Below are 47692 nucleotides of genomic sequence, written 5' to 3'. Positions count from 1 at the left end.
GGCTAAAGCCCGACTGATCCAGCCTTCCCCCTAACCCCAGCCTTAAGGCTGGGGTTAACTCAACCGTGCCATGAGGTGAGTGGTCACAGATGAATGAGCAGACAGCAGCATAACTCAGGGCTAAAGCCCGATTACACACGCCGTCAGACCAACCCCAGCCTTAAGGCTGGGGTTAAACACACATATCGAACCTACACCTACAATTGCTATCGATGCATTACCATGAATCGGTGTCGATATACTACCCTGAAACGGTATCGATGCATTACCAGAAAACGGTTCGATGCACCACCATGAACGGATGACGGACAACGTAATGCAGCATACCCATTCATCATAATCAAGGGGTATCATCCATAGTAATGCAGCATACCCATTCACCATGGTCAACGGGTATCATTCTTAGTAATGCACATCGCATCCATTCACCATGGTCAACGGATATCGCATATAGTAATGCATCGCAACCACACACCATAATCAACCACACACGAACACAAAAGAGTTAAATCTACAGACAGTTAAAAACCAATTTATCATTGCTCTGCGCCTTGCCGTCTCCGCGTTTAAGTCCCCCCTTTTCTCATCCAAACCTTTTTCATAAATTGAATCCCATAAACCTTCCCCACAGTGAGCGACAAACTCCTCTACCGCATCGCACTGACCCTTGTCAAAGGCATTGGGCCGGTGACTGCCCGCCAACTGGTGACGCACCTGGGCGACGAGTCGGCTATCTTTAAAGAGAAATCGGCCACCCTGCAAAAGATACCCGGCATTGGCCGCAACACCGCTGCTGAAATCACTTCGGCCAAAGTGATGCAACGCGCACAGGAAGAAATACTGTTCATCGAGTCGGGCAAAATTGTCCCTCTTTTTTTTACCGATGCCGACTACCCCCAACGGCTGTTAGCATGCGAAGACGCCCCGGTGATGATTTACCAAAAGGGACAACCGGTGCTCAATCGCCCTAAGGTGATCAGCATCGTGGGAACCCGACGCATCACCGAGCAGGGACGCATCAACTGCGAGAAGTTCATCGAGGAGTTGGCGGCGCTGTTTGGCGAGGTGGTCATTGTCAGCGGCATGGCCTACGGCACCGACATTTGTGCGCACCGAGCCGCCCTGCGTCATAACCTGCCCACAGTGGGGGTGATGGCACATGGCCTCGACCGCATCTATCCGCCCCCACACCGTCAGACAGCGGTGGAGATGCTCAACAATGGCGCCCTGCTGTCGGAATTCATCAGCGGCACCGAACCCGATAAGCCCAACTTTGTGAAACGCAACCGCATAGTGGCCGGACTGGCCGATGCCGTAGTCGTCATCGAGAGCGGCATCAAGGGAGGTGCCCTCATCACGGCCAAGTTGGCCTCGTCGTACAACCGCGACGTGATGGCTTTTCCAGGTCCGGTGAACGAACCCATGTACGAAGGGTGTCACTGGATGATCAAGCACAACCTGGCTGCTCTCACGGAACGTGCCAAAGACCTGTCACTGCACCTGGGTTGGGAGGCGCGCGGAACCAACCAACATGCGGTGCAGGCCAAACTGTTTGTGGACTTCAACACCCCCGAGGAACAAACCATCTACCAATGCCTGATTAAAGAACGGGAAATCAACATCAACACCCTGTGCAACAAAACCCAACTGCCCATCAGCAAGGTGTCGGCCATCCTGCTCAACTTTGAGTTCGATGGGTTGGTGAAGTCTTTGCCGGGAAACCATTATCGGGTGGTGTGATAAGAGGAAGTGGCAAAAGGACAGAGTGCCTGAGGTATAAGTCTATAAAGGAGAGTGGAGAAGTGGAGAAGTGGAGGGATAGAAGTGTAGAAGCGAGCAAGAGTACAATAGTGACATCTCATCATTCAACGTTGAATTGACTCCGAAAAGTGTTTGGCGCTCAAATCAACCACTTTGTTGAAATCATCGTCAATTGTATATCCATGTCATTTAGTTAAGAGAAAAAGACATCAAACTAAGAGGCAGATGATGAGATGAAAACAGATGCTTAGATCGTTTCTATTCGTCTCTTCTGTCTAATATATCGGCCATTAGTCGAATCATCTTCTTGTCTCTTCTGTGAATCACACTGACAATAGAGCAGGGCAAAGCTCCGCTTGAAATGAAAAAACAAACTCGAGCCCAGAAAGGGCGTAAGCTTATGCCCCTTCAGGGCACCAAGATTGAGTTGACATTCATCGTTGGGCGATGCCCAACGCTTCTGCTCATCGCCCTTTCAGGGCTTAACTCTATGACATTGATCTGTGTTTTATAATTAGCGAAATTCGTGTCATTCGTGGACAAAAATCTTTTTGAGCGGACTCAATGCAACATTGACATACTTGAATTAACGATTTAGCTGCAATGCGGGGACTACCCCAAACAATCGGCACAAAAAATGGTTTATTACAGGGAATGCATAAATTTGCTACCTTACCAATCACAAAACAATGTCGTTTCGTTAAGCCCCAATGGGGCGCCAGCAATAGAGCAGGACTAAGGACTGCATGAAAGTAAAAAAAGCACAATCAAAGGGTTATAAGCTTACGCCCCTTCAGGGCTCACAGATTGAGTTTGTATTCATCGTTGGGCGATGCCAAACGCTACTGCTCATCGCCCTTTCAGGGCTTAACTCAATGACTTTAAATCACAAAATCATAACGTATGCAACTACCACAAGAACTAAAGTACACCAAGGATCACGAATGGGTACGCATTGAAGGACAAACAGCCGTTGTCGGCATCACTGACTTTGCCCAAAACGAACTGGGCGACATCGTATTTGTAGAGATAGAAACCAAAGGGGAGCGCGTGCCCCGCGAAGAGGTATTCGGCACGGTGGAAGCCGTCAAAACGGTGTCGGATCTTTACATGCCACTCACAGGCAAAGTACTGGAGGTGAATGAAGAACTGGGCAAAAACCCCGAGCTGGTCAATACCGACCCATACGGACAGGGCTGGATGATCAAAATCAGCATCGACGACACCGCGGAGCTCAAGGAACTGCTCTCGGCTGACGAGTACCATGATTTAGTGGGATGAAATATCAGCGAGCAGGGCATTAACCCCGGCCTAAAGGCCGGGGTTTTTTACTGTGTGAGCGTGAACCTAAAACTCAACCCATAGTTACTCGTCTGCGTGGGATATGAGGTGGAGATATACGGATCGTTCATGTTGGTGTCGTAAAAGAGCTGCATATTAAAGCGATCGCTCAGGGCATAGTCGGCGGTGAACTTCACGGCCACAATCTTAGAGCCTGCCGTCATCTGATCGACCTTCTCGGAAATCTTGCGAATGATGGAGACATTGTCGCGCACCGACACATCGGCACGCAGGTTCAGGTCGCTCTTGAACGATGCCCCGCCAATAACCAGCGCCAGCTTGTCGATGCGATAACCCAGTCCCAACACCCACTCATTGGAGTAGTTCTCGGTGAGCTGATTGTTGGTCATACTCAGACTCAGCATGCGCGTTTTCTTAATTTCGGCACGGGTGGTGAGGCTGTTGAGCCAGGTGATGTTAAACTGAATGAGCGGGCTGAACTGCTCATTGAGCGTCACGGCCGAAATCTCGAACTCAGGGATGAAATTATTTTGCACATCGCGGATCCAGCTCACCCCATCGCCTCCCTCACTGTATTCCATATTCGACTGGTACGAACCCACGGCATACGACGAACGGTAAGCATGCGACACATCAAACGACTTCATCACCTTTTTGAACAGAGGGATGCGCGAAAGACCGTCGTAAGTGATGCGCCAGTTGGGCTGAATACGGTTGAGCCCCGGCATGGCATCCAAAAAGATGTTGTCAGCATCCTTCCCGGCATAAGCAGCCAGGAAAGCAGGAATCATCACCTCCTGCGAGGTTTCGGAGTAACCGTCGCCCACATAATCACCATTGGTCACCCCGTCGATCATGCCCTGCCGCTGCGCCACCAGCCGCTTCAACACGGTCTGACGGTTACTCAGGAAACGCTCATAGGCCGGCGATGAATAGGTCCCGTTACGATCGACCTTGTCGAACGACGTGGCAATGATGTTGTACGACATATTAAACGCACCATTATACACCGTTCCGGCGCCCACGGTTGCCCCTTCGAGATAGTATTCCGACAGGTTTTGAGAATAACGGCGGTCGGCTGTCACATCCACCTTCAAGCCCTTGATGGGTTCAAACAACACGCGAATGTTAAAGTCGTTGGAGTGGTTCATCTGATAAGGCGAATTAAAGGCCTCATCGAGGGTGAGCCAGTTGTTGCGGGCAGCTTCGGCGGCAAAGTCACGATTCTGCATCCCCAGGATAAAGGGCACACCCGGCTCGGCAAAGTTATTAGAGGTGCCCATAAATTTGGCACCCGGCAGGTAACCCGGCAGGATGGTTCCGTTGGTCTCGCTGTATTGCACCGAGATGTTTTTAATGCCGGTGATGAGCAACGAAGTATAATCACGCACATAGGTCAACACGGTTGGCTTGCTGGGCTCGATGGTTCCGGTGACCATAAAACGAGCACCTTCCTGGTCGGCCTTCGGCACAAACACCACCTTGTTGTTGCCATCCACTTTGGTCTCGCCCTGTATGGGACGTCCATTTTTATCGAACACACGCATGGTGACATTGGCCGTCTTGAGGCCATGATTGAGCGTGTAGGGCTCACCGGCCTTGAGAGTCACCCCATCCTTGTTGAAACGTTGTGTGGTGGGACGATTCTGCTGGTTACCTCCCGAACGGCGCGTAGAACCATATTGCTGATTCAGCTTCTTGAAGTAAGGAAGCTTGTTGTAAAGATTGGTCATGTTCAACTGCCCGGATCCTTGCAGGTTGTTGGAGTTGCGAATGGTGTTACCCAAGGGGTAACGAATGTTGCCATCGGTCTGCACCATGGTGCCGGCACCCCAGGCGTACATGGAGGCATACCGCACGTTGGCTGACGTCCAGTCGAGCAGGGGCAACTTATTAATGGGCACAGTGTATGTCACATTGGTGTTGTGGGTGTAGTTGGTGATGCGCCCCATGTCCATGATGTTCTTCATCACTGAATCCTTCCACAACTCATACTCATCGAGATAAAGCTTCTTATTGACCGCACCGTCGGGCTCATCAATGCGGGCATTGGTGGCCGACTTGAAATCGACCTTCAACGAACGGGTGAGGTTGTAGCTCAGGTCGAAATAACGGTTCCAGTTAAAGTCCTTGCTCACCGTCACGGGAATCACATAATTGGGGTCGGTAATGTCGCGTGACTGCGTCTCGGTGTAGTCGCGGGTCACCTCCCAACGGTACCCTATTTGCGTGGGCATCAACGAAAAGTTAAAGTCACGCACCAAGGTGAGGGCTTTGCCTTTGAGCAACGACACATTTTTAAAAGGTTCGTACACCTTTGGTCGGTTCACATAATTGTAGGCCAATATCCCCTTGTGGTTGCGCTCCACCTCGTATTGGGTGTTGATATCGCGCATGTTGGCCTCGTTATAGGAGTAAGTGGCCGAGAGGTTCGAGGGACTGATGAGCGAGGGCTTTTCGCCGGCCTTCTGCACCAAACGCACGTTGGTAAAGTTGATGCTCTTGTGGTCGGTCACCGTTTGGCTGATGTCCTTGATGGAGTCACGCTCCGCTTCACTGCCGGCGTTTTCAAGCGCCACATCCAGAGTAATATCAGGATCAAGGGGGTAATACTTGGGTGTTGCCACGGCTTTGGATAATCCCACATACACGGGCACCGACAAACGGCTCTCGGGACCGAGCAGCTTGCCCCCTTCAATATTGGCAGCAATGTCGTACTGGTGAAAATCCTCCTGACTGCGCTCATTCACACTCTGATCGATGCTACCGAACCCTACGGTGCTCACCTTACCGGCCATCGAGACACTTCCGAAGTCCGACAGATCAATCTTCATGCGCGCATTGGCAGCCCAGCCGCCTTCTTCGTCAAAGTCGGTCAGACGCAACTCATTGGCCCATACTTCCACCGAACGGGTGCTATTGCCGCGCGTACGCACCCCAATCATGATGGTTTTGACGTTCGACAGATTGGGGTTACCCTTGATGCGGATGTAATTGGTAGTGACATCGGGATCGTTCCATGTGTACACATCGCTGAGCGAAAGAGTGGAGCCTGACTGCCGTTTCTCATCGTTGCGGCGCAGCTTTACCTGCGAGAACTTATCGAGGGAGACGTTCAACTGATTCTCATCAGGCCACACCGCCTCGCGGTCGGTGCTCGAGTTGCTCGAATACAACCCATGTGGTGTGAGCTTAAGGGGGATCTCGTATTCGTAGTAGTTATCGGTGTAATCGGTCCCAATGCGCACAAAGGCGGTCATCTCATCATTTTCCAGAGGAAAGCCCGAGATATGCTCGGCGTGAATGGCCATCTTCAAACGCTTGTATTGGCGGAAGTCCATGTTCACAGTCTTGTACACGGCACGGGCATCCTTGGCACCCATATTCATCACCTTCATAGACAGCGACTGTTCGTTAAGCTGCAACAACTGCGGATTAGAGGGATCAATGACCCTGTCGATGCCCGGAGGCAGCACATAGTTCACCGGCACCCGGTCGCTGTTCTCCTCAATGTTGACCGTCGAAACCACAAACTCGGTGTTATTGTTCTTCACGGCATTGTCGGTCACATCGGTCAAATCGTCCGAAAAGGTACGCCAGTCGCCGCGCACCAAATCAAGGGTGGCAAAACGCATGATGAGGGTGTCGGTACAGTTGTGCAGGAACATCCGCATGAAACGCACCGACGTGAAATCGCTGATGTCGCCCACCACCTGATCGGGCTCCGATAGCGGGATGCGCACCTGGTACCATTTCACGGTCTCTGTTTTACCATTCTTGAGCTCCTTGGTACGTTCCACCATGTTGGTGATGTAGTTCTGCCCCACCTGCATCTTTTCGGGGCGCACCTCAAACTTGTACTGATAATAACTCTCCGTTTCGCTCAGCGTGTAATCGCTGTTGATGTCCTCCATGTCGGGCACCGTGATGGCTGCCGTGGCATAGGTCTCGGGCGAATATTCGGTGGCCACCGAGTTACCCTCGGGGTTGTTGTAGTTTTTATAACGGTCGAGGATCGAGGTTTTGTTGGCATCAAAATCACTGCCCCTGTAATAATGGTAGTCATCGCCGGCCGGGTCGGTCAAAATGGCGGCGGCAGCCTCGACACTCAAGTTACCCGATGCGTTCATCTGGTTGATGATGTCGATGTAGGGGTGCACCGTTGAGTTAAAGAACGATTGCTCCTGATCGGAAGGCAAACCATCGAGCCCCACATCCTGCATCTTGCGGGAATTGGCATCGTTGCTAAAGGCATTCACCAAACTTTGCTTGGTTGGCAACAAGCCCCAGGCCGTGGTATCAACCAGCGCGGCCTCGCCCACACCCGGCAACCCCTGCTCGAACGATTTACGGGAATCGCGCAAAATATCTTCCGACACATTCCCCAGGTTGAAGTACAAGTCGGCACCCCGCGTGGGAGAATCGTCATACACAAAGGGATCCATCATCCAGAACTCGATGTACTCGATGTTGGCGGCCTCAAAATCGTTGGTCTCTAGCTTGCGCATGATCCCCCCGAAACGTGACTGGGGATTTTGCAAAAAGCCGTTCACATCCAGGCTGGTGTCGAAGTTATAGGGGCCACGCTCGCGCGGATAGTAAGCCAGGTTAAGCATCGAGATGTTGGTGGGTTCACCGTAAGCAGTCTCCTTATCGGGAAACAGTTCGCCTTCGTACACCTCACGCACAAAATGATTGCTCAACTGGTCTACGTCACTCTTAATATGAGAGGGAGTCTCGGAGTAGTTTCGCAAAAAGAGGGGGTCGATGACATACCAGGCCAGCTTGGCACGGTCAAAACCATACCGCAGGTCGTTGCTCAAATCGGCATTGGGGAACAAAGCGGTTTGACCCTGGGGCACGCTCGAGAGTTTCCATGCGGTGATGTTCTTCATGTCGTACGACACCTTGGAGCCTTCAAAATCGTCGATGTAGGCTGTTCCACCATCCTGCAACACCGATGAGTGACCGGGCAGCAACTGGGCAAACTCTCCTTCGACGGTGATGTTCGACTCCTTTTTGAGCGATAGCAGAGGCAATTTGTCAAGCCAGTTGGTGATGGCCTGCGACTGGGTGGTGTACGAGCTGTTCATCCCCCAAATGGTGTTAGAGATGGGCTCATCGCCAATGTTGACTTTTTGCGTCATCGGGCGCTCACTCAGGTGCATCACGGTGGCGCCAAGGTTAAAATTCTCGTTGAACTGATAATTAAAATGGCTCCCGATCAGCGTTTTGGTTTGGGTGTTGTAAAGCGACTGGCTCTCGAGCGACACCTGAATATTGGAGCCCGACTCCATCAATCCGCTGTTGATGATTTTGATCTTGCCCAGGTTATAATCCACCGTATAGTCGATGTTCTCGGTCAGTTTAATGCCACCGGCCGTCACCACCACCGACCCTTGGGGGATGTTCATGGCATTGAGCGAAATTTCCGAACTGGAGCTCGACTTATAGCTTCCCTTCAACCGAAACTTGTTTTTGGATGCCGTTTGTGTCGAGACGGTTTGCGTGGAGTCGTACAGCGCGTTAAACACATACTTGCCCTTGAGGGTTGAGTTGCCGGTGTCATCGAGTTTCTTCTCCAGATAAGCCCCAAAAGGCTCGGCCATGGGAAAGATAAGACGGCCGTTTTGCTGATAGATGGTGACCCCGTCGATGTAGTCGAACACCCCATCGGGCGTGGGATCGAGGTTATTGTTGAGGTTGTCGAGATTGAGCACCCGCAACAGCATCTTTCCCTTCAGGTTGTCGTTGCCCTCGGGAAAATAGTTGATGTCCGACCCGGTGGAGTCGTTGGTGTACACCACCTGCATCTTAAAATCCTCCTTATTGACCTGATAAGCGCCAATGCTGTAGATGTTTTTCATCATCAAATCCCAGGTCGCAATTTTAGGCGAGAAAGAGGTTCCCTTAATCATTTTCAAAATGAGGGTCTGCGGGGCATCGATGCCCTGAGTGGAGAACTCCCCCACGGTGTGCACCTCACCACGATAGGTGTACTGATAAGCCACCGCCAGCACCTCATCGGCCTGCAGGGCGGTGTTGAGCGAGATGTAGCCCAATTGACTATTGAGGGTGTACTCAGAACTGTTGAGCTTGCGGGCATTCTCGAGCTTGTCGTAGTCACGACCGCTCACAAAATCATAAGCCGTAAGGGGTTGCAATGTCGTCGACACGCCACTCATGTCGCGTATGCCGGCATAGGTGGTGGTCATCTGCTGATACAGGTTGTTGGCGTTGTTATCGGGAATAACGCCGGCCTCATCGGCCCAATAGTTGTTCGACAGATTCGCCCCATCTTCCCCCAGGTCAATGAACCCGATGATGTTGCGACTGTTCTCGAAATTACCGCTCTTATTGGTCACCCACACCTCAATTTTGTTGATGACATATGGCGAGTTGATGACGGGCAAATTGGCCAATGCCTCATCGTAACGGTCACGAAAGGCATGCCCCAGAAAGAAGTGGCGTCGGTTGTCGTACTTGTCGATGCTCACGTCGAACTCCTGCTTGGTACCTCCCCCCTGGATGTTGATGACTTGCGACTCACCCTTTTGCTGCGAGAGGATAGAGGTGACTGTCAGTCGGCCAAACTTCATCTCGGTCTTTACGCCAAAAAGACTCTGGCTGCCGGTGATGAGCGTCCCGGGCAATGGCAACGACACGTTACCGGCTTCAATCTTCTGGATGATTTCATCTTCCTTACCGGTGTACTCGAGCTTCACCTCGTTCTCGAAATCAAACAGCGCCTCGGTGTTGTAATTGATGCCCAGCTTGAGCTTATCACCAATGTTACCGGTGATGTTCATCTGGATGTTTTCCTCAAAATTGAAAGTGGTGGTTTTGCGCAACCGCTCCTGCAGCGTGGGGTTGTCGATGCGCGTGGTGCTCAGACCCACCTTGAGTTCGGCCATCCCTTGCAGCTTCACATCAATGACATTGCTACCAAACAAGGCATTAAAGGCCTCTCCGCCAAACTTGAACGATGGATGAAACCCCGACATTCCTTCGTATCGTCCACTTTCCATTTGCTGACGCTGATGCCAATAAGCCACGATGGAATTCCGCATGTCGGCGTTCTGATACTCCTCCAGCGTCATGGTGTAAGGCAATCGCACATCCATGTTGCCCACCTGACGATAAAGGGTCACCTGGTTGGTCACCGGATCGTACTCGCTGCGATACACCATATTGGAGGGCAATCCGGGATCTATCACGCCCCCCTCTTCCGATTCAAGGTATGGATTACCACTCACATCGCGCAACGGGTAACGCAACTCCACAGGCTCGTCGCCCACCGGCACCGTATCCTGGAGCGGGGGCGCAATGAACGAAGCATCGGAGTAATCGAAATCGGCATTCACAGGCGCAGCAGCCATGGCCCAAAGAGCCAGTCCGGCCATCAACAGTCCGGTGATTCGGTATCGTGTATATCTCTTCAAGGCAAATGCGGGGTTTTAAGAGGGCTTGGATGGGTGATACAAAATATGACGAAGACAGTGACTGTCTGGTGTCACCGCCGATTTTTAAAGCATCTTAAGGGCTTGCTTGATGACCGATTCGACTGTCGCCGATGGCTGTTCGCTCAACAACTTGTCCACCACCTTTTGACTGGCGGCCTTGGCAAAGCCTAACATGACTAATGCTGATAACGCTTCTTCGCGGGCGGTATTGTTTTGGAGGCTCAAAAAATTCTCGCCCACAGGCTCCTTCGAGAGCTTGTCTTTGAGCTCGATGATCACGCGCTGGGCTGTTTTGAGACCAATGCCTTTCACCGATTTGAGGATGTTGACATTTTCGGCCACAATGGCTGCACGCACCTCATCGGGCGAGGCCGACGACAAAATCATGCGAGCCGTGTTCACCCCCACCCCCGACACGCTGATGAGATGACGAAACACATCGCGCTCGCCCTTGTCGGCAAACCCGAACAGCAGATGGGCATCCTCACGAACCACCTGATGCAGATATAACTGTACCTCCCTGAGCGCCTGAATGGCTGTATAGGTATTGAGCGAGATGTTGATGAAATATCCCATCGCTCCGCACTCTACCACCGCATGCGCAGGGCTGTGCTCCACCAATTCTCCTTTGATATATTCGTACATTGTGCGTGTTGTTAATGGTTTAAGAAAGTGGCAAAGTGCCAAAGGGACAAAGTGCCAAAGCTACAGAGTGTTAAAGCAGCAAAGAATTATGATTTACTGCGAGGAGACAAAGCACATGAAGCATTTAGCACGTTCACCCAAAGTTTGCCCATCCCTGCGCCTTGAGTTCAACCTCCGAACCGGATGCGGTGATGAGGCAGCACCCCTTCTCGGCGGGGGCGATGTGCCCGATGGCGTAGATGTTGGCATTGGTTTTGGCTCCCTGAAACTTCTCGTAGTCGGCCAGCGAAATGGTGAACAGCAGCTCGTAATCCTCACCGCCATTGAGAGCCGCCACCACGGGATTGATGTTCATCTCCTCGGCCAGCACACTGGTTTGGTGATCGATGGGAATTTTCTCTTCGTACAAGCGGCATCCGGTGCCCGACTGTTTGCAGATGTGCAATATTTCGGATGAGAGACCGTCAGAAATGTCGATCATCGAGGTGGGCCGTACGCCAATCTGGTCGAGAAACTCCACCACTTCCTTGCGGGCTTCGGGCTTGAGCTGTCGCTCGAGCAAATAGTCGAAGCCACTCAGGTCGGGCTGCACGCCGGGATTACCGGCAAATACGCGCTTCTCGCGCTCGAGCAGTTGCAGACCCATGTAGGCCGCACCCAGGTCGCCACTCACACATATCAGATCGTTGGGCTTGGCGCCGTTGCGATACACTTCCCTGCCCGGTTTCACGGTGCCAATGGCGGTGATGCAAATGGTGAGCCCGGTCAGCGATGTTGAGGTATCTCCCCCCACCAAATCGACATTATAACGCTCACACGCCAGTCGAATGCCCTCATACAGCTCCTCAATGGCTGCAAGCGAGATCTTGGAACTCATGCCAATAGACACGGTGATCTGCTTGGGACGGGCGTTCATGGCATATACATCCGACACGTTCACCACCACTGCTTTGTAGCCCAGGTGACGCAGGGGGGTATAAGTCAAATCGAAATGAATGCCTTCGAGCAGCAAATCGGTGGTCACCACCATGTGATCGTTGGTCGAGGCAATTACTGCCGCATCATCGCCAATCCCCTTGAGGGTCTCGGGGTGCTTATTTTCAAATTGGGCCGACAGGTGCTCAATCAACCCAAACTCACCTAAACCGCTCAAACTGTCGCCTTTCTGTTTCTCCATGATTGAATGTTATTTGAACCTGCAAAAATATAAAAATCAGGCAGGGGGCACGCCATTGGGGGGACAAAAAAGGACGATAAATAGAAAAGCAGTATGATTATAATTCCGGACTTATCCCATAAAGTCCTTCTTCTCCCCCATTCATCGCACCGTGGTCGCCCCACCATCGTACCAACTACGCCCCTTCTTCGAACCCGCTTCGACCCATAGTCGAAGCGGTATCGAAGCCGAGTCGAAGAAAGGTCGAAGAACCCCCGAAGCAGTCCCGAAGAAAGATCGAAGCGGAGTCGAAGAAATGATTGCAAAAAAGTGATGGTGGAATGACGGAAAACGAATGTCATTCATCAACACCACCACCCTTTAGGCACACCATTATCGACAAGCCCAAAAACAGAAACGGGCAGGTAATACACCTGCCCGTTCCACGCATTCGATGCCGAATGACATTCTAAATAATATGTGCCCGTTTAATCTTGTACCGGAGTGCCCCCCATGCCATCAACAAAAACACGCCATTGAGAATGAGCAAAGCAGTGATTTGCGGCTTGAGTTCCACAGCTGTGGCGCCATAAGTGGTCATGGCGCGAAAGGCCTGCAGATAGTGTGTGAGCGGGATGGTGTTCGAGAGCATCTGCACACCCTTGGGCATGTATTCCAGGGGCCACGTTTGCCCGCTGATGATGAAGCTGGGCGTGGCAATGACCATGAGCACTTCGGTGGCTTTCAGCTGATTCTTCATCATGATGCTCACGGCAACCCCCATAAAAGTCACTGCCGAGAGGAACAACACCGACACCAGATAAAACAGCCATTGATTGGCCGGCATCTGCAAATGAAAAGCCGGAAAAAAGATGTTGATGAGCGGGAACCAAATGGCGATGCCGATGAGAAAGTAAGGCACCGTTTTGGCAAACAGCAAATTGAGAGGACGCCGCGTGTAACGCACCAAGTCACGAAAAGTGCCATCCTCGTACTCGCGCGCAAAACTCAGCGCCAGCACAATGAGGAATACCTGTTGCATGATGGTGCCCAGCATGCCGGGAAAGAGAAACAGCAGATAGTTCGACGAAGGATTGTAGTAACGGTTGATGGTGATTTTAAACGACTCGAACTGCTCGGCCGCGATGGCCGCCGGGGTGCCTTTTTTCTTGAGGCCTTCGATTTCCATGCCGGCGTTCATCACTGCCAATGTGGTCTGAATGCCGGTCGATGCATAGTTGGCCGTGAGCATGTTGGCACCATCCACATCCACATTCACCTCGGGGTGGCGCTTTTGTTGAATATCGGCCTCAAAACGGTCGGGGATAGTGATGACGGCCGCCATGCGATCGTCCACCATCAGGCTGCGGGGATTGTCGGCGGCAGGCATCACCCGTGCCACACGGATGTATTGGTTGGCATCCAGCGCATCGATGAGCTTATTACTCAGGGGCGTGTTGTCGAGATCGACCACCGCCACGGGCAGGTCGCGCAAAGCGGCTCCCTTGTACACCAGGCCGATGATGAGCGCATAGGCCACAGGCGCCCCAATGAAAATGAGCATGGCCACCTGGTTACTGGTGAAAAGCCGCCATTCGCGCTGCATCAGCGTCATAAAACGCTTGAACGAGAAGGGCCCCACGCGCCAGTCGCGCCGCTGTTGCGAAGGACGCAATGTCCGACCCTTGGATTGAGATTGTTTCCTGAACATGAGCGGATTTATTGGATGGTGAGATTCACACTATAATTGGTAAACAGGTTGGCTGCATCGGCAACAGACACCGGTACCAGTTTGAGCTCGTACACGGCCTCGCCGGGCTCATGATTGGGATACGACGACGAACGATTGCCATACTTGGCCAGCTCAGTCACGCTCACCAGTGTGGCCTCAATGGAGCGGTTTTGCTCAAAAGGAAGCGTCACATGGTACTTCTGCCCCTGAACGAAACGGGCAATTTGTCCCTCACTGATGGTAAATCGAAACCAGGTTGAGCGGGCATCGTACCCCACCACCAGGTTGTAACCCGGCAATGCCAGTTCACCTTCGCGCAGCGCCAGGGTCTCAATGGTCATATCGGCAGGAGCAATCACAAAACGCTCGGAGAGCACCACACCGGCCTCCTTGACCGCACCTTCGGCCTGTTTCTTTTGCCCCAACGCCATTTGCACCTGTTCGTCGCGCAGGCCGCCCATCACCTCCTGACGTTTGGCCAAAGCAGCTTCGTACTGCGACTGAGCCATCTGATATTTAGTGAGGGCTTCGTCGTAGGCCTGAGGCGCCACCAAACTGTCGTTATACAGGTTGCGAACACGTGCCAACGACTTCTCGGCAAACTCATACTGCTCCTTGGCGGCCTTAAACATGGCGTTCACCTGATCCTTTTGCTCGGCTGTGGCACCTTTCACAGCCATCTGATACTGCCAGGTGGCGGCATGCAAGGCGCCTTCGGCCTGCATCTTTTTGGCTTCCACCTCGGGAATCTCGAGAATGGCCAGCGTATCACCGGCTTTCACCCGGTCGCCCTCTTTCACCAATATCCGCTCAATGCGCCCGGCATATTTGGGTGCAATGGAGATGGTCTCCCGTTTCACTTTTCCTTCAAAGACATTGCTCTTGTCCGTTGCACATCCCCCCAATAAAACAACCAGGGCGATGGCGGTTATCATGTTTTTCTTCATGGTGTTTATTAATTAGCCCCCTCAATCCCCCAATGAGGGACTTTGGAATGATTCGTATTACTTTTAACTCCTTATCAGACTCTAAATCCAGCTATCCTCACGATGTTTCTTGATCTTATGCACTCTTGCACTCTATCTCTTCCTCACTCTGCTACTTTGCAGCTTTGCCACTTTGCCACCCTCCTCACTTCACATTCTCAGGCGTGAGCATTCCCGACGATTGCAGATAAGCGGCAGTGGCCTTACGTTGATCGGCAATGCAGCGAATGAGGTTGAGCGAAGCCTTTTCGTAATCGGCAATCACGGCCAGGTGATCATTCATGGTCACCAACCCCTGCTCCATCTGCCGCTGGCTCAGGCGCACCATGCCGGCAGCCAGTTCCTTTTGACGATGGGCAGTTTCAATCAATTGGTTACATTTAGTCACATCCAACCGATCTTTTTCCAATTTGATATTGGCCATCTGCAAAGTCTCGCTACGCCGTTGCGAAAGAATGTCGCGATCAATGGCGCTCTGGCGGGCATTGTATCGCGCCGTCATGCCATCAAAAAGCGTCCACTTCACGCCCACGCCCACATACCATTCAGGATCGAGCATGGTGAGGCTTTCGGTAATGAGTTCCTTTTTTCCAAAGGCCATCACTTTGGGCAGATAATCGGTATTTTCGGACTTCCGCTTGTAATCAGTGGCCAAAATGGCTTCATCCAAAGCCTTAATTTCCGGACGATTATCGGCCGATTCCGCCCCCGTTAAAACACCCCATGGCGCCACTGTCGGGCTCATGGCCATGATTTGAGAGGACGGTACGCCGGTGAGCTCCTCCATTTTCATGCTCAGCAACTGACGGCCGGTGTTGAGCTCAATGCGCTTCACTTTTAGTTGCTCAATGGCCAGGTCAATCTTCTGACGGTTCAGATCGATGGTCAGGCCGTTGGCCAATGCCTTGTCGACGAACCGCTTTTGTTCGTTGAGCAGCGTCTCGGTCTGATTGATGGTTTGCTCGCTCTGTGCCAGCACGGCCAACTGATCGTACACATCCACCACCTCGCGAATGATGTCGGCCTCCTGCCCCTGCGACTGCAAGTTACGCGCGGCAATTTGGTGATTGGCCGCCTTAAGGGAATAGGGAACCTTCAGTCCGCTAAAAAGCAGCATCTGAGCATTGATATTGGCCTTCATAAAGTCGCGCTCCTGAATGGGAGGAATCTCCTTGGTGTTTTGTTGCACCAATGTCCCCAGGGACGTTTGCATCGCCGTACCATCGGGCAATGTAACCTGATAGGGAGTCGAAAAATCGACCTTTCCCTGCGTCCCCGCAGGCAACTGAAAAGTGGCCATGGCAGCCGTTTCCTTCACCAACAGTGTTTGCGTCTTCGAAAGCAACATCTTCAAGTCATCGGGAAACTCGATGGGCGCATTCATATAGGTATAAGACGCCTCAGCCGTGATTTTTGGCAGATAGGCCGAATAAGCACGTCGACGATCAATGCGCGACTTCTCGACCTCCAGTTGCCGGATTTTTAATGCCTCGCTGTGCTGTAACGCCTTATTGACCAACAGTTGCAACTCACTCTCCTCAGCCGGAGCCTGAGCCGTCACACCTGCCGAGCCCAACGAGCAAATCATAATCAGGATGAACAATCGTTTCATTTGTGATGTATTAGTGTTTGTTATCAATTATCAGGTTTCTATATCAAGCCACACATTTGCCACTCAGGGAATTTTTGCTTTACCACGACTCATTACTGCAACAGCCCGTAAAACAACAACTTTAATAACTTCTCGCTTCGCAGCGCGCTCTCGCCCGATGGCAACCGATCGCGCTCCAACCCCTTTAAAGCCGTTTCGATGGCCAGGGCTGCCAATTCCGGCTCCTCAATTTTAAATACCCCCTGCCGGATGCCATGGGCAAGAATTTGCGACAACACCTCCACCTTTTGTGATGAGAAACGCTTCTGTACCGAGTCCACCCATTCGTTGTTTTGCAATCTCACCTCATGTTCAGCTTCATTAAGCAATGGCGTGTGACCCGAGAGCTTCAATCGCACCTCAACGTAAGCTTCAATCTTCTCAACATCCCCCGTCACTTTGTCTGTCGCTTGGCGAAGCATGTCCAAGGCTTCGGTTACTTCTTTATCCAACACAGCCCGGTAAATCTCGTCCCGACTGTTGAAATAATAGTAAATGGCAGTCTTGCCTTTCCCAAACTTCTGCGCAATGTCGTCGAGCGTAGTTTTTTTAAAACCATACCGAACAAAGGTTTGATGCGCCACTTCGATCAATTGATCTTTGATATATTGTTGTTCTGACATGGTGCAAAAATAATTTGAACTTCTGAGTTGAACGTTCTATTTTGCGAATATGTTTCGACCATTTGAATTTTTTAACTCTTTATTCAAATCATTTTATATTTTCAATGAAAATAGCAGCCCCGCAGACAAGCAACTGACAACAAGAGACAACTGACGAATCGCATGATTCCCTCCTCTCCGATCCCTTGTTCCTCTTCACATTATTTCACAAAGAATGTCTGTCAACAACCATACTTTTTCTAAATTGCATCATCAAAATCGGGCGTTTCGCCTATCCCACTTCTCGTTTCATCAAAAAATCTTCTACATGACTTTCAAACGAAAAACCATTTATATCTCAATAATCCTTTTCATTACCATTATAGCTGGCATTGCATCATATATCTATTATACACTGCTCCCCCCACAAGAAGTCGCTGTCGCAATAAAAGAAGCACCAATTCCCAAACCTGAATTACTGTATGGTGTTCCACGCGATTCATTTGTAATAAATCAAGGTACCGTTCGCAACGGACAATTTCTCTCCGACATACTCCTTGCACAAGGCGTCGATTTAATCACCATCGACAAAGTTTTTCGTCGAGCTCAGCCCCATTTCGATTTCCGTAGAATGAGGGTGGGTAACAAATACGTGTTTATGTCTCCCAAGGACTCGACCCGTTACCGCAATCGATTCGTTTATGAAATAGACAAAATCAATTACCTCACCGTCGAAATCGGGACAGATACCATCATCCCGGCACGTGTTGCCAAAACGGTGACACGCATCGACAAACAAGCCTCAGGGCAGATACAATCATCAATGTGGAAAACCATCCAGGAAAATAATCTGCCGCCCATGTTGGCCGTCTCACTGAGCGAGATTTATGCCTGGACTGTCGATTTCTTCGGCATCGAAAAGGGCGACTTCTTTAAAGTGATTTACCAAGAAGATTTTGTAGAAAACGAATCCATTGGCATCGGAAATATTCACGCTGCGCTTTTCTCACACAAAAAGCGAGCGATGTACGCCTTCGCTTTTGAAGAAGACAGTACTTGGAATTTCTTCGACGAAAAGGGGCAGAGTCTTCGAAAAGCATTTTTAAAAGCACCCCTGCAATTTGCACGCATCAGCAGCCACTTCTCTCACAGCCGACTGCACCCAATCCTGAAAATTCGACGCCCTCACCACGGCATCGACTATGCCGCACCCACTGGCACGCCGGTTCACTCCATCGGCGATGGCCATGTAATCACCAAAGGATGGGATCCCAAGGGAGGCGGCAACTACCTCAAAATTAAACACAACAGCGTCTACACCACTGTTTACATGCACCTCTCAGGCTTTGCCAAAGGACTCACTACCGGGCAGCATGTGCAACAAGGTCAACTCATTGGCTATGTAGGCAAAACAGGGCTGGCATCCGGACCTCACCTCGATTTTCGTGTATTCCAAAACAACAAACCCATCGATCCGCTCAAACTGGAATCGCCCCCGGTCGATCCCATCAAAAGTGATAAAATGGACGAATACCTCAAGTGGATAAGCCCCCTCAAAAACCAACTCGACACCATCAGCATCAAAACTCATCGCAAATTGCTTCAATAAATAATCAGCAACTTCAACACACAAAAAAGCTCAAGCCCGTTCGGAATTACCGAACGGGCTTGATTTATATACTCACATTCATCTCTTAAACCTGCTTCAAAACGGCATCTACCACCACCGGGAAATGCGCATACTCCAACTGATGTATCTTATGAGCCACAGCTGCGGCATCATCGCCCGGCATGACCGAACACCGTGCCTGAAACACCACATCGCCCTCATCGTAATGGTCATCCACATAATGGATGGTAATACCCGTTTCAGCATCACAATTGGCCACCACCGCCTCGTGCACCCGATCGCCATACATGCCCTTGCCACCATACTTGGGCAACAATGCAGGATGGATATTGAGAATGCGCTTGGGGTAAGCTGCCACAATGGCAGGCGGCACCAACCATAAAAATCCGGCCAACACAATTAAATCGACCGATAGTTCCTTCAAATGATTCAAAACCACATCAGATCCTGAAAATTCCTGCCGGTTAAAGACACGACTGGGAACGCCCAGTTGATGAGCCCTTTGAAGCACATAAGCATTGGGATTATTGCTCATAATGCAGGCAACCTTCACATCTTCGCGCCCTTCAAAAAAACGAACCAGGTTTTCGGCATTGGTTCCGGAGCCGGATGCAAAGATCACTATCTTTTTAGATGTCAGCATATAATGATAACTATCAATATTTTAGGAGCCCAAAGTTAGAAAAAAAAAGGCTTCGACGTAATTTCTTTATCCCTTTGCTTGATTTTTTCAGGCTAAATTTATTTTCTTTGCAGGGTTATTTAAAACATTCATATTAGTATTAATTTAAAAAGTAAAGCTATGTCAGACGTTGCATCAAGAGTAAAAGCAATTATCGTTGACAAATTAGGAGTTGACGAAAACGAAGTAACACCACAAGCAAGCTTCACCAACGATTTGGGTGCTGACTCTCTTGACACAGTAGAACTGATCATGGAATTCGAAAAAGAGTTCAACATTGCAATTCCCGACGATCAGGCTGAAAAAATCGGCACAGTAGGCGATGCAATCAACTACATCACTGAAAACGCCAAGTAACAAAAAAGAGTAGGAATTTAATCGTAGTTATGGAGTTAAAAAGAGTCGTTGTAACGGGGCTGGGTGCCATTACGCCCCTTGGTGGTTCTGTAGATGAACTATGGAATAACCTGGTTAATGGTGTGAGTGGTGCAGCGCCGATCACTCGTTTTGACGCCACCAACTTTAAGACAAAGTTTGCTTGCGAAGTCAAGAACTATAATCCTACCGACTTTTTTGACCGGAAGGAGGTTAAAAAATTAGACTTGTTTGCTCAGTTCGCGATGATCGCGGCTGAGCAGGCAATTCAAGATTCGGGCCTTAACCTCGAAACCATCGACCAGGACATGGCCGGTGTGATTTGGGGAGCCGGAATTGGTGGATTGCAGACTTTTCAGGAAGAAGTTAAAGGCTATGTCAATGGTGGTGCAATTCCACGCTTCAGTCCTTTCTTTATTCCAAAAATGATCGCAGATATCGCCCCCGGGCATATCTCCATAAAATATGGATTCAGAGGACCCAACTTCGGGGTCGTTTCGGCATGTGCCTCTTCTACCAATGCCATTGCCGATGCCTACAACCTCATTCGCTTGGGTAAAGCCAACATCTTTATCACCGGAGGTTCTGAAGCAGGCGTGAATGAAGCCGGGGTGGGTGGTTTCAATGCCCTCCAAGCTCTTTCAACCCGCAATGATGACCCACAAACGGCTTCTCGTCCATTCGACAAAGACCGTGACGGATTTGTCATTGGCGAAGGCGGTGCGGCCATCATCCTCGAAGAATACGAACATGCCGTGAAGCGTGGCGCTAAAATCTATTGTGAAATGATTGGTGCCGGCATGAGCGCAGATGCTTATCATCTCACCGCTCCTCACCCCGAAGGATTGGGAGCTGCCAATGTGATGAAAAGTGCTCTGCAGGACAACAATACACCTGTCGAAGCAGTGGACTACGTTAATGTTCACGGCACTTCGACCCCGCTGGGTGATGTTGCCGAATTAAAAGCCATCCAAAAATTGTTTGGCGAACAAGCTTACAAGATGAACATCAGCTCCACCAAATCGATGACCGGTCACTTGCTGGGCGCCACCGGTGCGGTTGAAGCCATTGCTTGTATCCTGGCCATTCAAAATGGCATCATTCCTCCAACAATCAACAACTTTGAGTTGGATCCTGAAATCGATCCCAAACTGAATTTGACTCTTAACAAAGCTCAAAAACGCGATGTTAACGTGGCTCTTTCAAACACATTCGGTTTTGGCGGTCACAACGCCTCTGTTGTCTTCAAAAAAATGAATTGAAATTGTGATTTTTCACTTCACAACATGGAAAGAACTTTTTTCCCGTAAGGGAAGAAAGTTCTTTTTTTCTATGCGCCACCTCACCGGATTTTACCCTTCCAACATCCGCCTTTACCACAAAGCATTCATACATAAGTCGGTTCAGCGCAAAGGCAATAAAGGGGAAATCGTTAGTAACGAGCGACTGGAATTTCTCGGCGATGCCATCCTGGGGGCTGTGGTGGCCTCAGAACTCTTTCACCGATTTCCCGAAAAAGACGAAGGGGCATTGACTAAGATGCGCGCCCGAATCGTCAACCGCAACCTGCTCAACCAGGTGGGAAACAAAATGCAACTTGAACAATTCATCCGTTCGCAGGCACAACTGGACTTGTCGCAAACCCACGTGGTGGGCGATGCTGTGGAAGCCCTTATCGGGGCTGTTTACCTCGACAAAGGATTTGCCAATGCACGGCGTTTCATCCTCAAACGAATCACTGGACAGTTCATCAACTTCGAAGAAGTTGCCGTGAACGACTCCAACTACAAATCAATGCTCATCGAATGGGGTCACAAACATCGACAAGTCATTGAATTTAAAACGGAAGAAATACAGGACTGCCCCAACTTCCAAAACTACTTCCATTCAAAAGTTTACATTAACGAACAACTCATGGGCGAAGGTCAGGCACCTTCAAAAAAAGAAGCCCAGCAAAAATCGGCACAAATGGCTCTGGAGCATTGCACCGAAGCCGTTACCAACAAGTAATCGCTGCCATCTACTGCAACAATTAATTAATGTTAATTGTAAACTTTCTATACGATAGTCAGTTAAATTTGTAATATGAGTAAACGCTTCATTCTTATCCTGACTATCATTGTCACTATCACCCTCATCGGGTTGATATATGTTCAATCACTTTGGATTATCAACGCATCCAAACTGAAAGAAGAACAATTTGACCGCTTAGTGATTCAAAGCATGGAGCAGGTCATCATTTGGCTCGAAAAAGAGGAGTCGTCCATGCTGCGCTCCCAATTGTCGGTCGACCCCATTGGCACACTCCCTTCGCAATACCGACGCGAAAACAAATATTTCGGCCAATCGGCCAATTCAGGCAACATCAACATTTCGTTCGACATGAGCTTCAGCGGCTCAAATATCAACACAAAGATGTACGCCTACACCAACGACTCGTTGGTATTCAGCATCAAAACCAATCCTCTTTTCGCTTCAGCCGGTCGATTCGACCCCCTGGCCAGTGCCATGGCATCAATCCAAAGCGAAATCAAATCGCGTATCAATGAGAAAAGCGAGGACTTGTGGAAAGCCCTTTTTCCCGATTTGCCCATCCAACAGCGCATTGACCGCGAAAAAATGGATGCCTGGCTGATGAAGGCATTTGATGAGCGAGGCATTTCACAAAATTTTCAGTTCGGCATTTACAACAACAAAAACGAATTGGTGATGTCAACCATCGGGTACGATGCCAACATCAACAAAGGCATTTACCAACGCTTCTTGTTTCCCAACGACATTCACCGCAACGTCAACCACATACAGCTGTACTTCGAATCACGCCCCAACCACCTGGCCGAATCACTCGAGCTGGTAATCCCTACCGTGGGGCTGACCATTATCATGGTGCTGCTCTCGTTCTATACCCTGGTGGTCATCATCCGCCAGCGAAAACTTGATGAAATCAAAAACGATTTCATCAACAACATGACCCACGAATTTAAAACCCCTATCTCGACCATTTCGCTGGCTTCGCAAATGCTCAAAGACAGCAGCGTGAGTAAAACACCCCGTACGCTCGAACATATTTCGGGAGTTATTCACGATGAAAGCAAAAGATTGAGTTATCAGGTTGAAAAAGTCCTGCAAATGGCTATCTTTGAAAAAGGAAAAGCAGGGTTGAAAGTCAAACTGATGGACATCAACGAATTGATTAGTCATGTGACCAACAACTTCCGCATCAAGGTAGAAAACATCGAGGGTCGCATCGTTGAAAAACTCGAAGCCCGTAACAGCAGTGTGTATGTCGACGAGGTGCACTTTACCAACGTCATCTACAACCTCCTGGACAATGCCGTCAAATACCGCAACGGGGCGCCCATCATTCGCGTGAAAACCTGGAACCGGGCCAACGGGCTCGTCATTGCCATTTCGGACAACGGCATTGGCATCTCGAAGGAACACGTGAAAAAGATTTTCGAGAAATTTTACCGAGTCCCCACCGGAAACGTCCACAACGTCAAAGGTTTTGGGCTGGGACTGGCTTACGTGAAAAAAATTATTGAAGACCACGGCGGCACCATCACTGTGGAAAGTGAAATGAACGCAGGCACTAAATTTGAGATATTTATTCCGCTTAAAAACTCAAAAGAATGGAAAAAGAATTTAAAATACTCCTGACCGAAGACGATGAAAACCTGGGTATGCTTTTACGCGAATACCTGATTGCAAAAGGTTTTGACACTGATTTACTCCCCGATGGCGAAGCCGGATACCAGGCATTCACCGACAAAAAGTACGATTTGTGCATTTTTGACGTGATGATGCCAAAAAAAGACGGCTTCACTCTGGCAAAAGAAATCCGCATGATTAATGCCGAGATACCCATCATTTTCCTCACGGCCAAGTCGATGAAAGAAGATGTATTCCAAGGCTTTAAAATCGGCGCCGACGATTACATCACCAAGCCTTTCAGCATGGAAGAATTGCTGTTCCGCATCGAAGCCATCTTGCGTCGCACCAAAGGCGGCGTCTCAGGACAGGATGTGTTCCAATTGGGCAAATTCAAATTCGACACCCAAAAACAGCAACTCATTGACGGTGAAAGTGTGATTAAGCTAACCACCAAAGAATCGGAATTGCTGAAACTGTTGTGCAACAACGCCAACAAAGTTCTGGAACGTAATTTCGCCCTCAAAACCATTTGGGTCGACGATAACTATTTCAACGCCAGAAGCATGGACGTGTACATCACCAAACTACGTAAACACTTGCGCGAAGAGTCGTCCATCGAAATCATTAACGTTCACGGCAAAGGATACAAACTGGTTATGTAATTGCCTGACCAGAGGCTTCTTTCAGGAGTTTTTATAAAATTCATAAGCCCCAATTAAATCGTTCGATTTAATTGGGGCTTATTTGGTTATATCGACAAGAGACTTAATCGAGTTTCAACACAGCCAGAAAGGCCTTTTGAGGAACCTCAACATTCCCAATCTGTTTCATCTTTTTCTTACCCTTTTTCTGTTTCTCGAGCAACTTACGCTTACGCGAAATATCACCACCGTAACACTTGGCCGTCACATCCTTACGCAAGGCTTTAATGGTTTCACGAGCAACAATTTTCGCCCCAATGGCTGCCTGTATGGCAATATCAAACTGTTGACGCGGAATGAGCTCCTGGAGCTTCTCACACATCTTACGACCAAAAGTCTGGGCATTGTCAACGTGTGTCAACGTAGAAAGCGCATCCACCGGCTCGCTATTCAACAGGATATCGAGTTTAGCCAACTTTGAGGTTCGATAACCAATGGGGTAATAATCGAACGAAGCGTATCCACGCGAAATACTTTTGAGTTTATCGTAAAAGTCGAATACAATTTCAGCCAGCGGCATGTCGTATTCAATCTCCACCCGATCACCCATCAGATAATTTTGCTTGATAAGTTCACCCCGTTTACCCAGACAAAGGGTCATGATGGAGCCGATATATTCGGTTTTGGTGATGACTTGTGCACGAATATAAGGTTCTTCCACGTGGTCGAGCAATGTGGCCTCGGGCAACATCGACGGCATGTGTACTTCAACCAATTCATCCTTTTTAGTATATGCTTTATAGGGCACGTTTGGCACAGTGGTGATCACATTCATATCGAACTCGCGATCGAGACGCTCCTGAATGATCTCCATGTGTAACAACCCCAAAAAGCCGCAACGAAATCCAAAACCCAACGCAGCCGACGACTCGGGCTGAAATGTTAACGAAGCATCATTTAATTGCAGCTTCTCAATGGACGCGCGTAAATCTTCGTAGTCTTCAGCATCAATGGGATAAACACCGGCAAATACCATGGGCTTTACCTCTTCAAACCCCTCAATGGCCTTACTGCACGGATTTTTGACATGCGTGATGGTATCACCCACCTTCACCTCTTTACTGGTCTTTATGCCCGAAATAATATATCCCACGTTGCCGGCGCCTAACTTCTCGCATGGCTGCAAATCGAGACGCAACACCCCGACTTCATCAGCATAATACTCTTTCCCGGTGGCCACAAACTTTACCAAATCGCCCTTCGAAATGGAGCCGTTCACCACTTTAAAATAGGCTATAATGCCACGAAACGAGTTAAATACAGAGTCAAAAATCAAACACTGCAAAGGTGCATTTCCGTCACCTTTAGGCGCAGGAACGCGCTCAATAATGGCATCCAAAATATCGTAAACACCCAAGCCTGTTTTACCACTGGCATGAATGATCTCAGACCGGTCACATCCCACCAATTCGATGATTTGATCTTCCACTTCTTCAGGCATGGCGTTGGGCAAATCCATTTTGTTGAGAATGGGAATGATGTGCAAATCATGATTGATGGCTTGATAAAGATTGGAAATCGTTTGCGCCTGAATGCCCTGAGTGGCATCCACAATCAGCAAAGCACCTTCACAAGCAGCGATGGATCGCGACACCTCATACGAAAAATCGACGTGTCCCGGGGTGTCAATCAGGTTGAGCGTATACTTTTGCCCATTCTTTTCATAATTCATTTGAATGGCGTGGCTCTTAATGGTGATGCCTCGCTCACGCTCTAAATCCATGTTGTCGAGCGTCTGTTCGGTCAATGCCTTGCCTTCTAACGTTTTGGTATATTCCAGCAAGCGATCGGCCAACGTACTTTTCCCGTGATCGATATGTGCAATGATGCAAAAATTGCGAATGTTATTCATGCAAAAACTGTGTTAATGTCTCGTTTTTTCGCCGCACTCCATCTGATAAATGTCCTTAACGACCACAATTTACAACGGTTTAGGCAGCGCATGCAAAGATATTTTTTTTTGAGGATTTTCTCACATCATCGTTGCGACCGACAACGCTTTCCCGTTTGTGACATTCCCCTGCAAACAGGACTCATGGTCTAAGGCGATATTGTCCTCCTACACCGACCTGCAAATGGAGAGCCACCACCGGCACATCGGCATGACCGTCAACAACAGGCACGCGCGCATAAGCGCCCGAGACCATTAACGATGCAGTGAGATAAACCACCGAACGGGTAATAAAGTCACGACTCCACCCATATTGAACCACCGGCCCGGCAATGTGATAACCTGCGCCAAAAAGCCCCCCACTTTCGTGGTACATCAACCCACGCACAGTGCTCTCAGGGTGAGCCACAACCACGCCGACTCCATATTTTCGCACCCATGATCCCTTCATCAGCAGCCTATTGACCATGAGTTGATTGTATCCATGCGACACTGAAAATCGAGACAGGTCGTCACTGGTGTTTTGAAGGTAAATCTTCAGATGGTTCATTTCAATTTCCCACCCTTTGTCAACATGTGTATATCCAATGCGAATCGAATAATAAATTGGCGCCTCAAAGGGTTCGCTACGATAGTGCGCCCATTGATACAGACTCGAATGTTCTTGCTGATGAACCCATAACGGTGCGGGAGCTACAATGCTTACTCCGGGGGTGAAATTCACAAATAAACGCCACTGCGCCTCGCCATCAAACGGGCACAACACCATCATCACCCCAAAAACAAAAACTTTAAACACACCCTCACATTGGTGATGGTAAGATATGGCAACCTTGTAAAAAAGGCAATACTAAGCGATTTCTAACCCGTTGAGCCAATCTCTCATGTCTTCAACCAACATATCAGACATATTAAACAACCCGGTTTTCTTTTTATAAATCCAACGACAGCACGAAAGAGCACCACGCCCAAAAGCGCGCCGCGAAATCGTGTCGTGCGACAAACGGATGGTTTGATAAGGATACCCAAAAATGATTTCATGTTCACCCAAAATTCCTCCGGCACGAATAGAATGGATATTGTCATGATCGACCCCCAGCGTGTCGGCAATGCGTTGCGCAGTCCCCGAAATCTCTTTCTTATCTTTAAAGTGCGACTCCAATATTTGAATATCAGCTTCGGGAGTTGCCGCTTGAATAAAACGCGATGCCATCAGCAAAATATTGATGCCTAAGGTAATATTAGGACTCCAGATAATAGCCGTTTGTGTTGATAATTGCTGCAAGAGGGCGACTTCTTCATCACTGTATTTCGACACAGCAGAAACGATTCGAATCCCGTGGCGTGCCAGCAAATCATACTTACAAACATTACTGCTGTTTGAGAAATCAACCACCACATCGACCGGATTCTGTATTAAAAATTCTTCGCTCCAATCACATTCCGAAAAAATCGGAGCCTTATCATAATCCAAATGGTGAAACGAAGATGCATACAAACCCCGCAATTCGTCAGAATGCTTCATTACCCAACATAAATCCACTCTCTTACTCCCAAAAAAAGGGAACACAGCCTCACGACCTGTTTGGCCAAATCCCATAAATCCTACTCTTATCATCTTTCGCTTTATTTATACATCCATGCTCGCTCCCAACACAACCATCTATCAGAAATAACAACATTTCAGATCAGACGTGTGCCTGTCAACTCCCCAAGGGGTGAATAACTGAGAAACCAATCAAATTTACGGAAAAATGAACCAACATCAAAAGAAGTGAACATCACCCGAAGTCCCGAAACGAAAAGAGGGACCCGAAAGTCCCTCTTCTATCATAAATTATGAATGAATTACATCATTCCGCCCATACCGCCCATTCCGGGATTCATGGGTGCAGGATTTTCATCTTTTTCTTCAACCAAAATACACTCGGTGGTCAGGAACATACCGGCTACCGAAGCTGCATTTTCCAACGCGATGCGAGTTACTTTCGCAGGATCAATCACACCGGTGGCAAATAAGTTCTGATAAGCATCAATGCGGGCATTGTAACCAAAATCACCTTTGCCTTCACGTACCTTCTGAACAATCACGGCGCCTTCTTTACCGGCGTTAAAGGCTATCTGACGCAACGGCTCCTCAATGGCACGCTTAATGATTTCGATACCGGTAGATTCATCATCAGTATCCCCTTTAAGACCTTCAAGCCCTTCGATGGCACGAATGTATGCCACACCACCACCGGGAACAATCCCTTCTTCAACAGCCGCACGTGTTGCACTCAAGGCATCATCCACTCGGTCTTTTTTCTCTTTCATCTCTACTTCCGAAGCAGCCCCCACGTACAGAACGGCAACACCACCGGCCAGTTTAGCCAAACGTTCTTGCAGTTTTTCTTTGTCGTAGTCGGATGTGCTGTTGGCAATTTGCGCTTTGATTTGAGCCGCACGTGCCTCAATGTTCTCTTTTGAACCAACCCCGCCAACAAGTGTCGTATTCTCTTTGTTGATGGTTACTTTCTCAGCCTGACCCAACATTTGCAGAGTGGCATTTTCGAGTTTCAAGCCCACTTCATCAGAAATAACAGTCGCATTGGTCAGGATGGCAATATCCTGCAACATTTCTTTGCGACGGTCACCAAAACCGGGAGCTTTAACGGCAGCAACTTTCAAAGAACCACGCAAACGATTCACAACCAAGGTTGCCAACGCTTCACCGTCAACATCTTCGGCAATGATCAATAAAGGACGACCGCTTTGAGCCGATTGCTCCAACACGGGCAACAAATCCTTCATGGTCGAAATTTTCTTATCGTAAATCAAGATAAACGGATGGTCAAGTTCGGCCTCCATCTTCTCGGTATTGGTCACAAAATAAGGAGAAATGTAACCACGGTCAAACTGCATCCCTTCAACGACTTCAACAGTCGTTTCAGTTCCTTTGGCTTCTTCAACGGTAATCACACCTTCTTTACCTACTTTGCTCATGGCTTCGGCAATCAACGCACCAATTTTGCTATCGTTGTTAGCCGAAATGGTCGCCACCTGCTCAATTTTGTCACTATTTTCGCCAACCGATTGAGCTTGCGATTTAATAGAAGCCACAACTTTTTCAACGGCTTTGTCGATACCGCGTTTCAATTCCATGGGATTGGCACCGGCGGTCACGTTTTTAAGACCTACGTTAATGATGCTCTGAGCCAACACAGTCGCAGTTGTGGTTCCATCTCCGGCATCATCACCGGTTTTAGAAGCCACTTCTTTCACCATTTGGGCACCCATATTTGCAAAACGATCGCTCAATTCAATTTCTTTGGCAACACTCACCCCGTCCTTGGTGATGGAAGGTCCACCGAATTTTTTATCAATCACCACATTACGGCCTTTAGGACCCAGGGTTACTTTCACTGCATTTGCCAATTCGTCCACACCTTTTTTCATCAGGTCGCGGGCTTCGATATTGAATTTAATTTCTTTAGCCATTGTATTTACCTTTTTAAGATTGTTAGATTAATCAAATTTGTCATTAAGCAATAAACAACACGTCCGTTTGCGAAATCAGCAAATAATCAACGCCATCGATGTTCAGCTCAGTACCGGCATATTTTCCGTATAGCACCACATCACCCACTTTAACTTCCATGGCTTCGTCTTTTTTAGCCTCGCCAACCATCACAACAGTTCCGCGCAAAGGCTTTTCTTTTGCCGAATCAGGAATAATGATACCGCTCACGGTTTTTTCTTCAGCAGCCTGTGGCTGCACCAATACTTTACCTGCAAGAATTTTTCCTTTCATATCGAAATTTTTAATTGATTATAAGTTTTAAAACAGATGCCTCAACAAGGAGACGCGGGGTGTGTTTCACAAAGCATGCCAAAGCAGATCACAGCTCGTTTTCTGCCATTATTACAGAACCACTCTCCTACTTTGTCATCATCTTGTCAGAAATTCAGAAACAATCAAACCCCAAAAGTGTTGACAACAAAGCACAAAAAAAAGGTGTCAGTTATATGACAAACTGACACCTTAAATATTTGATCAAACAAATGATTACTCAGCAGGCTGTTGCTCAGCATTTTCAGCAGCAGGCTCGGCCACTTGAAAAGCAGGATTGGGAGTGGTAACAGGGGCAACAGTTTCAACAGCTTTATCAAGGTTGCTTTGCTCAGCATCAGTTGTTCCCAACGTAGCTACCGAAACAAACGATAACACGAGAATAATACCGGCCAAAGTCCAAGTCGCCTTTTCCAAAAAATCGGTGGTTTTACGAACACCCATCACTTGGTTCGAAGAGGCAAAATTAGATGCCAATCCTCCTCCTTTGGAGTTCTGAACCAACACAATAAGAATCATAAATATACTGACCAGGACAACTAAAACAGAAATAAATGTGGTCATAGCTTTGGATAATTTTTTATTGATTATTAATTAAACGTTCCAGTTCTTGTATTCGGGATGCAAAGTAAATATTTTTTTCGGGATATTTCAAACTCAACTTCTCGAATATCGTTATGGCCTTATCGTAATGTTTCTGCTTGATATGAATGTTGGCCAGGGTTTCGGTCATTAAATCTTCACTTTCACGCAGGCTATTCTCAGCCACATCGCGCTCATCAGCCACCTTGGGCTTGGGGATAATTTTTTTATCGCCTTGCTTTAAAAACGAATCTATGATGTCCATCTGACGACTCACCGGCTTTGGTGTCTCAACCCTTTGCGTCTGAACCGAATGATGATGAAGCGCCTTTAACCAATCGGAAAATGAACGACTCTGGGAGGGATCAAAATCTTCGGGCTCTTGAACTGCCAATTGGTAGCCGGGCAGGTTCTGTAACTCATAATCGAGCAAATCGGCACTGGGCAACACCATCTGCTCCGGCTCTTCCTGCACTAGTTCAGACGTAAACGAAAACGTAATCACTTCGCCCGAGGGAGACTCCAAAGTATCAGGCACATCAAAATAATCGACAGGACTCGCAGATACCTCCACTGACACATCAGGTTTAACGGGCTCATCAAGCACCACAGGCTGCGACACCCGCTGCTGCACCACGGCCTCCACAAAGGGTTTGGCTGCCTTAGATTGTGTGGGGGCATGAATAAGAAAGTAAAGTTTTTTACGATCAGGAATATAAGCAGCCGCCGATTTTAACTCATGATTGTAACGAATATGATCGAGCACAGCCATGTTTTTCACCAACAACATCCGCGCAGCCTGAAAATATGGATACTCGGCAATGACAGCCGTCAGATTTGACAGACTCTCATCGTTGAGACCTTCAGGATTGGACAAATAATGATAAAACTGCTGGCGATTCATAAATCAAGTGGGTAAAAACAAAAACTTCAAATCACCAATTGGCAAAAGCCTTGTTGAAAATATCTTCGGTGAGCTGATCGACAATCTGGGTCACAAGCTCTCCTTCAACGGCATTGATATTTTGTTCGCTCGGATAGTCGGCAAAAGCCGAGAAAGATTGCTCCCAGTTATCCTTGGGATTCTTAAAATTACGATATCTGATTTTGACCTGAACCGTCAATCGGGTTTGCGCAGAGGTTGCATCGTTTTGAATTGACATGGGGCGTGTGCTGTAGTCGGTAATCTCGCCCGAGAAATCCACATCTCCTGTCCCATTGCGAAGAATCAGGCGCGACTCATTGGTCAAGCGATCCTTCAACTTCTCGGTCATCGTTTGGCTCAATGTGGGGTTCACAAGGGCTGCCCGGTTGTTAATATACTGCACCGACACAGTTTTCACATCGTCAGGGATAGACGCACCGGTAAAGGTCATCCGAATGGAACAGGAAACCATCAACAGGCCCATCACCACACCCAACCCAACAACGCGAAGCGGGAAACCTTTCTCGAACTTCATAAATCTATCCATGTTAATACTTAACCGTCTATGTGATATTCTTTAATTTTGCGATAAAGCGTCCGCTCTGAGATGCCCAGTTCGCGGGCTGCGAATTTACGCTTTCCATTGTGTTTTTCAAGTGCTTTGCGAATCAATTCCACTTCCTGATCTTCGAGCGAAAGCGATTCCTCGACAAACTCTTCGGTATCCTGTATGCCATTTTCATGCTGACGAGGGGCAAAAACAGTAGCCACCTGTGGTTTGGGCGCACTGACAATGTCGGCACCATGAGCGCTAAACAAATCATTAATGATACGCGCATGATCTTCGTTGCGCACATCCATCACCCCGCCGTGTTCAATCATTTCGAGAACCAGCTTTTTGAGGTCATTCATATCACGCTTCATATCAAAAAGCACCTTGTACAAAATTTCTCGCTCAGTGGAAAAATCAGCTTCAGCTTTGGGCTGAGCACCACCAATCACTGCCGGCAGGTTATCACCCACATGAAAGGGAATGTAATGCCGCAGAATCTCTTCGGTAATATCGCGCGACTTCTCAATGATCGAAATCTGTTCGGTAATATTTTTAAGCTGGCGTATGTTTCCCGGCCAACGGTAGCGCAACAGTAATTCACGCGCATCGTCATCCAAACGAATACCGGGCATGCGATAACGTAGCGCAAAATCATTGGCAAACTTGCGAAACAACAGCACAATATCCTCAGAACGATCGCGCAAAGACGGTATTTGAATGGGGATACTACTCAAGCGATAATACAAATCCTCGCGAAAACGCCCATCATGAATGGCACGCTCCATCTGTACATTGGTGGCAGCCACCACCCGCACATTGGTTTTAAGCACACGTGAAGATCCCACCTTCATAAACTCACCGGCTTCGAGCACCCGCAACAACCGAACCTGCGTCGACAGTGGCAATTCACCAATCTCATCCAAAAAGATGGTTCCCCCATTGGCCTCTTCAAAATATCCTTTCCGGTCACTCATGGCTCCGGTAAAGGCACCCTTTTCGTGACCGAACAACTCCGAGTCGATGGTTCCTTCGGGAATGGCACCGCAATTCACTGCAATATAAGGCCCGTGCTTTCGCGCACTAAATTGATGAATGATTTGCGGAAAAACTTCTTTACCGGTTCCACTTTCACCGGTAATCAACACCGACAAGTCAGTGGGTGCCACCTGTACCGCGATGTCAATGGCTCGATTTAAACCATAACTGTTCCCGATTATTCCAAAGCGTTGCTTGATTTGTTGAAGTTCCATATTCTCTGAACTGCTATTTTTTCAGGTTGACTGACAAAGTTACAACACCCTCTGATATTAAAAAAATTCACTCCTGCTGTTTTGTGCGATTTGGGAAAATAAAAAACATCATCAAAAAGATAAATATTGCGCAAACCATTGTATCTTTCCATGCAGGATTCGTCCTGATGATTACAGACCAACCCTAATTATTAATTCTTCATTAAGATTTTTCACAACAATGCCCAAAACACCATTCATCGGAATCATCCCGGCTCGCTACGCCTCTACCCGTTTCCCGGGCAAACCTCTCGCCGACATAGGCGGCAAAACCATGATTCAACGCGTTTACGAACAAGCAGCCAAAGCACTACCTACGGTCACTGTGGCTACCGACGATGACCGCATTTATGACGAAGTGATCCGCTTTGGAGGAAACGTGGTCATGACATCCCCCCACCACCAAAGCGGCACCGACCGATGTGCCGAAGCCCTCGAAAAAGCGCAAAAGACAATGAAACAATCTTTTGAGGTGGTCATCAACATACAAGGCGACGAACCCTTTATTGCGCCCGAACAAATCGACCTGTTGTGCGAATGTTTTAAAGACGAAAAAACAGACATCGCCACCCTCATCAAGCCAATTACACAAAACGAAATGATTTTTGACCCCAACAAACCAAAGGTTGTGGTCAACAACGATCAACAAGCCATCTACTTCAGCCGCTCGCCAATCCCCTATTTACGGGGCATCGAGCACAATCAATGGCACAAAGTGCATACCTTTTACCAGCACATTGGCTTATATGCCTATCGCACTCGGGTCCTTAAGGAAATCACCCATCTGCCTCAATCGAGACTCGAATTGGCCGAATCACTCGAGCAACTCCGATGGATTGAAAACAACTACACCATTGCCGTGCGTGAAACCCACCACGAAAGCATCGGTATCGACTCACCGCAGGATTTAGAACATCTCAAACAAATGGGACTGATTTAATCGGACATTGAAATTGTTCTTTTTCTTGATGATCAATCTTAAGATGTAAGCATCAAAACACGAGATAGATACAAAAAAAGCAATCCATTCAAAAAATTGCTTTGGAAACGCTTGTTTTTCATTAACAAGACAACAAACATCATTCATTAAAATAGATAATTCAAGCAATTGCACAAATCTGTTGCAAAACTCTTTATCTATCAAAACTATCAAACAAAACACGACTTTGAATCAATAATCATCCAATAACTTTTTCACCTAAACCGATAGACTCAATTTATGAACACCATTGGACTCGTCCGTCTGGACCCCTGGCTGAAGCCCTTTGAGGGCATTATCACTCAACGCCATCGTCGTTTTATCAACACCACTGAATCGCTTACTGGCGCCGGCACACAATCGCTCACCGACTTTGCATCGGGACATCTTTATTTTGGACTGCACCGCACTTCCAAAGGATGGGTGTTTCGCGAATGGGCACCCAACGCCACCGACATCTACCTTGTGGGCAACTTCTCCGACTGGAAAAACCAGGAGGCATACCGACTCCATCGCATCGACAACGGTCAATGGGTCATTGAACTACCCACTGATACCTTGAGGCATGGCGACCTCTACAAACTGCACATGGTGTGGCCCAATGGCAGCGGTGACCGCATCCCTTCTTACGCCAACCGAGTGGTTCAAGACCCACACACCCATATTTTTAGTGCCCAGGTGTGGCAACCCGACACCCGATTTACATGGACAGATGAATCATTCAGAACACGCACCGACAATCCGCTGATATACGAGGCTCACATTGGCATGTCGGGTGAGAAAGGCGACGTGAGCACCTACAACGAGTTTCGAATCAATGTACTGCCACGCATCGTCAAAGGAGGGTACAACACCATTCAGTTGATGGCCATACAGGAACATCCCTATTATGGCAGCTTTGGGTATCATGTCTCGAATTTTTTTGCGGCCACCTCACGCTTTGGAACGCCCGAAGACCTCAAGGCTCTGGTCAACGAAGCCCACAACCTGGGCATCAACGTCATCATGGATTTGGTTCACTCTCACGCCGTTAAAAACGAAATAGAGGGCCTGAGCAAATTTGATGGCAGCTACAGCCAATATTTCTACGATGACGACCGTGGCTTTCACCCTGCCTGGGATTCACGCTGTTTCAACTACGGGAAAGGTGAGGTGCAGCATTTCTTGCTTTCAAACTGCCGATACTGGCTCGAAGAATACCATTTTGACGGATTCCGCTTCGACGGCGTCACCAGCATGCTTTATCACAACCACGGCCTCGAAGTCAACTTTACCTCCTACAACGACTATTTTAAAGGCGAGGAAAACGAAGAAGCCATCACCTACCTGACCCTGGCCAATCAGCTGATTCACGAAATTAACCCACAAGCCCTTTCGGTAGCCGAAGAAATGAGTGGTTATCCCGGTCTGTGCGCGTCGGTGGATGATGGCGGCATTGGATTCGATTTTCGATTGTCGATGGGTGTCCCCGACTTGTGGATCAAGATGATTAAGGATCAAACAGACGAAGATTGGAAAATGGGCTTTCTGTACCACGAGCTCACTCAGCACAGAGCCGAAGAACGCACCATCAACTATGCCGAATCGCACGACCAGGCGCTGGTGGGCGACAAAACCATCATCTTTCGTCTCATCGACAAGGAAATGTACACCCACATGTCGAAAACCACCCCAAACTTGGTGGTCGACAGAGGCATTGCCCTACACAAAATGATACGCCTGGTGACCATGGCCACCAATTCGGGCGGCTATCTCAACTTTATGGGCAACGAATTTGGACACCCCGAATGGATTGACTTTCCTCGCGAGGGCAACAATTGGTCATACCACTATGCACGCCGTCAATGGAGTCTGGTGGACAATGAGGAGCTGAAATACCATTTTATGGGCGACTTTGACCGCGACATGGTTCACCTGATGCGCAAGGCCATGGACAACGGGCTGCCGGGATGCTTTCCGGTTCTCATGAACGACGATGACAAAGTGATGGTATTTTCGCGCGGCGACCTGGTGTTCGTATTCAACTTTCACCCATCGGCATCGCGCACAGGCTACGGAATACCGGTGGCACCGGGCAAATACCGAATCCTGCTCGACAGCGATCGCGACATTTACGGCGGTTTCAATCGGGTGGACGACAACCTGGTCTTTTTCTCTCAACCGGTGTCAAAAATGGCCAGCCATCACCAAATACTCATGTATCTGCCCAACCGAACGGCAATGGTACTCGAGAAACTCCCGACACCTAAAGTCTACTAATAAGTAAACCACAAAGGCTGCAATTACGTGCAGCCTTTGTGGTTTATCACTATAAATAAGCATGATAATGTAAAAAATTAACCCAAATCACATGAAAAGGAGCTATTCTTCACAAAAATGAATTCAACATAAATACCTAAAGAGGGCAATCGCTTGTAATGTCTCTCAGGTAATTCCCTAAACACACAAATCAATCCTCACGTTCAGCCACGTATCCCTTAATAATGCCACGAGGTGAATTGCGCACAAAATCAATAATCATGTCACGCTCCTCACTGGCAGGATACTCAGCTTCAATGCGCTCCAAAGCTTGGGTGTTGTTCAACTTCGACTGAAACAAAAGACGATAAATGCCCTGAATTTCGTTGATTTTTTCGTTGGAGAAATTTCTGCGACGCAACCCCACCGAGTTGATACCCGCGTAAGCCATCTTCGCATGATGCATCTTCACAAACGGGGGAACATCCTTCCCCAAACGCGATCCGCCCCCAATCATCACATGGGCGCCAATGCGTGAAAACTGGTGCACCAGCGTGTGCGCACTCACAATGGCGTGATCGTCAATCTCTACTTCGCCGGCCAACTGCGTGCCGTTACCAATGATGATATAATCCTTAAGGATGCAATCGTGCGCGATGTGGGCATAAGCCATCAGCAAACAGTTGCTGCCAACCACGGTCTTGCCACGTGATGCCGTGCCCCGGTTAACGGTCACACATTCACGAACAGTGGTGTTATCACCAATCTCAGCAGTGGTTGCTTCGCCCTTGAACTTCAAATCCTGAGGGACACCGGCAATCACGGCACCCGGGAAAATCCGACAATTTTTACCAATGCGGGCACCATTCATCACTGTGGCATTGGGGCCAATCACGGTGCCGTCGCCAATCACCACATCTTTATCAATAAAAGCAAAAGGTCCAATCTCTACGTTTTGCCCGATTTGTGCTTCGGGATGGATATATGCCAAAGGCTGTGTCATATGCGTTGTTTGTCTGTGTTCTATATTTAACCTTTATTTTTCACGATTTGCGCCATAAATTCGCACTCGGCCACCACCGCGTCACCCACAAAACTGGTCCCTTTCATGTTGGCCACGCCTCGGCGTATCTCCGACATCATCTCGAGCTTAAAAATGAGGGTGTCGCCGGGAATCACCTTCTTGCGAAATTTAATGTTATCAATCTTCAAAAAATAAGTGCTATAGAGTTCGGGGTCATCTAATTGACTGAGCACCAAAATGCCTCCACACTGCGCCATGGCTTCCACCATCAACACACCGGGCATCACCGGCTCTTCGGGAAAATGACCTACGAAAAATGGTTCGTTCATGGTCACATTTTTAATCCCGTTGATGTATTTATCGCCCACCTCGATGATTTTATCAACCAACAAAAACGGAGGACGATGGGGCAACAAGCGGCGGATGTCCTGTATATCAAACACCGGCTTGGCATTGGGGTCATAAATGGGCGCTTCGGGTTGAAGCGCACGCTTTTTAATCTCTTTGCGAATGATTTTGGCAAATTCAACATTCGACTGATGCCCCGGACGGGTTGCAATCAGACGTCCCTTAATGGGCATGCCGCAAAGTGCCAAATCACCAATGGTATCGAGCAACTTGTGACGCGCAGGCTCGTTAGGAAAACGCAATTCAATATTATTGAGAATACCAATGGATTGCGCCTGAACATGTGGTTTTCCAAATAAATCGGCTAAACTGTCAAGCTCTGCCTGCGTCACTTGCTTATCGACAATGACGATGGCATTATTCAAATCGCCTCCTTTAATCAGATTGTGCGCCTTTAGCATTTCAATTTCGTGCAAAAACACAAAAGTCCGACAAGGGGCTATATAGTTCTTAAACTCTTCGAACGAAGTCATGGAGGCATACTGATTGCTCAGGAACATCGACCCGGAAAACGAGAGATGTGTGTCAACACAAAAATGGTCATCGGGTAACAACTCAAGCTTGATACCACGCTCTTTATCTTCATAAACCATTTTCTCCTTCACCACAAAATACTGGCGTTCTTCACTTTGTTCCTCCATGCCGGCTTTATCAAGTGCCTCCACAAAGGGTTGTGCACTACCGTCGAGAATGGGAACTTCCGGGCCATTGACGTCAATGAGGCAGTTGTCGATGCCCAAAGCACGTAAAGCAGCCAAACAATGTTCGATGGTACTCACCTTAGCATCGCCCTTTGACAAAACGGTACCTCGCTGAGTATAAGTAACATTTTCAGCCAATGCATCAATCACCGGCTGATCGGCCAAGTCGATGCGTCGAAACTTATAGCCATGATTATCCGGCGCAGGGTGTAACGTAAGAGTCACCTCAACTCCGGTATGTAACCCGGGACCACTGAGTGTCACCGGCTGTTTGATGGTGAATTGCTTATCTGCCATATTATATATCAACAGTTATCTGAATGAGAAACTACAATTGAGAAACCTTTTTCTCAAGCGCGTTGAGTTGCTTATATATCTCGGGAAGCTTGCGGAAAATGACATACGAACGGTTATACTGTGCCACATCGTATCCCGGAGCCCCCATATAAACAGCGCCTTGCTGTTTAATGGAACTTGCAATACCGCTTTGAGCAGCCAACTTCACTTCATCGGCAATGGTGATATGACCCGCCAAACCGACTTGACCGCCAAACATGCATCGATTACCAATTTTTGTGGAACCGGCAATACCGGCCTGAGCAGCGAACACGCAATCTTCACCAATCTCAACATTATGGGCAACTTGAATCAGGTTGTCAAGCTTAGCCCCTTTTCGTACAATTGTTGAGCCCATGGTCGCACGGTCAATGGTTGTATTGGCACCAATTTCAACATTGTCCTCGATGACCACATTGCCCACTTGCGCAATCTTTTTATATTGACCCGATTCATCCGGGGCAAATCCAAAACCATCACTGCCAATTACAGCACCGGCGTGAATAATACAGTTATTCCCAATGCGACATTGCTTATAGACTTTCACACCCGAGTACAAGGTCGTGTGATCACCAATGGTCACATTGTCACCTACGTAAGCCTGTGGATAAATCTTCACATTTTTTCCAATGATCACATTTTCACCGATGTACGCAAAGGCACCCACATACGCAAATTCACCAACCGAAGCTGATGAATGAATATATGAAGGTTGCTCAATGCCCGATTTTTGAGGCTGTGACTGCTCATACATCTCCAGCAGTGCTGCAATGGCCCGATAAGCATCGGAAACACGAATCAGTGTAGCATTCACAGGCTGATCGGCAACAAAGCTGTTGTTAACAATCACAGCCGATGCCCCTGTGGTATAGATGTAATGGGTATATTTGGGATTGGCCAGAAACGATAGCGTACCTGGTTGACCTTCTTCTATTTTTGAGACGCCACGAATGGGTTCTTCCGGATTACCTTCAACGGTCCCCTGAATCAATTCGGCAATTTGCTTTGCAGTAAACTCCATTTATATTCTTACATAAACGATGCGATTGAAACCCGCACCTCATTTACAATCATTTCTCTAGCTTGTGATCACTGGGGTGAACCATTTACTTATTACAAAAAACGGTAAACCCACGAACACGTCAAAATTCTTGTCATCAAGCAGCATCATTTTTTACCGACCAACAACTCTATCAATCAATAAATTACAACTTTAACTTAATCACAAAAAACAGTGCAAAGCTAATAAATTTAATCACAAAATTATCACGTGCTATATAAATCAAAGCGATTCTGATAACGATTTGGGATAAGAAAGATAGTGCTTGGTGACAATTTTATCGAGATATGAAAGATTGAGCATATCGGATGCTTCGGATATATCTTTGATTTGATGGTTATTGAAAAGAACATTGATCTGCTCATCAAATCGACTGTAGGCATGATTAGAGATGGTGCCTGTTCCCACAAAATAATCAGCATCACTCACATAACGCAATCCCAACCTGCACACTGCCATTTGCTTAAGTGCATCCAACCGCTCAGGGGCAGGTGGTACGGTGCTAATTTCGATGCGGTTGAGACGACGGTTCATCAAATCGTTGGACAACAACGACAACACAGGATCGTCACAGTATCCCCACGCTTTGATAGCGCTCATCAAATCGTTATCGTCCAAATCGCCAAAATAACGCAAAGCCACAGCATCTTGGGCAAAATCGGCATGATTCACCGTCCCTTTTAAGAAAAACGCCAAAGCCGGCGGAGCAAAAAGATCATGCCCCTGCTGCATGAGAGAACGGGCGCGCCGAAGAATGTTAACTAACTGATTTTCGGCCACCAACACCGTTTTATGCAAATAAACCTGCCAATACATCAAACGCCGGGCAATCAAAAACTTCTCAACAGAATAAACCCCCTTGGCTTCAACCACCAACTGGTCATCAAACACGTTAAGCATCTTAATGATGCGATCACTACCAATCACGCCTTCCGAAACACCCGAGAAAAAACTATCACGCTTGAGGTAATCGAGACGATCCATATCGAGCTGCCCCGAAACCAATTGATGCAAAAAACGCTTGGGGTAACGATTGGTGAAAATATCCAAAGCCATATCCAACGCACCGTGATATTGGTCGTTGAGCTGCGAAATAATCAAACGCGAAAGCTCCTCGTGCGAAAGATTCTCAACCAACGTGTGCTCCAACACATGCGAAAAAGGGCCGTGCCCCACATCGTGCAACAAAATGGCAATCAGTACCGCTTCTTCCTCTTGGGGCGAAATATCGTTGCCTTTACCGCGCAATACTTCCACAGCATTCTGCATCAAATGCATGGCTCCGGTGGCATGTTGAAAACGCGTATGCACAGCACCCGGATAAACCAGATAGGTTAGACCCAACTGTTTAATGCGTCGCAACCGCTGAACCCAGGGATTCTCAATCAGGTCGTAAATCAACTCGGATGGCACCGAAATGAACCCATGCACCGGGTCATTGATAATTTTCTTTTTATTGTAGGTTCCGACTGGCATCAATGTTTCAATATTATGATCCAATATCATTTAGTGAATGACATTCAAATAATAGACTGAAATACCTCATCTAAAAGTCTTTCATCATCTCATCATCTGTCAATTCGTTTTACGCTGTCATCTCTTAACGAAACGACATTGAGTTATGATTATGATTTCCCATTCATCACCACACATGGTATCATCATCTCTTCAAGAGAAATTCCGCCATGTTGATAGGTGTCACGATAGTAATTGACGTAGTGATTGTAATTATTGGGATAGGCGAAAAAATCTTCGTTGGTCGCAAAGATATAGGTTGACGACACATTTTGCTTAGGCAAAAAGGCTTTTTCGGGAACTTTCACCTCAAAAACCTCTTTGGGATTGTAGGCCAGGTTCTTTCCCTGCTTGTAACGCAAATTCGTATTGACACTCCTGTCGCCAACCACCTTAATGGGGTTATTAACCCGTATGGTCCCGTGATCGGTGGTAATGATAACTGTCACCTTTTCACCCGCCAATTTCTTGAGCAAGTCACGCAAAGGCGAATGCATATACCACGACAGGGTAAGCGAACGGTAAGCAGCTTCATCGCCGGCCAGCTCTCGAATCATCTTCATCTCGGTACGCGCGTGCGACAACATATCCACAAAGTTAAACACACACACATTGAGATCATTATCTAACAAAGATTTGTATCCATCTACCAGTTTGCGTCCCGATTCCTGGTCGTTGATTTTATGGTAGCTGTAACGATGCTTGCGTCGATAACGATCCAGCATGGTCTGAATCAGCTCATTTTCAAACTGATTTTTACTCCCTTCATCCTCTTCTTCAACCCAAAAACGGGGATACATCTGGACAATTTGTGCAGGCATCAACCCCGAAAAAACAGCATTGCGTGCATATTGCGTGGCCGTGGGCAAAATGCTCAGATACATGCCATCATCGTGGGTTTGATAATCGGCTGCCAAATCGGCCTGAATGGTCTGCAGCTGATCGAACCTAAAATTATCAATGAGCACAAAAAAAACTTTCTCACCCTTGTCGAGCAACGGAAAAACCTTGTGCTTAAATAGTTGATGCGACATCAAAGGGCCCTGATCATCAGACAACCATCCCAAATAGTTTTTCTTCACAAACTTGACAAACTCGCGATTGGCCTCAGCTTTTTGCATCTTCAACACCTCATCCATGGCTCCTCCGGCTTGTTGTAACTCAAGCTCCCAAAAAACGAGCTTTCGGTACACCGCTTCCCAGTCGTCAACCGTCAACGAATCGTTAATCTTAAAACTCAACCGTGAAAATTCCGACTGGTACGACGAAGTGGTTTGCTGAGCCACCAGACGTTGTTTATCAATATTCTTTTTGATGGTGAGCAGTATCTGATTGGGATTAACGGGCTTAATCAGATAATCGGCTATTTTGCTGCCGATGGCTTGCTCCATGATGTCCTCTTCTTCGCTCTTGGTAATCATCACCACCGGCACCAGGGGACGAATCTCTTTGAGGCGAGCCAAGGTCTCCAACCCGCTCAAACCGGGCATGTTTTCATCTAAAAACACCAAATCGTAATGGTTGGCTGCCAAAAGCGTCAACGCATCGGTTCCGTTATTGGCTGTTTCAACCTCATAACCCTTTTCTTTCAAATAAATCAAATGCGCCTTCAGATGTTCAATTTCATCATCGACCCATAGGATGCGAATATTTTTTTCGGTCATAACCATTCATTTTTTAGGTTGACGCTTAACGATTGATAAAACGCAAGTATTCCTCCACATCACCATTTTGCTTCAACACCGCGAAATTTTCGGGGGTGATGATCAGCATTTGATGCTTTTTGCCTTGAACCTCTTGTATGGCCAAACGGTTGGCCGCAATCAGCTCTTGATACTGTTGCACGGCCGTTTGCCCTGCATGGCCGGTCACCACCAAGGCTTTACGACTCTGAGGCATCTCCAAAATGGAGATCTTGAGATGCGACAAACGCCGGCTGTTATTAAATCGGGCCACACCTGACTGCAATCGCATGGCATTCACTCCGACCTCATCATAAATCAATGCAAACTGCCACACATCACCACCGGACGTATAAACAGACTCCGAATCGACCTTTGATTCTTCGTCAACCAATTGTGTCGTCGGTCTGAGATATCCGGTCACCACTCCATAGTCGTGTAGTTCGGGTTCGGTGAGGTTCACTTTCAAATAATGGGTGAGATACATCGGCAAATACCCTTTCACATCGCCCGACGAAAGCATGTACTTCACATTGGGCTCGGCCACCACCAACAAACGAGGTGAGCCATCATCAATGCCACGGAACACAGTGGCATTCTGGCGCAAAGCGTAGAGATACTCCATGGCCTCGTGCTGCTTCTCAAAACCACGCACTTCGAGCATTCGCGACTGATCGGGCAACGTGTGCCATATCAGGTCATAATCCTTCACCAGGAAGTAACTGAAATTATAATCGGCCACATTAAAGAGCAACTGCTTGGCATTCACACCCCGGTTGACCCAAATCAACAAACTGTGCGCGGCATCCGGATAGAGTGAATACCCCTTAGACTCTTCAATTACAGCATCTTGCGGAGCAACATCCTCGATCAACGCCCCCGCAAGTCGCGATGGTGCCACGGGGCCGCGCACGGGCATACGCCCTTTGGCCAATTCATCGAGCAACAACTGAGCCAATGCGGCCTCATCGCTCCCGGCATGCGAAGCGGTAATAACCTCGAGCGTTCCTTTAAATTGATCGACATCGCCCTCACGACCGTACGATAACGATTTCAACAATCGGTATTTGGGCAACAAACTATTCTCGCCACCGCTAGCTTCAATGACTCCGGCCTTGGCAATGACAGAGACAAAATCACCATTCAAATAATCAGCATAAGTGGCTTGATAAGCCACATCCTGCGCCCGGAGAGCCTCATCGCGCTTTTGAAAAAACAATGGATCACTCAGGTAAGCATAAAACTTACTCTCGGGAAACTCGCGTCCCACGCGCTCACGCACCGAATTCATGCCTGCCGCATCGGGAACATTCTGATAACCTGAAAACAAATCCATGTAGGCCTCCAATCGCAAAGCGCCCTGCGGAAAACGACGCAACAATTCTTCATCAACCTCTACGGCACGCGGGTAATCATTGAGCCGCTCATTATAAACCTTGCCCATGTTCAACAAAGCCCCTTCAATGCGTTGATTGGATTGATGGATGGCTTCCGCTGTCATGGGAACATCACGCATCAATCCCTCGCGAGTAAATGTTTTGGTTTCCAAGGAAGGCTGAGCAGCCCCCTCGTCCCCCTTGGTCGGATTTGTTGCGGCCTGAGGCTCTCCAAAAGGATCCTCCAAATCGGGCAATTCATCACGCATGGCCACCGACTTATTGGCACGTCGCCAGTTGTCTTCGAGCTTACGCTTACCCCATTTCCGCTCAAACTCTGCTTTACCAAGGGTAAGCGTCGACGAGTTATAAAAATACCACTTGGCAGCATCCCGACTTTGATTCATCGATGAGCCTTGCGTCAAATACGGGTCGTAACCTAAAAATTCGTTTTGCTGACGTTCGGCTTCCTCCTTGAGCCGTTGTTGCTCAGCGGCAATCATTTTATCAATCACGGCCATTCGGGCTGCTTCGGGCATACTTGCCAATGCCTGAAGACTATCTTCGCGCTCTACAACCTCAATATTTTCGACCAATATCTTCAGCGAAGCATGTTTTTGAACCAACGCAGTTTTCAGTTCATCGCCTTCGGGCAGATAAACCATGGCACTGTCGTATGCCATAAAGGCCGGACGGTACTGCGGACGATTAAAGTAAATGTCACCCGACATCAAAAACGAAAGCCCCTTTTGCTTATCGTTGTTACGACTCAAACGACTCGACATCTCCAAGTGCTCCAATGCCGAGGCTTCATCATCGCGCTGTAAATCAATGAGCGCCATACTATAATAGATACGATCGAGAAACTCAACATTTTTCTTATCGCGAGCCAGTCGATTGAGGTCTTTCAGGTTCTGCTCAGGATTATCACCCCCCAACGACGCAGCGGCAATACGCGCATTAATGGCCATCTCGTAAGGCGGACGCATACGAAGCACTTTTCGATACTCATCGCCGGCTTGCTGTGCCTGGCCGGTGAGCGCCAGCACCTGCGCCAAAATGTATCGATAGCGCAATTTCTTCTGCTTGCCCCGGGCATGCTGAGCGGCCAAACGCAACGCAGGTACAGCCGCCTCAAAACGAGATTCCTTAAGCATCAAATCGGCCGACACTGCCATGTAATGACCATACAACGAAGAGGGGGCAGAACCCCAGGTGTCATAAGTCTCGAGCGCCATCCGCGCTGAGGCATAATCGCCTTTTTCGGCAAATGACGCCGCTTTCCACAATAAAGCCTCGTACAAGGTGGGCGTGTGCGAAAAATCACGAATCACCAAATCGAAGGTCTGAATGGCCTGTGAAAAATCGTGCTGATAAAAACGCCCTTTGCCAATCAGCATCCAGGCCTCATCCACCCACTTATTAAACTCTTTCTGATTATAGAACTTACGATAATAAGGATCTGTATCGGTGGGCTTTTTCTGCGGTTTTTTGGTGATGGAATGCTTGGCAATCAAAATGGTGCCCTTCGACACGGCACGCTCCATCTCGGACGTAGCCACAGAGGCTTTCTCTTTGTCGGAATACTCAAACACGGGCAACACCAAGGCATAATCATTACGCGTTGCCTCGGCGATTTTTTTCTCCCCCGCCTTTAGGCTCTCGCGCCCATTGAACAGGGCATTGTATCGCGCGTTCAAATTATGGTATGCCCGCCGAAAACGGGTGTTCTTTTGTGTGGAACAGGCCGTAACGGCCATTAAGATCAAAAATAGGGCTAAAGATTTTCTCATCGTCATGCCGGTGATAGGTCGGACTTGGACCAACTTATTTAAAAACAGTCTTGTCCCGAAATTATTTTGCAAAGATGCAAAAATACCTTTTTTCAGCACGCCATCCCTTTGTGAAACAGAAAAACAGGCGCTTTCAACGTACAAACATCAAACACAGAAATAAAAAAAGCGGCATGTTCACACGCCGCCCCTAATGAATATCCATGTCTGCTCAATGCAGTTTACCCCCAATAATATTGAAAAACTCCTCACGAGTGGCCTGATTCTTCAAAAAGGCGCCTGTGAAGTCTGACGTGGTGGTCACCGAATGCTGTTTCTGTACACCACGCATTTGCATGCACATGTGTTGCGCCTCAATCACCACTGCAACCCCAAGCGGATTCAGCGTCTTTTGTATGCAATCTTTAATTTGAGTGGTTAAACGCTCCTGCACCTGCAATCGACGCGCAAATGCCTCTACCACCCGGGCAATCTTACTCAATCCGGTGATGTGATGACGAGGTATATAAGCCACATGCGCTTTGCCAAAAAATGGCAGTATATGGTGCTCACACATCGAATAAAGCTCAATATCCTTCACAATTACCATTTGCTGATAATCTTCACGAAACATCGCCGAACGAATAATCTCCTCGGGATTCATATGATACCCCTGCGTGAGAAACTGCATGGCCTTGGCCACCCTCAAGGGCGTCTTTTCTAGCCCTTCACGGTGAACATCCTCACCCAACAATTCCAAAACGCCTCGATAATGATCCGTCAAACCTTGCGTAACTTCATCGTCATAACTCTCGGTTTTGGAATACCCTTTCCCTCCATTCAATGTAAAATCCATATCCTTAATGTTTACTCACCAATTCAACACCGCTGACACCTTGTGGTGTTCCTAAATTACAAGACAATGATTTCATTGAGGCTGCGCTTTGGCACATGATGCTTTTGATCGCGGTCGCGCCAGTATTTCACGTCATTGCCATGAATGGTTTCAAGCACCACTTCTTCTTTGGGTTTACCCAGCGCAATCACATGCACAATGGCATACTGTGTGGGTAAATTCAACGCCTGCTGCAACTCATTACGCTTCACCGAAGCCACAATACAACCGCCAAGACCTTTCTCCACTGCCCCCAATAAAATGCTTTGAGAAGCAATGCCCTCGTCGCAAAAA

35 protein-coding genes (1 of these 35 running past the window's edge) are annotated in these 47692 nt (G+C 48.1%); 10 read left to right on the top strand and 25 right to left on the bottom strand.

Going from position 1 to position 47692, the window contains the following annotated elements:
* Nucleotides 1–630: 630 nt before the first annotated feature.
* Together dprA and gcvH are read left to right on the top strand one after the other, a co-directional pair.
* Nucleotides 631–1740 carry a DNA-processing protein DprA gene (gene dprA, locus LX69_RS00380; RefSeq protein WP_111443826.1) on the top strand — a complete coding sequence of 370 codons (1110 nt, stop codon included), beginning with the start codon at nt 631–633 and terminating at the stop codon, nt 1738–1740.
* A gap of 924 nt (nt 1741–2664) precedes the next feature.
* The gene (gene gcvH, locus LX69_RS00375) at nt 2665–3042 is read left to right on the top strand and encodes a glycine cleavage system protein GcvH (protein ID WP_111443825.1); all 378 of its coding nucleotides are present in this window, start codon (nt 2665–2667) and stop codon (nt 3040–3042) included.
* A 47-nt stretch (nt 3043–3089) separates the two neighbouring features.
* On the opposite strand, the gene sov is transcribed toward gcvH, so the two are convergent.
* The 7 genes from sov to LX69_RS00340 all read right to left on the bottom strand — a co-directional run bounded on the left by sov (nt 3090) and on the right by LX69_RS00340 (nt 17319).
* A complete protein-coding gene (gene sov / locus LX69_RS00370) occupies nt 3090–10505 on the bottom strand; it encodes a T9SS outer membrane translocon Sov/SprA (protein ID WP_245934897.1) in 7416 nt (2471 codons plus the stop codon).
* 84 nt (nt 10506–10589) lie between these two features.
* Nucleotides 10590–11171, bottom strand: a complete 582-nt coding sequence (gene ruvA / locus LX69_RS00365) for a Holliday junction branch migration protein RuvA (protein WP_111443824.1) — start codon at nt 11169–11171, stop codon at nt 10590–10592.
* A gap of 133 nt (nt 11172–11304) precedes the next feature.
* On the bottom strand, nt 11305–12348 hold the full coding sequence (thiL, locus tag LX69_RS00360) for a thiamine-phosphate kinase (RefSeq protein WP_111443823.1): 1044 nt from the start codon (nt 12346–12348) through the stop codon (nt 11305–11307).
* Between the two features lie 448 nt (nt 12349–12796).
* Nucleotides 12797–14038: an ABC transporter permease gene (locus LX69_RS00355; protein WP_111443822.1), complete on the bottom strand. Its 1242-nt coding sequence runs from the start codon at nt 14036–14038 to the stop codon at nt 12797–12799.
* 8 nt (nt 14039–14046) lie between these two features.
* Nucleotides 14047–15006 carry an HlyD family secretion protein gene (locus tag LX69_RS00350; RefSeq protein WP_111443821.1) on the bottom strand — a complete coding sequence of 320 codons (960 nt, stop codon included), beginning with the start codon at nt 15004–15006 and terminating at the stop codon, nt 14047–14049.
* A 184-nt stretch (nt 15007–15190) separates the two neighbouring features.
* Complete coding sequence (locus LX69_RS00345) at nt 15191–16657, bottom strand: TolC family protein (RefSeq protein ID WP_111443820.1); 1467 nt, start codon at nt 16655–16657, stop codon at nt 15191–15193.
* A 92-nt stretch (nt 16658–16749) separates the two neighbouring features.
* Entirely contained in the window at nt 16750–17319 is a 570-nt protein-coding gene (locus tag LX69_RS00340) for a TetR/AcrR family transcriptional regulator (RefSeq protein ID WP_111443819.1), read from the bottom strand.
* Nucleotides 17320–17626: 307 nt separating this feature from the next.
* Here LX69_RS00340 and LX69_RS00335 point away from each other — a divergent pair, with 307 nt between their 5' ends.
* A complete protein-coding gene (locus LX69_RS00335; protein ID WP_111443818.1) occupies nt 17627–18907 on the top strand; it encodes a M23 family metallopeptidase in 1281 nt (426 codons plus the stop codon).
* Between the two features lie 85 nt (nt 18908–18992).
* On the opposite strand, the gene purN is transcribed toward LX69_RS00335, so the two are convergent.
* Complete coding sequence (purN, locus tag LX69_RS00330; RefSeq protein WP_111443817.1) at nt 18993–19571, bottom strand: phosphoribosylglycinamide formyltransferase; 579 nt, start codon at nt 19569–19571, stop codon at nt 18993–18995.
* A 159-nt stretch (nt 19572–19730) separates the two neighbouring features.
* Here purN and LX69_RS00325 point away from each other — a divergent pair, with 159 nt between their 5' ends.
* The 5 genes from LX69_RS00325 to rprY all read left to right on the top strand — a co-directional run bounded on the left by LX69_RS00325 (nt 19731) and on the right by rprY (nt 24301).
* Nucleotides 19731–19967, top strand: a complete 237-nt coding sequence (locus tag LX69_RS00325; RefSeq protein WP_111443816.1) for an acyl carrier protein — start codon at nt 19731–19733, stop codon at nt 19965–19967.
* A 29-nt stretch (nt 19968–19996) separates the two neighbouring features.
* Nucleotides 19997–21247: a beta-ketoacyl-ACP synthase II gene (gene fabF, locus LX69_RS00320; RefSeq protein WP_111443815.1), complete on the top strand. Its 1251-nt coding sequence runs from the start codon at nt 19997–19999 to the stop codon at nt 21245–21247.
* A gap of 70 nt (nt 21248–21317) precedes the next feature.
* Nucleotides 21318–21995: a ribonuclease III gene (gene rnc, locus LX69_RS00315; protein WP_146260585.1), complete on the top strand. Its 678-nt coding sequence runs from the start codon at nt 21318–21320 to the stop codon at nt 21993–21995.
* 75 nt (nt 21996–22070) lie between these two features.
* Nucleotides 22071–23645, top strand: coding sequence for a sensor histidine kinase (locus tag LX69_RS00310; RefSeq protein WP_111443813.1), 1575 nt, complete (start codon nt 22071–22073; stop codon nt 23643–23645).
* Nucleotides 23618–24301: a response regulator transcription factor RprY gene (gene rprY, locus LX69_RS00305; RefSeq protein ID WP_111443812.1), complete on the top strand. Its 684-nt coding sequence runs from the start codon at nt 23618–23620 to the stop codon at nt 24299–24301. Before LX69_RS00310 ends, rprY begins: the two co-directional genes overlap by 28 nt.
* Before the next feature lie 103 nt (nt 24302–24404).
* On the opposite strand, the gene lepA is transcribed toward rprY, so the two are convergent.
* From lepA to LX69_RS00260, 9 genes are all read right to left on the bottom strand, one after another.
* A complete protein-coding gene (gene lepA, locus LX69_RS00300; RefSeq protein ID WP_111443811.1) occupies nt 24405–26192 on the bottom strand; it encodes a translation elongation factor 4 in 1788 nt (595 codons plus the stop codon).
* 181 nt (nt 26193–26373) lie between these two features.
* The gene (locus LX69_RS00295; RefSeq protein ID WP_111443810.1) at nt 26374–27030 is read right to left on the bottom strand and encodes a hypothetical protein; all 657 of its coding nucleotides are present in this window, start codon (nt 27028–27030) and stop codon (nt 26374–26376) included.
* A 51-nt stretch (nt 27031–27081) separates the two neighbouring features.
* Nucleotides 27082–27849, bottom strand: coding sequence for a dihydrodipicolinate reductase C-terminal domain-containing protein (locus LX69_RS00290; RefSeq protein ID WP_111443809.1), 768 nt, complete (start codon nt 27847–27849; stop codon nt 27082–27084).
* Between the two features lie 230 nt (nt 27850–28079).
* Complete coding sequence (groL, locus tag LX69_RS00285) at nt 28080–29711, bottom strand: chaperonin GroEL (protein WP_111443808.1); 1632 nt, start codon at nt 29709–29711, stop codon at nt 28080–28082.
* Nucleotides 29712–29754: 43 nt separating this feature from the next.
* Nucleotides 29755–30024, bottom strand: a complete 270-nt coding sequence (locus tag LX69_RS00280; protein ID WP_111443807.1) for a co-chaperone GroES — start codon at nt 30022–30024, stop codon at nt 29755–29757.
* 255 nt (nt 30025–30279) lie between these two features.
* Nucleotides 30280–30627, bottom strand: coding sequence for a preprotein translocase subunit SecG (gene secG / locus LX69_RS00275; protein ID WP_111443806.1), 348 nt, complete (start codon nt 30625–30627; stop codon nt 30280–30282).
* Between the two features lie 16 nt (nt 30628–30643).
* A complete protein-coding gene (locus LX69_RS00270) occupies nt 30644–31549 on the bottom strand; it encodes a hypothetical protein (RefSeq protein ID WP_111443805.1) in 906 nt (301 codons plus the stop codon).
* 31 nt (nt 31550–31580) lie between these two features.
* Nucleotides 31581–32105, bottom strand: coding sequence for an LptE family protein (locus LX69_RS00265; protein ID WP_245934896.1), 525 nt, complete (start codon nt 32103–32105; stop codon nt 31581–31583).
* 20 nt (nt 32106–32125) lie between these two features.
* A complete protein-coding gene (locus tag LX69_RS00260; protein WP_111443804.1) occupies nt 32126–33373 on the bottom strand; it encodes a sigma-54 interaction domain-containing protein in 1248 nt (415 codons plus the stop codon).
* A 220-nt stretch (nt 33374–33593) separates the two neighbouring features.
* Between LX69_RS00260 and kdsB the strand changes: the two genes are divergently transcribed.
* Together kdsB and LX69_RS00250 are read left to right on the top strand one after the other, a co-directional pair.
* Nucleotides 33594–34352 carry a 3-deoxy-manno-octulosonate cytidylyltransferase gene (kdsB, locus tag LX69_RS00255; RefSeq protein ID WP_111443803.1) on the top strand — a complete coding sequence of 253 codons (759 nt, stop codon included), beginning with the start codon at nt 33594–33596 and terminating at the stop codon, nt 34350–34352.
* A gap of 279 nt (nt 34353–34631) precedes the next feature.
* Nucleotides 34632–36650 carry an alpha amylase C-terminal domain-containing protein gene (locus tag LX69_RS00250; protein ID WP_111443802.1) on the top strand — a complete coding sequence of 673 codons (2019 nt, stop codon included), beginning with the start codon at nt 34632–34634 and terminating at the stop codon, nt 36648–36650.
* 190 nt (nt 36651–36840) lie between these two features.
* On the opposite strand, the gene lpxA is transcribed toward LX69_RS00250, so the two are convergent.
* The 8 genes from lpxA to LX69_RS00210 form a co-directional block, all read right to left on the bottom strand.
* On the bottom strand, nt 36841–37632 hold the full coding sequence (lpxA, locus tag LX69_RS00245) for an acyl-ACP--UDP-N-acetylglucosamine O-acyltransferase (RefSeq protein ID WP_111443801.1): 792 nt from the start codon (nt 37630–37632) through the stop codon (nt 36841–36843).
* A gap of 26 nt (nt 37633–37658) precedes the next feature.
* On the bottom strand, nt 37659–39059 hold the full coding sequence (locus LX69_RS00240; protein ID WP_111443800.1) for a bifunctional UDP-3-O-[3-hydroxymyristoyl] N-acetylglucosamine deacetylase/3-hydroxyacyl-ACP dehydratase: 1401 nt from the start codon (nt 39057–39059) through the stop codon (nt 37659–37661).
* Between the two features lie 31 nt (nt 39060–39090).
* Nucleotides 39091–40119: a UDP-3-O-(3-hydroxymyristoyl)glucosamine N-acyltransferase gene (gene lpxD, locus LX69_RS00235; RefSeq protein ID WP_111443799.1), complete on the bottom strand. Its 1029-nt coding sequence runs from the start codon at nt 40117–40119 to the stop codon at nt 39091–39093.
* Between the two features lie 261 nt (nt 40120–40380).
* Complete coding sequence (locus tag LX69_RS00230; RefSeq protein WP_111443798.1) at nt 40381–41634, bottom strand: HD domain-containing protein; 1254 nt, start codon at nt 41632–41634, stop codon at nt 40381–40383.
* A gap of 149 nt (nt 41635–41783) precedes the next feature.
* Entirely contained in the window at nt 41784–43337 is a 1554-nt protein-coding gene (porX, locus tag LX69_RS00225; protein ID WP_111443797.1) for a T9SS response regulator signal transducer PorX, read from the bottom strand.
* Nucleotides 43338–43362: 25 nt separating this feature from the next.
* On the bottom strand, nt 43363–46524 hold the full coding sequence (gene porW, locus LX69_RS00220) for a type IX secretion system periplasmic lipoprotein PorW/SprE (RefSeq protein ID WP_146260584.1): 3162 nt from the start codon (nt 46522–46524) through the stop codon (nt 43363–43365).
* Between the two features lie 211 nt (nt 46525–46735).
* A complete protein-coding gene (gene folE / locus LX69_RS00215) occupies nt 46736–47359 on the bottom strand; it encodes a GTP cyclohydrolase I FolE (protein WP_111443795.1) in 624 nt (207 codons plus the stop codon).
* 56 nt (nt 47360–47415) lie between these two features.
* On the bottom strand, nt 47416–47692 hold the 3' portion of the coding sequence (locus LX69_RS00210) for a nitroreductase family protein (protein WP_111443970.1). Its footprint extends 290 nt past the window's final position; the window shows 277 of its 567 coding nt (coding positions 291–567); its start codon lies off the right edge, out of view; it ends in the stop codon at nt 47416–47418.

Source organism: Breznakibacter xylanolyticus, from assembly GCF_003254275.1.
GTDB lineage: Bacteria > Bacteroidota > Bacteroidia > Bacteroidales > Marinilabiliaceae > Breznakibacter > Breznakibacter xylanolyticus.
This window is presented reverse-complemented; position numbering and strand designations above follow the sequence as displayed.

Bases quoted from the DNA above. Each gene is read 5' to 3' on its own strand.
- gcvH (WP_111443825.1), top strand. From the start codon at position 2,665: ATGCAACTACCACAAGAACTAAAGTACACCAAGGATCACGAATGGGTA.
- ruvA (WP_111443824.1), bottom strand. From the start codon at position 11,171: ATGTACGAATATATCAAAGGAGAATTGGTGGAGCACAGCCCTGCGCAT.
- thiL (WP_111443823.1), bottom strand. From the start codon at position 12,348: ATGGAGAAACAGAAAGGCGACAGTTTGAGCGGTTTAGGTGAGTTTGGG.
- LX69_RS00355 (WP_111443822.1), bottom strand. From the start codon at position 14,038: ATGTTCAGGAAACAATCTCAATCCAAGGGTCGGACATTGCGTCCTTCG.
- LX69_RS00350 (WP_111443821.1), bottom strand. From the start codon at position 15,006: ATGAAGAAAAACATGATAACCGCCATCGCCCTGGTTGTTTTATTGGGG.
- LX69_RS00345 (WP_111443820.1), bottom strand. From the start codon at position 16,657: ATGAAACGATTGTTCATCCTGATTATGATTTGCTCGTTGGGCTCGGCA.
- LX69_RS00340 (WP_111443819.1), bottom strand. From the start codon at position 17,319: ATGTCAGAACAACAATATATCAAAGATCAATTGATCGAAGTGGCGCAT.
- LX69_RS00335 (WP_111443818.1), top strand. From the start codon at position 17,627: ATGACTTTCAAACGAAAAACCATTTATATCTCAATAATCCTTTTCATT.
- purN (WP_111443817.1), bottom strand. From the start codon at position 19,571: ATGCTGACATCTAAAAAGATAGTGATCTTTGCATCCGGCTCCGGAACC.
- LX69_RS00325 (WP_111443816.1), top strand. From the start codon at position 19,731: ATGTCAGACGTTGCATCAAGAGTAAAAGCAATTATCGTTGACAAATTA.
- fabF (WP_111443815.1), top strand. From the start codon at position 19,997: ATGGAGTTAAAAAGAGTCGTTGTAACGGGGCTGGGTGCCATTACGCCC.
- rnc (WP_146260585.1), top strand. From the start codon at position 21,318: ATGCGCCACCTCACCGGATTTTACCCTTCCAACATCCGCCTTTACCAC.
- LX69_RS00310 (WP_111443813.1), top strand. From the start codon at position 22,071: ATGAGTAAACGCTTCATTCTTATCCTGACTATCATTGTCACTATCACC.
- rprY (WP_111443812.1), top strand. From the start codon at position 23,618: ATGGAAAAAGAATTTAAAATACTCCTGACCGAAGACGATGAAAACCTG.
- lepA (WP_111443811.1), bottom strand. From the start codon at position 26,192: ATGAATAACATTCGCAATTTTTGCATCATTGCACATATCGATCACGGG.
- LX69_RS00290 (WP_111443809.1), bottom strand. From the start codon at position 27,849: ATGATAAGAGTAGGATTTATGGGATTTGGCCAAACAGGTCGTGAGGCT.
- groL (WP_111443808.1), bottom strand. From the start codon at position 29,711: ATGGCTAAAGAAATTAAATTCAATATCGAAGCCCGCGACCTGATGAAA.
- LX69_RS00280 (WP_111443807.1), bottom strand. From the start codon at position 30,024: ATGAAAGGAAAAATTCTTGCAGGTAAAGTATTGGTGCAGCCACAGGCT.
- secG (WP_111443806.1), bottom strand. From the start codon at position 30,627: ATGACCACATTTATTTCTGTTTTAGTTGTCCTGGTCAGTATATTTATG.
- LX69_RS00270 (WP_111443805.1), bottom strand. From the start codon at position 31,549: ATGAATCGCCAGCAGTTTTATCATTATTTGTCCAATCCTGAAGGTCTC.
- LX69_RS00265 (WP_245934896.1), bottom strand. From the start codon at position 32,105: ATGAAGTTCGAGAAAGGTTTCCCGCTTCGCGTTGTTGGGTTGGGTGTG.
- LX69_RS00260 (WP_111443804.1), bottom strand. From the start codon at position 33,373: ATGGAACTTCAACAAATCAAGCAACGCTTTGGAATAATCGGGAACAGT.
- kdsB (WP_111443803.1), top strand. From the start codon at position 33,594: ATGCCCAAAACACCATTCATCGGAATCATCCCGGCTCGCTACGCCTCT.
- LX69_RS00250 (WP_111443802.1), top strand. From the start codon at position 34,632: ATGAACACCATTGGACTCGTCCGTCTGGACCCCTGGCTGAAGCCCTTT.
- lpxA (WP_111443801.1), bottom strand. From the start codon at position 37,632: ATGACACAGCCTTTGGCATATATCCATCCCGAAGCACAAATCGGGCAA.
- LX69_RS00240 (WP_111443800.1), bottom strand. From the start codon at position 39,059: ATGGCAGATAAGCAATTCACCATCAAACAGCCGGTGACACTCAGTGGT.
- lpxD (WP_111443799.1), bottom strand. From the start codon at position 40,119: ATGGAGTTTACTGCAAAGCAAATTGCCGAATTGATTCAGGGGACCGTT.
- LX69_RS00230 (WP_111443798.1), bottom strand. From the start codon at position 41,634: ATGCCAGTCGGAACCTACAATAAAAAGAAAATTATCAATGACCCGGTG.
- porX (WP_111443797.1), bottom strand. From the start codon at position 43,337: ATGACCGAAAAAAATATTCGCATCCTATGGGTCGATGATGAAATTGAA.
- porW (WP_146260584.1), bottom strand. From the start codon at position 46,524: ATGAGAAAATCTTTAGCCCTATTTTTGATCTTAATGGCCGTTACGGCC.
- folE (WP_111443795.1), bottom strand. From the start codon at position 47,359: ATGGATTTTACATTGAATGGAGGGAAAGGGTATTCCAAAACCGAGAGT.